Source organism: Rhizobium vallis (assembly GCF_003985155.1).
Taxonomy (GTDB): Bacteria; Pseudomonadota; Alphaproteobacteria; order Rhizobiales; family Rhizobiaceae; genus Rhizobium; species Rhizobium vallis.
This window is the reverse complement of sequence record NZ_ML133688.1, coordinates 1-55,083: the sequence shown is the minus strand read 5'-3', so window position 1 is coordinate 55,083 and position 55,083 is coordinate 1. Positions and strand designations below refer to the sequence as shown.

Here is a 55,083-nt window from a genome sequence, read left to right as displayed (position 1 = left end):
GCCGTCGAGGATGAGGATCAGTTCCATGCCTTTATGGGTGTGGGCCGGTAAGGCGCGACCCTGACGTATCCACATCAGGTTGACCTCGCAGCCATCCATATCGAGTGAATATTCCTTGAAACCCGGCAACCGCTTGCGCCAGGGCACGTCCTCGACCTCGAAGCCGACGAAATCTCGCAATGCCCGTGGAAACAGCGTGTGTTTCGGCCGCGCGACGGGCGGCAGGACGGAAGACGTGGAGGCAAAAATTGCCTGAAGCTGCCGCTCCCGGTCGGCAATCGCAACGCCGGCAGCATTTTCCAAGGCGTCTCCGGCCAGCAGTTCGAGGCCGTTCACAAAGCTGCGATTGTCCGGTTTCATTTCGAGATGGGACCGGACGAGAACGCGCGCCGGCTCGGGCAAGGAGCCGGCGACGTAATGCGCCATCAATGCATCGATCGTGTCGATATGCTCGTGAACCATCCGGCCTTCGGTCACGCCCTGTTATCGCGCTCCGTTTCGCTTTGTCGTCATCCGTACGGGGAAAGTCAATCTTCGGATCACCCAGGTGGGGAGCGACGGCGGACCATACGCCATTTCGACTGGGGAAAGCCAAATTTTATCGCGTCCGGCACGGGCATGGAATAGCATTTCTTGCCAACACAGCCTTGTGAAGAGAAAAGACCGTTCCTAAAGTAAGAGTTCGAAAGAGGCAGAATCCATGACCTTCCATCCCTCCGTCCTCGAAGCCATCGGCAACACGCCGCTGATCAAACTCAAGGGCGCCTCCGCGGCGACCGGCTGCACCATTCTCGGCAAGGCAGAGTTCCTGAACCCCGGCCAGTCGGTGAAGGATCGTGCCGCGCTCTACATCATCCGCGACGCCGAGCGGAAAGGCTTGCTTCGGCCCGGCGGCGTCATCGTCGAAGGCACGGCCGGCAATACCGGCATCGGACTGACGCTGGTCGCCAAAGCGCTCGGCTATCGCACCGTCATCGTCATCCCGGAAACGCAGAGCCAGGAAAAGAAGGACGCGCTGAAGCTGCTCGGCGCCGAACTCGTCGAAGTGCCCGCCGTTCCCTATAAGAACCCGAATAACTACGTGAAGGTATCCGGGCGGCTTGCCGAGCAGATGGCGAAGACCGAACCGAACGGGGCGATCTGGGCGAACCAGTTCGACAACGTCGCCAACCGTCAGGCGCATATCGAAACCACTGCGCCGGAAATCTGGAAAGACACCGACGGCAAGATCGACGGCTTCATCTGCTCCGTCGGTTCGGGCGGCACGCTGGCGGGTGTGGCTGCCGGCCTCAAGGCTTTCAACCCGGACGTCAAGATCGGCATCGCCGATCCCGACGGCGCCGCTCTCTATGAATTCTACCAGAACGGCACGCTGAAATCCGAAGGGTCCTCGATCACCGAGGGCATCGGCCAGGGCCGCATCACCGCCAATCTCGAAGGTTTCACGCCAGACTTTTCCTATCGCGTCTCCGATGCCGAAGCGCTTCCCTATCTCTTCGATCTCGTCGAGGACGAAGGGCTTTGCCTTGGCGGCTCGACGGCGATCAACATTGCCGGCGCCGTCAATCTCGCCCGGGATCTGGGCCCCGGTCACACGGTGGTGACGATCCTCTGCGACTACGGCAACCGCTATCAGTCGAAGCTCTTCAACCCGGATTTCCTGGTGTCGAAAGGGCTGCCCGTTCCCGGCTGGATGGCCAAATCGCCCGAGATAGACGTTCCCTACGAACCTGCGTGAGCCCCCATGCCCGTCAATGCCCTCTATCGTGACGACTTCTACCTCTCGACATGCGAGGCGGTCGTCACAGCCGTTCACGAGGACGGGGGCATCGAACTGGACCAGACCTGCTTCTACGCGACCTCGGGCGGACAGCCGGGCGATACCGGCGAGCTTGAACGCGCCGACGGCACCAAGATCGCGCTCGGCCAGACGAAGCACGGTGCGAGCAAGGATATCATCATCCATGTGCCGCTCAACGGCGCACCACGGCCGGAGGTCGGCGAGACGCTGGTGCTGCATGTCGATTGGCCCCGCCGCTACAGGCTGATGCGCATGCACACCGCCTGCCACCTGCTTTCCGTCGTCTGCTCCTATCCAATCACCGGGGCAGCCGTCGGCGAGGAGGAAAGCCGCGTCGACTTCGACATGAGCGAGACAATCGAAAAGGACGAGGTGACGGCCAAACTGATGGAACTGGTGGACCAAAATCATCGGGTCTATCTGCAATGGATCACTGACGAGGAGCTTGCTGCCAATCCTGATATCGTCAAATCGAAGAACGTGCGCCCGCCGATGGGGCTCGGGCGCGTCAGCCTCGTCTGCATCGGCGAGAACTCCTCGATTGACAGCCAGCCCTGCGGCGGCACACATGTCTCCGAGACACAGGAAGTCGGCCGAATCCACATCGCCAAGATCGAGAAGAAGGGCAAGGAGAACCGGCGCTTCCGCATCCGCTTCGGCATGCCCGGCGATGAAGCCTGACCATCAAGGGAGACCATAATGTGTGAGACCAAAAGCCGTTTCGTCGTCTCGGCCGATTGGCTGCAGGCCGAACTCGGCAAGCCGGATCTGCGGGTGCTGGACGCCTCCTTCTATCTGCCGGCGCAGAAACGCGATGCGGATGCCGAATATGCGGCCGGCCATATTCCCGGCGCCATCCGCTTCGACCAGGACAAGATCGCCGACCATTCGACATCGCTGCCGCACACGATCCCCTCGCCCGATTATTTCGCCACCGAAACCGGCAAGCTCGGCATCAGCGAGAATGATCGCATCGTCGTTTATGACGGCATCGGCCTGTTCGCCTCACCGCGCGTCTGGTGGCTGTTCCGGGTGATGGGTGCGAAGAACGTCTTCGTGCTCGACGGCGGTCTAGACGGCTGGAAGGCCGAGGGCCGTCCGCTCGAAACCGCAGCACCAAACTATGCGCCTGCGACCTTCACCCCGAATTTTGACGAAAGCCGGGTGGTGACGCTTCCTGCAATGCGCGACATCGTTTCGAGCGGCGCGATGCAGATCGCCGATGCCCGCAGCGCCGGCCGCTTCGCCGCCGCCGAGCCCGAACCGCGTCCCGGCATGCGCTCCGGCCATATGCCCGGCGCCCGCAATCTGCCCTCCGGCGTCTTTGCCAACCAGGGCCGGTTCAAGTCGCTGCCCGAACTCAAACAGACAATCGAGGATGCCGGCATCGATCTTTCGAAGCCTGTGGTGACATCCTGCGGATCAGGCATCACGGCCGCGATCATTACACTGGCGCTGGAATCGCTCGGCCATCATGACAACAAGCTTTACGACGGCTCGTGGAGCGAATGGGGCAGCCGCGAAGATACGCCTATCGTTACCGGCCCGCCGACGCCAGTCAAAGCCTGATCGCCATGGGGAAGACACCCGCTTCGCTCAAAGCCCATATTACCCGGCTCGAAATGACGGCGCCGCCGAAGACGAGCCTGCCGGTGCCCGTCAATATCCAGACTGCGATCATGCGCGCTCCCGGAATCCCACTGCCGTTCTATCGCTACCTCTACCGGCAGGTGGGCGCGCGCTGGCAATGGGTAGACCGGCTGCGCATGGGCGACGAGCAGCTCGCTGAAATGCTGAACGACAAGCGCAACAATATCAGCGTCCTCTACGTGAACGGCGCGCCGGCCGGCTTCTACGAATATTTCTGCGAGGACGAGGATACGATCGAGCTCAGCCATTTCGGCCTGATCGAACATGCGCTTGGCCTCGGCATCGGCAAATGGTTCATGCTGCAGGCGCTCTACGCCATCTGGTCGCTCAATCCGAAGCGCGTCACGACCACCACCAACAATCTCGACCACCCGCGCGCGCTGCAGCTCTACCAGATGTTCGGCTTCTCCCCGGTATCAACCGGCACCGGCATCGTCCGGCCGCTCAGCGACAAGGAGCTTCTGGAGATGGCGCGGAAAAGCTGACGGCTCTCTTTCCGGCGTGGGTGGAGGTAGCTAACGCCGCGTCAGGCCATTCGGGCGGCGCGGATCGTTACGGCGCTCGAAATCGAGCGTGCGGCCAGACTGCTCCTTCAGTTCGGCTACCTCCCGGCGTAGCGCCCTGATTTCTTCCAGTATTTCTGCGTTCTGTTGCGCCAGCAGCGCGAGACCGACGTCGGTCAAGGGCTTCTCCTTCTGCTTTAGAGCTTCGCAAGAAACGGGTGGCTTACACGATGATCCGGGTACATTTCATGGCAATCACAAAGGAGATTTGCCATGACCGCCTTACGTTTTGTCGCCATGCCGAGCGCCGATGCCGAACACTTGTGGAACGGTGGCCGCGACGCCTATGACCGACTGCCCGACACGATGGTGTCTGATGGCCCGGGTCATCCGTGCCGCCATTGCCTTGAAAATATCGATGAGGGCGAAGAACTGCTGGTCTTCGCCTACCGGCCCTTCCCGGAACTGCAGCCCTACGCCGAAACCGGACCGATCTTCCTGCATAAGCAGCCTTGCCGGCGCTATGCCGCCGAGGAGATTCTGCCGCCGGTGCTGACGACGAGCCCTGACTTCATCCCGCGGGGCTACAATCAGGACAATCGCATCGTCTATGGCACCGGCGCGGTAACTCTTATCGGCGAGATTGCGGCCTATGGCGAAAAACTGCTGGCGCGGTCCGACATCGCCTATGTGCACGTGCGCTCGGCGCGCAACAATTGCTTCCAGTGCCGGATCGACAAGGTAAAGGCGCCGGCCCTTGCGGAGACCGACGCCTAACCTAGAGTCAGGGAGGTTACGCTACGTTGAGCACGTTCTCCGGCGCGAATGCCTCGTAGCCTAGCGCCTCGGCGACAGGCTTATTGGTGATGCGGCCCTTGTGCACGTTCAGGCCATTCCGCAGATGCTTGTCTTCAGCGATGGCGCGCAGGCCGCGATCGGCAAGCGCCAGGCCATGGACCAGCGTGGCATTGTTCAGCGCGTGGGCCGAGGTGACGGGGACTGCGCCCGGCATGTTGGCAACGCAATAATGCACGACGCCGTCAACCTCATAGGTCGGATCGGAATGGGTCGTCGCGTGCGAGGTTTCGAAGCAGCCGCCCTGGTCGATGGCGACGTCGACGATGACGGCGCCTTTCTTCATGCCGGAAAGCATTTCGCGGGTCACGAGCTTCGGAGCGGCAGCGCCAGGGATCAGCACGGCGCCGATGACGAGATCGGCCGAGAAGACCTCCTCCTCCAGCGCCTGAATGCTGGAATAGCGGGTATGGACGCGGCCTGAGAAGATATCGTCGAGTTGGCGCAGGCGCGGCAGCGACTTGTCGAGGATGCTGACGTCGGCGCCGAGACCGGCGGCCATCCTGGCCGCATGCAGGCCGACGACGCCGCCGCCGATGACGGCGACCTTTGCCGGCAATACGCCCGGCACGCCGCCAAGCAAGACGCCGAGGCCGCCATTGGCCTTCTGCAGGGCGGTCGCGCCGGCCTGGATCGACAGGCGACCGGCGACTTCCGACATCGGCGCCAGCAGCGGCAGGCCGCCACGCTCGTCGGTCACCGTCTCATAGGCGATCGCGGTGACGCCTGAGGCAAGCAGGCCCTTGGTCTGTTCGGGGTCCGGCGCCAGGTGCAGATAGGTATAGAGAAGCTGACCGTCTCGAAGTTGCGCCCATTCGGAGGGCTGCGGCTCCTTCACCTTGACGATCATGTCGCACTTTTCGAAAATATCCTTGGCGGAGGCGGCGATCTTCGCGCCAGCAGCGGCATAGGCGGCATCATCGGCGCCGATGCCGACGCCCGCCTTGGTCTCCACCCAGACCTCGTGGCCGTGGGCGACGTATTCGCGCACCGATGCCGGCGTCAGGCCGACGCGGTATTCATGATTCTTGATTTCCTTCGGGCAACCGACACGCATTCGCGTTCCTCTCATTTTGTCTCCGCGGTCGCGGATCTCCTCAGACGATGAATCCAACCATCAAGGCCGCGAAATGTCCTTGCAAAGACGATTTGCCAGAGGGCGTCTTTTCGGAGATTATTGCGTCATCTGTTTTCTTTTTCGAAGGTTCTTCGAATGGCCGATCTCGACACCATCGATTTTGCGATTCTGAAGGTGCTGCAGGCCAATGCCCGCATCACCAACGCCGAACTCGCCGAAAAGATCGGATTGTCGCCCTCGGCCTGTTCGCGCCGGCTCGACATCCTGGAACGAAGCGGCGTCATCGGCGGTTACCACGCGCGGCTTTCGCACAAGGCGCTCGACTACAAGATGATCGCCATCGTGCACATTTCGCTTTCCGGCCAGTTTGCCAAGACGCTGTCGGAATTCGAGGCGGCGGTAAAACTCTGCCCGAACGTGCTCGTCTGTTACCTGATGTCGGGCGAATACGACTATATCCTGCGGGTGGCCGCCCGCGACCTCGAGGATTATGAGCGCATTCATCGCGACTGGCTGTCGGCGCTTCCCCACGTCGTCAAAATCAATTCGAGCTTCGCACTCAGAGAAATCATCGACAGGCCGAATGTCGGGCTTTGAGGCCTTGCATATTCGTTGAAAGCCTGCCCAGACTTGGCTGCGCGCGGGCATCTCCCGCTCAACGGCATGTCATGACATCGAAGACCCACGGCTATATTTTCGCTCTGCTGGCGATGACCATATTCTCTTTGCAGGACGCGATCTCGAAACATCTGGCATCGACCTATCCGCCGATCTTCGTAACGATGGTCCGCTACTGGGCTTTCGCACTTTTCACCATCATTCTCGCGTCGAAGATGCGCGGCGGCATCAAAGCGACGGCCCGCACCAAACGCCCGTTCCTGCAGGTGACGCGCGGCGTCTTGCTTGCGATCCAGGTGGTTCTGGCCATCACCTGCTTTGCGATAATCGGCCTTGCCCGTTCCCAGGCGATCTTTTCCGCGACGCCGATCCTGATCGCGCTGCTGGCGATGCCGATCCTCGGCGAGCGGGTCGGTTGGCGGCGGTGGGCAGCGATCGGCGCCGGACTTTTCGGGGTGCTGCTGATCCTGAAACCGGAAGGCGAGTTTTTCGACGTGAAGCTGCTCCTCGCCATCATTTCCTGCTTCAACTTCGCCTTCTACGTCATCGCCACACGTCTCGTCAGCCGCGACGATTCGTCGATGACCAGCTTCTTCTATACCGGCGTCGTCGGCGGCATCATGATGACCCTCGTCGGGCCGTTCTACTGGAGCTGGATGTCGCCAGGCGACTGGGGCTGGATGGCGCTCGTCTGCATGACCAGCATTTCCAGCCACTATTTCCTGATCCGCGCCTACGATATTCTCGATGCCGCCGCCGTCCAACCACTGACCTATCTCTCGCTTGTCTACGCCTCGATCATCGGCGTAACGATCTATGGTGAAACGCTCAGCTCCAACATGATCATCGGCTCGGCGATCGTGGTTGCTGCGGGCATCTTCACGGTCTGGCGCGAGCATGTGGTGGCGCGCAGAACCGCCCTCGCAAGCAACTGACGTTTCACTGCAATTTTAGCCAAGCTCCTAAAACCATTTCAATTTTCGGCTGCTATGTTTCTCTGGCGGTGTCCAAGGGAGACAGTATGACGCGCAACCTGAATATTACGGCCCGAAAGGCCGACCGGAAAAACTGCCGTGTCTTCGGCAACATGAAATATCTGAACAGCGAGGTGGATGTCCGTATTCTCAACCTGTCGGCGACAGGCGCCGCTTTGGAGACGAAGGGACCCGTCCATGCCGCCTCAGGCAGCAAGGTGCGGATCGAAGCCGAGAACCTCGGAATGATCGAAGGCATCATCCGCTGGAAGCATAACGGCCGCATTGGCGTCCAGTTCGACGTGAATTCGAATGCACGGGCGCAAGTCTCTTCCTATTTCCGCTTTTTCCATAAGGAAATACGGCCGGTACTGGCTGTGCGCCAATTAATGCGACCCGCGACCACCGGCGACCGGAAGCCTCACCTGGCGACGTCGACGCTGAAATCGTAAGGCTGCACCGCCTTTGCGCCGAAGGAGCGGCTGAGATCGTTCCAGTAGCTGCGGTTGACGTTGACATCGAGAGTGACCGGTCCTTGCGCCTGCGGCAGCTTGGCGCCCAGGCTCCTGACGTCGATGGCGGCGCTATTGGCGTTGGCGCCGGACAATACGATCGTCTCCGTACCCAAGGGAACGTTGACCGCGCCGGGCGCCGGGCTTGCCGAGAGCGGCTCGCTGGAGATGATCTGGCCGTCGCCGCTCAGGAATTTGATATCGCAGGTCTGGCATTCGCCCTGCGTCCAGCCCGGATTGACCTTCAGTTCGACTCGGGGTGGCAGCGAGCGGTCGCCATCCTGGGCGTAAGCGGAACCGACGACCGAAAACAGGCTTGCGGACGGCGTGATCTCGATCGGCTTCGGGTTGGTCGAACTGCCTTGCGCGGCAGCCATGATGAGGGCCGGAGCGCCAATGCCGAGAAGAAGCGCCTTCTGCAGCTGCTGCTCGCGGTAGATGAGCGCGATCGCGGCGCCGATGACGAAGAAGACCGAAATGGCGCCGACCGCGCAGGCGACCGAGATCCACGGATTTGCCGTCGTCGTCAGCCATTTTTCCACATCGCCGCTGTAAAGCGCCTGCGCCTTATCGACCAGACTGGGCGCGGTGCCCCCGAAACCTCCGACCGCAGCAATGACGACCTTGCTCATGATCCCGTCCCCCATGGATTTTCAGCAGAGACTGTACCATAAATTGCATTTCAAGACCATGTCGCCTCGCCGGGCGATTGTTTTGCGGTTCTGTCATTTTCGCAGTGTACTCCTCGCCAAATCGTCCTAATTCTGACGGGCCGGGCGATGCAGATCTTTGAAGGAGAGCTTTCCATGTCTTCCATTTTCGACGCTGGTGTCATGAGCCGCCGTTCGCTTCTTGGCGGCCTCGCCGCCACTTCCGCCCTGGTGCTGCTGCACCCTTTCAGCGCGCGCGCCAGCGCCAACCAGGCGCATCTCCGGCTGATGGAAACGACCGACATTCACGTCAACGTCTTTCCTTATGACTATTATGCCGACAAGCCGAACGACACGATGGGCCTTGCGCGCACCGGGACGATCATCGACAACATCCGCGCGGAAGCCGTCAACTCGCTGCTGATCGACAATGGCGACGTGCTGCAGGGCAATCCGATGGGCGACTACATGGCCTACCAGCACGGCATGAAGGACGGTGACGTCCATCCCGTGATCAAGGCAATGAACACGCTCGGCTACACTGTGGGAACGCTCGGCAATCACGAGTTCAACTACGGCCTCGACTTCATGTTCAAGGTGTTGTCGGGCGCGAACTTTCCCTTCGTCTGCGCCAACCTGACCAAGGGGCAGCTCGCCTCGGACCCGAAGCAGGACGACCTCTTCTTCAAGCCCTACGTCATTGTCGAAAAGCAGATCAAGGACGGCGCCGGCAAGGAGAGCCCGGTCAAGATCGGCTTCATCGGCTTCGTGCCGCCGCAGATCATGCTCTGGGACATCAAGAATCTCGAAGGCAAGGCGCAGACGCGCGATATCGTCGAGGCCGCCAAGGCCTGGGTTCCCGCCATGAAGGAAGCCGGCGCCGATATCGTCATCGCGCTCTCCCATTCCGGCATCGACGGCGGGGCACCCTCCGAAAAGATGGAAAACGCCTCGCTGCACCTTGCCGCCGTCGACGGGATCGATGCGATCTTCACCGGCCACCAGCATCTCGTCTTCCCCGGGCCGAAGAGCTGGGACGGCATTGCCAATGCCGATCCGGTCAAAGGCACGCTGCATGGCAAACCAGCGGTGATGGCCGGCTTCTGGGGCTCGCATCTCGGCCTTATCGACCTGCTCCTGGAAAAGGACGGCAACAGCTGGAAGATCGTCGACTTCACTTCTGAAGCGCGGCCGATCTATCACCGCGACGACAAGAAAAAAGTGGTTGCCGATTACGCCGACAAGAAGGAAGTGGTCGAGGCCGCCAAATCAGAGCACGAGGCCACACTCGCCTATGTCCGCACGCCCGTTGGCAAGACGTCCGCGCCGCTCTACTCCTACTTCGCCCTCGTCGCCGACGATCCTTCCGTGCAGATCGTCAGCCAAGCCCAGACCTGGTACATCAAGCAGATGCTTGCCGACACCAAATACAAGGATCTGCCGGTGCTTTCGGCCGCAGCGCCCTTCAAGGCCGGCGGGCGCGGTGGTGCGGACTACTATACCGATGTCCCGGCTGGCGACATCGCCATCAAGAACGTCGCCGATCTCTACCTCTATCCGAACACGGTGCAGGCCGTCGTCATCACCGGCGAGCAGGTAAAGAACTGGCTGGAAATGTCGGCCGGCATGTTCAATCAGGTCGAAGCCGGCGCCAAGGACGCAGCACTTATCAACAGTGATTTCCCGTCCTACAATTTCGACGTCATCGACGGTGTCACCTACCAGATCGACTTGTCCCAGCCGCGCAAATACGACAATGACGGCAAGCCGATCAATCCGACGTCGAACCGCATCCAGAATCTCTCCTTTGACGGCAAGCCGATCGATCCCGCGCAGAAGTTCGTCGTCGTCACCAACAATTACCGTGCCGGCGGCGGCGGCAGCTTCCCCGAGATTAAGGCTGACAAGGTGATCTTCCAGGCGCCGGACACCAACCGTGACGTCATCGTCCGCTATGTCCACGACCAGGGCACGATCAATCCGTCAGCTGACGCAAACTGGACCTTCAAGCCGCTGCCGGGAACGACGGCGACTTTCGAAAGCGGCCCGAAGGCAAAGCAGTTCCTGGCTGCGCTCAAGAGCGTCAAGATCGAGGAAGCGGGCGAAGGGGCCGACGGCTTCGCAAAATTCAGGTTGGTTCTCTAGACTTAGGAAAGTCGGGCGGGCGCGGTATCCGCGCCTGCCTCACTCGGCGGCAAGCGGCATGCCGGGTTCGAGCAGCTCCGCAATGTGGGCATGGAAATCGGCCTGGCTTGGACAGGCGGAAAGCCTGGTGCGGAACGCGTCGATCATCCAGGTGGCGGCAGGTCCGGGCGGATTGGCAAGCCGACGCATCGAATAGATGCCATACTCCCCTTGTTCGTATGCCTCCAGATCCAGATGGACGAGGGCGCCACTCACGAGATCGTCATGGATCAGGGAAGCGGGAAGGCCGCCCCAGCCAAGACCGGCCTTGATGAGCTGGTGCTTCGTCGCAATATCGCTGACGCGCCACGTCTTGTAGGACAGAACGTTGAAATCGCGCCCCTTCGTCAGGCCCGAAGCATCGGTCACGACGAGTTGCACTTCCTCGCGCACGTCACCGAGCATGAGCGGCCTGCCGAACTCGGCCAGCGGGTGGTTGCGCGCGGCAACGGGTAACATGAAGGAATGACCAATCCGCTCGGTGACGACCGAATCGTCTTGCCTCAAGACCGCGCCGCCGATCCCGATTGTCGCCTTGCCGCTCAGAACGAGATCCATGACCATTCCGAGCTCGCCGACGTTGAGGTTCAACGAAACGGACGGGAACATCTCGCGGAATTCTCGAAGAACGTCCACCACCGCCCGTGAGGGGACCATGACGCTGATGGCGACGGACACTTCCGCTTCGAGCCCTTCCTTCAGGCTCTTGACGCGTGCCCGCATGACCTGCAGGTCGCCCAGAATGCGGCGCGCATCCTCCAGCATCGCCCTGCCCGCTTCCGTCAGCTTCGGCTGGCGCGCGCCGGAGCGCTCGAAAAGCGGCACTTCGAGCTGGGCCTCCAGATTGGCGATCGTATAGCTGACAACCGATTGCGCGCGGTTGAGGGTCCGCGAGGCAGCCGAGAAGCTGCCGGTTTCGGCAACGGTCAGAAACACCTGCAATTGGTCCAGAGTCGGGTTCGGAAGCATCTTCCATCCATTCCATCGATAGTTTCGATCGACATTATCACCGTTTTTTCGATAACAGGCCAGACCTATTTTCCTGATCGAGACTGCGGCTCACCTCCCAACAACGGGCCGTCAAATTCAATTCGAAAGGAAATGCACCATGTCGTCCATCCTCCTCCTGACGTCCAGCCCGCGCGCCGACTCGCTCTCGACGCCGATCGCCGTCGATCTCGCCGAAAAGCTGAAGAACCAGAAGCCGGGCAGTGTCGTCGTCCGGCGCGACCTCGCCTCCAACCCGCTGCCGCACATCGATGACCTCTTCACCGGCGCAATCCGCAAGCCGGCCGAGGCCCGCACTGCCGAAGAAATCGCAGCCATCAAGACTTCCGACGAACTCGTCGCCGAACTGTTTGCTGCCGACACGATCGTCATCAGCACCGGCCTGATCAACTTCAACATCTACTCGTCGCTGAAGACCTGGATCGACAACGTCGCCCGCGCCGGCGTGACCTTCAAGTACACGGAAACCGGCCCGGTCGGCCTCGTAACCGGCAAGAAGGTTTACGTGGTGCTCACATCAGGCGGCGTCTACTCGCAGGGCCCGGCTGCCCCCTTGAACCATGCCGTTCCGTACCTGAAGTCGGTTCTCGGCTTCCTCGGCATCACCGATATCGAGACCATCTACGTCGAAGGCCTGGCTTTCGGCCCGGAAGCTGCTGAAAAGGCCATCGACGCCGCCAAGTCGCGCGTCGAGGAAATCGCACTGGCCGCCTAATCGGCTCTTGAATGCTCCATGGAACGGCCGGCTCTCGCCGGCCGTTTGTCATTTGTCGATACCGGCGACAAAATCCCTGACCGTCGCCAGGATTTCGGCCGATAGATCCTCATCCGAGGAAACCCTGGCAAGGCCGACGCCGCCTGCCATCATCGCAAAGGCCATGATCGCCTTGCGTCGTCTTTCCCCTTCACTCACCCCTGCGGCCTTGCCCGCCAAAGCCTCGAAATTGCGTTCAAGCCGCTCCGTAGCGATCGCCCTCGCCTTCTCACCGCTGCGTGATAGATCGGAAGTCAGGGCCGCAAAGGGGCAACCCTCACCGGGATTGTCGCGGTGATAGGCGCTGACATAGCGATCGGCGATATCTGCGGCCGTCATCTTCGCCGGGTCCACACCCTCGGCCTCGAGCCTACGCCCCCACGAATCGAAGGCGGATCGGATCGCCTCGGCGACGAGATCGTCACGGGAAGCGAAGTGCTTGTAGAACCCGCCGACAGTCAGTCCGGACTCCTTCATCAGGTCGGCAACGCCGATGCCCTCGAGCCCCTCTTCGCGCAGCCGTTTCGACGCGGTCTCGACAATCTTCTCATGCGTCTTCTGTTTTTCCAACTGCGAACGACCCATCGGAATTCTCCCGGCACCGCCTCTTGACTTATGTAGATTACAGTCATAATCCTTATGGATAACGATCATAATCCAGATCGTGGCCAATTCCAAGAGGAGCATGCATCATGCGTCTAAGAAACAAGGTCGCCCTGATCACCGGCGGAAACAGCGGTATCGGTCTTGCGACCGCCAAGGTCTTCATTGATGAGGGCGCCAAAGTCGTCATCACCGGCCGCAATCCGGAAACACTCGCCGCCGCAGAAAAGGCGCTTGGGGCCGGCGTGCTGGCGCTGAAGCTCGATGTCACCGATGCCGCCGCCACCGAAAAGGCCTTTGCGGAAGCCGCTGCAAAGGTCGGGAAGTTCGACATCGTCTTCGCCAATGCCGGCATCGGCGGCGCGACACCGCTCGGTGACACGTCGCCGGAGCAATTCAACCGGATCATCAGCACCAATCTGACGGCAGTTTTCTTCACCGTGCAATCGGCCCTGCCGCATCTCAATGACGGCGCTTCGGTAATCCTCAACGGTTCGGTGCATGCCGTGCTCGGCGCTCCCGGCTGGTCGGCCTATGCGGCAACCAAAGCCGCGGTCCGCGCGATGACGCGCAATATGGCGTCCGAGCTCGCACCGAGGGGCATCCGCGTCAACCAGGTGACCCCCGGCGGCACGAAGACGCCGATCTGGTCGCCAATGGCACAAACCGAAGACGCGATGTCGGCGCTCGAAGCCCGGCTCGGCGGCATGAGCCCGCTCGGCCGCATGAGCGAAGCCGACGAAATCGCCAAGGCGGCGCTCTATCTGGCCTCGGATGATTCGACCAATGTCACCGGCATCGAGATCACCGTCGACGGCGGTATGACGAGCGCCCCCTCCGGCGCCAAGATTTTCCGCGCCGCCTGAACAAGCCGGGCCGGGCAAGTCAAACCTGCCCGGCCCCACGGATGCTCTGCTTCAGTTCGCGCACATGGCGCGATAGGCAACACGAAACAGGACGATTGCCAGATTCACGACGGCAAGCAGCAGCACGACATACAACATGGTCTGCACGCCCGAGGAAACGATCAGATTACCGGCCAGCAACGGAAAGCCGAAGACGCCGATAATATAGGCCAGCGAGAACAACAGAAGCGATTGTGGCATAAGGCCGGCGGGAGCCTCATTGGCGGCCAGGCCGTTAATCACGGAATAGGTCAATCCATAGCCGAGCCCCAGCATCGCCGCACCTCCCAGATAGGCAAGCTGACTCGATGTCAGCGTCAGGAACAGCAGGATCGATGCCAGCGTCAGGCTTGTCAGGACCAAAAGCGAATAGAACGGGTCTTTCTTGACCACATATCCCGCCAGGAATAGCCGGCTTAGAATCGCGGCGGACATGAAGCCGATGAAGAAAAGGGAGTAGTCGAACCCATGCGCCTTGGCGTAGCTGGTCTGAAAACTGGACAATCCGCCGAACATCGCACCGCCGATGCCAACCATGACGATGGAGTACATTGCCCGCGAAGCAATCACCTGGCGCGCCATGCCGAACGAGATTTTGTTGACATGAGGCACAATCTTGCCGGCGTTGGTCAGCTTGATGTGAAGCAGGAAATAAAGTCCACCGCCGGCGAGGCTGGAAAGAAACGCAAACAGGAAAGCCGTCTCGATCGGCATGGACCAAGCGGCGGCAATACGGCCAATGATCGGCCCGGCGCCAATGCCTGACATCATCGATCCCGACAACAAGGCGAAAAACCTGATCCGGTGCTCGGGCTCGATGATCGCGGCGACCAAGAGGGGTCCGAGCGCATAGAACATACCCCAGCCTATGCCAAGAATGAAACCGACTGTCATCAGGCTCAACCCGGCGGACGGGACCGTCGCAAATCCCAAGCCCGATGCAGCAAGAAACAGCCCCGAAACCGCCACCGCCCGCGCAGAGCCGATGGCATCCGCGATGTGGCCGGACAGGATGACGAGAATGACCGTGCTGACAGTCGCCGCCGAGATGATCAGTCCGGCCAGCGCCTCGTCTCCACCACGCTGGCCCACCAGCACGGGGATCAGGAACGTAACGCCATAAGCGATCGAGAGAAGAAACCCTCCGATGCACAAAACGGCAAACTCACCGCCGTCGACCCTCTGCTCTGCAATTGCATCACTCATGTTTCCACGCTCCTGACAAGAACAGTTCATCGGAATATTGCTGCAATGGAGATCACGTTTGCATTTTCCGAACAAGACGTTTTCATAGTGTCGATAACCTATTGAAAAACATACATTCACGAGAAGCATATTTCTGTTTACTCAACATCATCAACACACATATGGCGAGGCACCGCATCTGATCGACGACCTGCAGAGCCGACTCGTTCGCAAGGGGCAGCGCGCCATATTTGAGGGAATAGCTGTCGGGGCGGGAGGAGTTGCCGCCAAATGAGAAGAGACGAGCGCGCCTGGGCTAGTCGGGGACCGCCTGGGCAAGACGAGCTCGCCTGGGCAAGACGAGCTTGCCTGGGCTAGCTGACTTTCACGACGCCGGAGCGACCGACGACGCAGTTGCGGCCGCTCTTTTTGGCTGCATAGAGCCTGCCGTCGGCCGCCGAGAGTACGGTGGTGAAGCTGGTGCCGTCCTCGTCGGCGGTCGCAACGCCGATGCTGACCGTCACCGGCTTGTCATCCGGTGTCTGAACGCTGGTCGCGATCGTCCAGCGCAGGCGCTCGGCAAGCAGCAGCCCTTCCTCATGATTTGTGCCGGGACAGACGGCGACGAACTCTTCGCCGCCAAAACGGAAGACGCGGTCGTTGGAACGCAGCGTCGTGCCGAGCCGGGCGGCGATCGCCTTCAGCACCTCGTCGCCCTGGAGATGGCCGTAGCCGTCATTGACGTCCTTGAAGTGATCGGCATCGATAATGAGGACCGTTGCGAACAGCCCCTGCCTCGATGCCTCGCGCAGCATCAGCGGCGCTTCCAGCTCCATTCGCGTGCGATCATAGACACCAGTGAGCATGTCGAGGCCGGTCCGCTCGAGAAGGTCGTTGTAGCGCTCACGGAATGTCAGGTCGCCGAACACGTCGCTGATGGAGCGCGCGGCGGCGGCAGAGCCGACGCGACGAATGCGATATTCGTAGACCGCAAACATTGCAGCGTAGAGGCAGACGGCGAGCATCTTCGCCTTCCAGCCGCCCCAGAATGCGGCGATCGGTACGTCCAGGAAGTAATGCAGCGCGGCGAAGAAGCCGATCTGATCGAAGGTCAGCAACACAAAGCCGGAGACCATGAAACGCAGGACGACGCGGCGGCGGAAGAAATCCCCGAGTTTTTCGTAAAGCAGGATGATGCCGAGCGAATCGACATAGAGCAGTGCCGTGCCCCAGACCATCAGCCAGCCCATCTCCTTGAGGAAATCAACGTCGGGCGCATGATCCGGCGATACCTGGAGCGGCTGGTGCAGCTGCAGCACCCCGGCGATCCCGACGGTCAGGAGGTTGCCAAGGAACAGGCCATAGATCGGCTGGCGCACAGTCGCGGCATCCTCCTGCAGGTAGAGCATCAGGATCATCATCAGCTTGCCGGAAAAGAAGACCGATGAGCCGGGCGATACGTCTCCGAATGGAAGCGAGACATAGAAGACCGCCGCCAGGTAGGTTTCCATGAAATGCATGACGCCGAGCGCCGTCAGAAAGACCCCGAGGCCGAGCCGATGGCGGAAATGCAGAAGCATTACCATCAACACGAAATAGGCGACGGCTTCGACGACGAACAGGGCGAGGTTAAGTGTCTCCACTACGACACCTCGGCTTCGGGCCGGCGCCCCCTGAGGCCCGCGGCTGCCGCGATCGCGACAGCGGATCCTTTGTTCGATCGTCCGAAAAAGTGAAACACGAGGGCAACCCTGCAAATCCTGCCGGCGATAGCTTTCACAGCAATCCTTTAAGATTAGGTGTGCAAGATCGCGCGCCGGATGAGCACGCAGGTTATACGATTGAAAAGCAGAGAATTTCCTGCCGGCATCCGATCCCGATCCGACTCGGGATCCCGATTTCAGACCTGACGAACCTTCTCGCCGTCACCAAAGAGCGACGGGCCGTGCTGATCGATGATCTGTTGCGCCTTGCGCACGGTGCATTCGATCGCGTCATCGGAGGACGAAAACAGATCGGCGCGAATGAAATTGCGCACCAGCACCTCGTCGCCGACCTTCTTTTCGATGCGGCCGACAAGGCGATACTGGCCGCCTTCCTTGCGCGGTTCGGCATAAATCGTGCAATCGCCGTAAAGCTGCGGCTCGCCGGAAGGGCCTGCCGCTTCTGCGGCGGGTTTGCCGCCGCCGGAGAACATCGAAAAAAGATTTGAAATGAACGAAGCCATGCTCAGGCTTTAGCACGCTGGTATCGCTGTCGCCAAGTCAAATGATCAGGTTGGCGAGGATCTCGTTTTCGGTGATATCTTCGTAACCCATGCCGGCAGCTTCGAAATTTCCGATCAGCCGGGCAAAATTCTCCGGCGCCTTGGTTTCGATGCCGATCAGGATGGAGCCGAAATTGCGCGCCGATTTCTTCAGATATTCGAAGCGGGCGATATCATCGTCGGGACCGAGCAGATTGAGGAAATCCCTGAGCGCGCCCGGGCGCTGAGCGAGCCGCAGGATGAAGTATTTCTTCAGCCCTGCGTAACGCATGGCTCTTTCCTTTACGTCAGGCAGGCGTTCGAAATCGAAATTGCCGCCCGAGACGACGGCGACGACGGTCTTGCCGCGGATCGTCTCGCGGTCCATCGCGGCGATCGCCGTCAACGACAGAGCTCCGGCCGGCTCCAGAACCACGCCTTCGACATTCAGCATCTCCTGAATGGTGACGCAGATGGCATTCTCCGGCATCAATTGAACCTGCTCGGCAGGAAAATTGCGAAGGGCGGCGAAGTTCAGGTCGCCGATACGCGCAACGGCGGCGCCGTCGACGAAATTGTCGACCTTAGCAAGCGTCGTCACCTCACCCGCCTCGATGCTGCGCCTAAGGCTTGGCGCGCCTGCAGGTTCTGCGAAGACGAAAGCCGATTTCGCCACCGTGCCGTCGAGATAGCCGGTGATGCCGGCAGCAAGTCCGCCGCCGCCGACCGGCAGGACGACCATGTCGGGCACCGTTCCTTCCGGCAGTTGCTGCATGATTTCGGCTGCGACCGTCGCCTGCCCTTCGATGATGTCGACATGGTCGAAGGGCGGCACCATGACGCCGCCTACCGCTTCCACATGCTCGCGGGCGGCCTGGTAGCACTGGTCGAAGAAATCGCCGAACAGCCGGATGGTGATGAATTCGGCGCCGAACATGCGGGTCTTGTCGATCTTCTGCTGCGGCGTCGTCACCGGCATGAAGACGACGCCCGGCACGCCGAAATGGCGGCAGACGTAAGCAAATCCCTGGGCATGATTGCCGGCCGAGGCGCAGACGAAGATCTTTTCGGAAGCACCCTGCCCGATCGCCTTGCGGAAGAAATTGAAGGCGCCGCGGATCTTGTAGGAGCGCACCGGCGACAGATCCTCGCGCTTCAGCCAGATATCGGCGCCATACCGGGCCGAGAGATGATCGTTGAGCTGCAGCGGCGTTGCCGGAAAGAGGCTGCGCATTGCCTCTTCGGCGTTTTCGACATCAAGTCTCGTCACGGGTGTCGTCCATTCTCACGATTAACCACCGCCGCTATGGCATAGGCGGGCCGGCAAAAGAAAGCCCGCTTCGGCCATTTCCGGTTCGCTGTCGGATCTGTTTGCTCCGCGAACCGGTTATGCTACGGGAAGTCTTTCGCAAGCCAACCGCGAAATTGGCGGCACATGAACTGATTTTAACTGTCAATGAAATGGCCGACCAGTATATGGAGCTATGATGATCTCCAAATTCGCAAGACCCCTCGCCTGGCTGCTGCTCGCCTTCATCATCTTCATCACCGTTTCGCCGATCGGGCTGCGGCCGGAAACGGTCACGACGGTCGATACCGACCGCGCCAGCGCCTACGTGATCCTTGGGCTCGCTTTTGCGCTCGCCTATCCGAAACAATGGAAAACGGTGGCGGCGCTGCTGGTCGTCGGTGCGGTCGCCATCGAATATCTGCAATACTTCGCGCCGACGCGCCATGCGCGCCTCCATGATGCCGGCATCAAGGCAATGGGCGCCGCCTTGGGGCTTCTGGCTGGCTGGGTGATCAACAGATGGCGCGATACGAAAGCATCGAACGCCCTTCCGCTCACAGAACGCTGATCGTTGCTAGCAAAAAACGACACGTCATCCCGAAAATCGAATTCGGGACAGGTGCAGATCCGAATGTGATAGAGTGTCCTGAGCGCGTCTTCCCGGAGGCGCTCAGGACACGCTAGAAATCACGCAAGTGCATCGCCCAGAAGAACAGTGGTATCGCGGCCATCGCAGTTCCGAGAACTAGTGCAATGCTGGCCTTGAAGATGCGGATGCGTCGAACCTTAGTCCCATTCCAATCGTAAACCATCGTCTTACTCCCACAAGACAACACTTACTCCAGCCGCCGCGGCGCAATCCTTGCACCAAAAATGTCCTTGTCAAGCGCCAACCGCTTTTATGCACAAAATACGAGCATATTTAAACAGTATTATGAAGGTGGTGCGGGCGACGGGGATCGAACCCGTACAGCCAAGGCCGAGGGATTTTAAGTCCCTTGCGTCTACCAGTTTCGCCACGCCCGCTTGCGGCGTTTTCAATAACTTGCGTCATTGACGATGGGAAGGGCCGCGAAGCGTAAAAATCGCGCCTCATTTGTCGGGGGCGCCGATCGGCGGTGGCCGGTCCGCCGCGGGACAAAGCAAAAGGCGCGGCGAGCTCTCGCCCGCCGCGCCTTTATCATTCCGGTCTCAAAGATCAGGCGAGCTTGGCGGCAAGCTTGGCGACATGAGCGCCCTGGTATTTCGCGCCTTCCAGCTCGATCTCGGAAGGCTGGCGCGAGCCGTCGCCGTTGGTGATGGTGGAGGCGCCGTAAGGCGAGCCGCCCTTGACTTCCTCTGTGCCCATCTGGCCCTGGAAAGCATAGGGAAGGCCGGCAACGACCATGCCCTGGTGTAGGAAGGTCGGGATGAAGCCGAGGATAGTGGATTCCTGGCCGCCATGCTGGGTTGCCGAGGAGGTGAAGACCGAGCCGATCTTGCCGACGAGCTTGCCGGCGAACCAGAGACCGCCCGTCTGATCCCAGAAATTGCGCATCTGCGAGGCGACCGTGCCGAAGCGGGTGCCGGCGCCGACGATGATCGCGTCATAATCCGCCAGTTCGTCGACGGTGGCGATCGGAGCGGCCTGGTCGACCTTGTAGTAGGACGCCTTGGCAACCTCTTCCGGAACCAGTTCCGGAACGCGTTTGACGGTGACGTCGGCACCGGCCGACTTCGCGCCTTCGGCAACGGCATAGGCCATGGTTTCGATATGACCATAAGCCGAGTAATAAAGGACGAGGACCTTCGCCATCTTCTATCTTCCTTGAAACATCGGGTTGAATTTCGTGACCGTAAGTTCCTATCAGCGGCCATGGTTGAACACAGCCCCGCCCTGAAGAACTCAGTGTTCAACACCCGTAGACGAAAATTCACTTGCCTTTTCATTTCAGCAAACGAACGCGCCGGCATCATGCTCGGCTGTTTGCAAAGCGGCCGAAGGGCGCTACCTATTCATCAGCTTCACACCACGGAACATCCCATGAGCCATGACATCGTCGTCACCGCCGCCATGCTCGCCATCGGCGACGAACTTCTTTCCGGCCGCACCAAGGATAAGAATATCGGCCACCTCGCCGATCTGCTGACGCTTTCCGGCATCGACCTCAAGGAGGTGCGGATCGTCGCCGATGACGAGGAGGCGATCGTCGAGGCGCTGAACGCGCTTCGCGGCAAATATGATTACGTCTTCACCTCGGGTGGCATCGGACCGACGCATGACGACATCACCGCCGATGCCATCTCCAAGGCTTTCGGCGTGCCCTGCGAATACGACGAAACGGCTATGGCGCTGCTTGCCGAAATGTATCGGCGCCGTGAGATGGAATTTACCGAAGCGCGCCAGCGCATGGCGCGCATGCCGCGGGGTGCCGCCCATATTGCCAATCCCGTTTCGACCGCACCGGGCTTCATCATCGGCAACGTCTACGTCATGGCCGGCGTGCCGCAGGTCTTCCAGGCGATGGTCGATAACGTGCTGCCGACGCTTAAGACCGGTACGCCGGTGCTGTCGCTCGCGATCGCCTGCCCTTATGGCGAAGGCGAGATCGGCACGCCGCTCACCGCGATCCAGAAAGCCCATCCGGAAACCAGCATCGGTTCCTATCCCAGATATATCGGCCAGAAGTTCTCGACCGAGATCGTCGTTCGCGGCCGCTCGCAGGCGGCGATCGACGCGGCCGGCGCCGAGGTGCATGCGATGATCGATGCCATCCGCCGGAGGAAAGACATCGCCGAAAACCATTCCGCCGAGGCTTGAGGGAAACGCCGGAACTGGGGGCCATCCTTGATCCCGGTCAAGGAACTTGAGAAGGGTCCGGTGCATTCCTTCCCTCGCGCAGACGATTTCAGCGCAAGGAGAATTGATATGTCTTACAAAACCATTCTCGCCATTCTCGATACGGCAGATAATAGTGCCGCCGTCGCCGATTTCGCCTTTGCCATCGCCGCCGAAAGCGGTGCTCATGTGATCGGCCTGCATGCCGAAACCATCTCCGCCGTGCCGCTGGTGGCGCCGATGGAAATTCCCGATCCCGTCGCCGTGCAGGCGTTGCAGGACATGGCGCACGGCGAAACAATCGCGGTGGAGCGCATCTTTCGGGGGAAAGCGGCTGCATCAGGCGCTTCCTCGGAGTGGCGCAGCTTTGCCACGGCAACCGGTTATGGCTCCGCACCGCTGATCGAAAGCGCGCGCAGTGCCGATCTGCTGATCGCTTCGCAGGCCGACCCGGCCAACCCTTCCGACAGCCATGTCGACGTCGACAGCTTTCTTTTCGAAACCGGCCGGCCGGTGCTGATGATCCCCTATATCATCCGTCAGCCGAAGCCGATCAAACGCGTGCTGATCGCCTGGAACGGCTCGAAGGAGGCGGCGCGCGCAACCTTCGACGCGCTGCCGATCCTGAAGGCGGCCAACGAGGTAGAGATATTTTCGGTCGATCCGGCCGATACGGCGCTGCACTCGCCGCTGACATCCGGCGCCGAGATCGCCGCCACGCTTGCCCGCCATGGCGTGAAGACGACACTTTCGACGGCGGAAAGCGTCGACAAAAACACATCGCATGTTATCGAGAACCGGCTTTCGGACAGCAGCATCGATCTTCTCGTCATGGGCGCCTATACGCATTCCTGGCTCTGGCAGACGATCTTCGGCGGCACGACGAAGACCTTGCTGCATTCGATGACGGCGCTGACCTTGCTATCGCGGTAATGGGTTGCTCTTGCGTTTTGCCGGCAAATCCCGCTAATTGCAGCGACCGATGACGGCTTCGAGCCTCGGCCACGTCTCGCGCAGCAGCAGCTCGCGATCTCGCGCAGTTATGACTGCGCGATTTCTCGTTTTGCCGATCGCCACGTCAAACCCGTCGGTCGCCTGAAAACGGCGTGTCGTCTCTATCATGCCGCGGAGCAGCCCGATGTCCCTTCCCGATAAAGCCTTTCCCGTTTCCTGGGATCAGTTCCACCGCGATGCGCGCGCGCTTGCCTGGCGGCTTGCCGGCCTCGGGCAGACCTTCAAGGCGATCGTCTGCATCACCCGCGGCGGCCTCGTTCCGGCGGCGATCATCTCGCGCGAATTGAACATCCGGCTGATCGAGACCGTTTGCGTCGCGTCCTATCATGACTATGTGAACCAGGGCGACATGGTGTTGCTCAAGGGAATAGCCCCCGAACTTCAGGAGAATGGTGGCGAAGGCGTGCTCGTCGTCGACGATCTGACGGATACCGGCAAGACCGCAGCACAGGTGCGCACCATGCTGCCGAAGGCGCATTTCGCCTGCGTCTACGCCAAGCCGAAAGGCGTGCCGACCGTCGATACCTTTGTCACCGAGGTCAGCCAGGATACCTGGATCTATTTCCCCTGGGACATGGGCTTCACGTACCAGGAGCCGATCGCCAAGGGTGCGGGCTGATTGCCGCAGGTACCGGCGCGCAATCCTCGCCTTTACCACCTGAAATTGTTCCAGATTTTGTCGGCGAGCTTGCCTGATTCCGCTATCGGGTCTTCCCCATTTATTTTATTTTCTTCTCATGGACTGGGCGGCGTGAGAATCGTGTCAGGTTGCGCTTAAAACGTGCAGCTGATGATGCGGTCTAGGGAAGCAAGATGGCGCGGTGGGGGTATAGGGGAGCCGGTGCGATCGTCGGGCTGGCGACATGTCTTTTTCCGTTGACGCGCGCCTGCGCCGAACCTGCCTATGTGCCCCTCGTGCGCGACTATGTCGAACAGCGGATCAGACAGATGGTCGAAACGCCGCTGGTGCTGAACGCCATTGCCGAGCAGAATGCGAAGTTCGGCGATGTCAGCGAAATGGACATGCGGGTTCTCGACGAGACTTACCGGTCGGAGGTCATTCAGGACCAGCTGCATATGGTCAAGCTGCTGCTCGACAAAACGGTGTCGCATTACCTGAAAGAAAAACAGGACGCCTCGCAGGGAGCGATCGTCGAATTCTTCGTCACCGACAGCCATGGGCTCAACGTCGGGCAGAGCACCGTCACCGCCGACTATTGGCAGGGCGACGAGGAGAAATATCTCAAAACCTTCGCCAACGGCTCCCGCGAGATCTTCATCGACCGGGCGGAACGCAACGAATCCACACAGATGCTCGAAACGCAGGCGAGCTTCGTCGTCATGGACGCGCAGGACAAGCCGATCGGCGTGGCAACCGTCACCATCGCCATCGATGCGCTCTGAAGAGCGCTCGCGTCCCGGCGAATCGGCATGCCCATTTGCACTGAAAATGCCATCATAAGATTTGCCGCAGGGCGCTTTTTTGCGGTTGCGCCATTTTCCTTAGCCGGCAACGCCTGCAAGCCATTGTATTTTCAGCACTCCCCGGCTTTCCCCAATCTTCACAGGCGCATCCACAAGATGTTGTGGTTAGCATTCAATTAAAAGCCAGCCCTTGACGGAATCAGCTGTTTCAAACTTTACTATTCCTGATGTTGCGGCGGCGACAGGACCGGAGGTAACGAGCCCGGTTCCCTTTTGAAAAACAGGACGCAGGACCAGGGCGTTGCACCGGAAACGGTTCAGACCCGGCAAGGTTTTTGCGCGGTTTTCAGCCTCCAAAAAAAGCGGCGTCGGGACTGGCGATAATAAGCTGTTAATACTATATTTAGCGTTTGCAGCCACCATCACCACAAGATACAGGAAGGACATCTCCGGATGACACCCCTGTCACAATACGGAAACGAGGCTGGCTGCACGACGACAAAGTGCCGCCGGATAGGAATTTTGCGCCCCGGTCGCGGGGACCGGGCGCCAACACGAGGTCAAGACCATGCGCATCGAACGTCGTTTCACGAAGGCCGGCCAAGGCGCCTATGCGGATATCGAATTCCGCAAGGCGACGAGCGAGATCAAGAACCCCGACGGTTCGATCGTGTTCCGCCTCGAGAACATCGACGTTCCCGCGCAGTTCTCCCAGGTCGCGACCGACGTTCTGGCCCAGAAGTATTTCCGCAAGGCCGGCGTTCCCACCCGGCTGAAGAAGGTCGAGGAAAACGACGTTCCTTCCTTCCTGTGGCGCTCCGTTCCCGACGATGCTGCGCTGAAGACCCTGTCCAAGGATGAGCAGACCGGCTCCGAAATCGATGCGCGCCAGGTCTTCGACCGTCTTGCCGGCACATGGACCTATTGGGGCTGGAAGGGCGGCTATTTCTCCTCCGAGGAAGATGCTGCAGCCTTCAAGGACGAGCTTGCCTATATGCTCGCCACCCAGCGCGTCGCCCCGAACTCGCCGCAGTGGTTCAACACCGGCCTGCACTGGGCCTACGGCATCGACGGCCCCGGCCAGGGCCATTTCTACGTCGATCCCTTTACCGGCAAGCTGACCAAGTCCAAGTCGGCCTACGAACACCCGCAGCCGCATGCCTGCTTCATCCAGTCGGTCGAGGACGATCTCGTCAACGAAGGCGGCATCATGGACCTCTGGGTGCGTGAAGCGCGCCTGTTCAAATACGGCTCCGGCACCGGCTCCAACTTCTCGATGCTGCGCGGCGAAGGCGAAAAGCTTTCCGGCGGCGGCCGCTCCTCCGGCCTGATGAGCTTCCTGAAGATCGGCGACCGCGCCGCCGGCGCCATCAAGTCGGGCGGCACGACGCGCCGCGCCGCCAAGATGGTCGTCGTCGATATCGACCATCCCGATATCGAGGAATACATCAACTGGAAGGTCAAGGAAGAGCAGAAGGTCGCGGCCCTGGTGACCGGCTCGAAGATCGTCGCCAAGCACTTGAAGGCGATCATGAAGGCCTGCTTCAATTGCGAAGGCGGCGATAATGGCGATTGTTTCGATCCGGCCAAGAACCCTGCCCTGAAGCGCGAAATCCGCGCTGCCAAGAAGGACCAGGTTCCGGAAAACTATGTCCAGCGCGTCATCCAGTTCGCCCGCCAGGGCTACAAGGATCTTGAATTCAAGACCTACGATACGGATTGGGATTCGGAAGCCTACCTCACGGTATCGGGTCAGAACTCCAACAACTCCGTCTCGATCAAGGACGACTTCCTGCGCGCCGTCGAGAATGACGGCGAATGGAAGCTGACCGCCCGCAAGGACGGCCGGGTGATGAAGACGCTGAAGGCGCGCGATCTCTGGGAAACGATTTCCTACGCTGCCTGGGCCTCGGCCGATCCGGGCATTCATTTCAACACGACGATGAACGACTGGCACACGTCACCGGCCGGCGGCCCGATCCGCGGCTCGAACCCGTGCTCGGAATACATGTTCCTCGACGACACGGCCTGCAACCTTGCTTCGCTGAACCTGCTGCAGTTCAAGGACAAGGCCACCAAGCGCATCAACATCCCCGACTACGAACACGCGGTTCGTCTGTGGACCGTCGTGCTCGAAGTCTCGGTGATGATGGCGCAGTTCCCGTCGAAGCGCATTGCCGAACTCTCCTACGAATACCGCACGCTCGGCCTCGGCTACGCCAATATCGGCGGCCTGCTGATGTCGTCGGGCATTCCCTACGACTCCACCGAGGCCCGCGCCATCGCCGGTTCGCTGACCGCGATCATGACCGGCATCTGCTATGCGACCTCGGCCGAAATGGCTGGCGAACTTGGTCCCTTCCCGAACTTCGCGCCGAACCGCGAGAGCATGCTGCGGGTCATCCGCAACCATCGCCGCGCCGCTTACGGCGAAACATCCGGCTATGAGGCGCTGTCGATCGACCCGGTCGCGCTGATCCATTCGGAAAACCCCGACCAGGATCTCGCCGCCCATGCCAAATCGGCCTGGGACAAGGCGCTCGAGCTTGGTGAAAAGCATGGCTACCGCAATGCCCAGGTCTCGGTCATCGCGCCCACGGGCACGATCGGTCTCGTCATGGATTGCGACACGACAGGCATCGAGCCCGACTTCGCGCTGGTCAAGTTCAAGAAGCTCGCCGGCGGCGGTTACTTCAAGATCATCAACCGCGCCGTTCCGGATGCGCTGCGCACGCTCGGCTATTCGGAAAGCCAGATCGCCGAGATCGAAGCCTATGCAGTCGGCCACGGCAACCTGAACCAGGCGCCGGCGATCAACCCGTCGACGCTGAAGACCAAGGGCCTCACCGACGAGAAGGTCGAGGCCGTCAACGCTGCGCTGAAGAGCGCCTTCGATATCAAGTTCGTCTTCAACCAGTGGACACTCGGCGCCGACTTCCTGAAGGACACGCTGAAGGTTTCCGACGAACAGCTCGCCGACATGAGCTTCAACCTGCTCGACCATATGGGCTTCTCGAAGAAGGACATCGAAGCGGCCAACATCCACGTCTGCGGCGCGATGACGCTGGAAGGCGCGCCTTTCCTCAAGAAGGAGCACCTGCCGGTCTTCGATTGCGCCAATCCTTGCGGCAAGATCGGCAAGCGCTACCTCTCTGTCGAAAGCCACATCCGCATGATGGCGGCTGCCCAGCCCTTCATCTCGGGCGCGATTTCCAAGACGATCAACATGCCGAACGAGGCGACCGTCGAGGACTGCAAGAACGCCTACCTGCTGTCGTGGAAGCTCGGTCTCAAGGCCAATGCGCTCTATCGCGACGGCTCGAAGCTGTCGCAGCCGCTCAACGCCTCGCTGATCGAAGATGAGGACGACGAGGATGCGCTGGAGGAACTGCTGCAGGCACCGATTGCTGCCCAGGCAGTTACCATCACTGAGAAGATCATCGAGCGGGTGATCGAACGCGTTTCGCGCGAACGCGAGAAGCTGCCGAACCGCCGCCAGGGCTATACCCAGAAGGCCGCCGTCGGCGGACACAAAGTGTATCTGCGCACCGGCGAATTCGGCGACGGCCGCCTCGGCGAGATCTTCATCGACATGCACAAGGAAGGTGCCGCCTTCCGCGCAATGATGAACAATTTCGCCATCGCCATCTCGCTCGGCCTGCAGTACGGCGTGCCGCTCGAAGAATATGTCGAGGCCTTCACCTTCACCAAGTTCGAGCCGGCCGGCATGGTCATCGGCAATGACGCGATCAAGAACGCCACCTCGATCCTCGACTACGTCTTCCGTGAGCTCGCCGTCTCCTATCTCGGCCGCCACGATCTCGCCCATGTCGATACGTCGGACTTCTCGAACACCGCACTCGGCAAGGGTATCCAGGAAGGCAAGACCAACCTGCTCTCCACCGGCTGGACCCGCGGCTACAAGCCGACGCTGGTCTCCGGCACCGGCGGCGAACGCCAGGCGGGCGAACCCAAAGGTGCGGCCACATCAGCCCCTGCCCGCGCCGCTGCGACCGGCACCGTGACTGCCTTTGCCGGCAGTGCCGCCCGCAAGCTGGAGCCGACCGTTGCCATCTCCACCTCCGAAATCGTCGCCTTCAAGCGCGATTACGAGGAACGCGCCAAGGAATTGGCGGAAGAGATTGCCGAAGAGGTGACTGAGGAAATCACCAGCGACGCAACCGCCCTCTTCTCCGACAAGGCTGCAGCGGATGCCGCAACGGCCAAGACGGAAGCCAAGAAGGTGGAAGCCGAACGCCGCCAGCGTTCGATCATGCAGGGCTACACCGGCAACATGTGCTCGGAGTGCCAGAACTTCACGATGGTGCGGAATGGCACTTGCGAGAAGTGCGACACGTGCGGTGCGACGAGCGGGTGCAGCTGAGGAAACTCGTGCCGGGTGTGTCTAGGCACTAGGCACGTGAACGCAGAACCCTCTGTTTGATCCGAACTAAAACCAGCTTGGGGCGATATCAGCATCGCCCCAAGCGCCGTTTGAAAGAACATTTAGGCCACCAAAAGCCAGGATCGGAACATCTGACCGACGAGGCGGATAATGACTTTTACTTATAACAATCACGCTCTCAACCTTAAGAACGATCCCGATTTCCTCTCGCTCCTCACCGGAAGCTACGCCCGCATCGTCGGCCGCCCTCTCGTCGGGGACGAACAAGGCTCTGACTGGCTTTACAACGACGCGCCTTTCATCGTCCTCGCCCACAATATCGAGCCCGATCCCCGCTTCATTTACGCAAACCGGACCGCGCAGAAATGCTTCGAATACAGCTGGGATGAATTCATCGCGCTGCCTTCGCGGCTTTCGGCCGAGCAGCCCGATCGTATCGAGCGGCAACGGTTGCTGGACAGCGTCACGCGCCATGGTTTCGTCGAGAATGGGCGCGGTGTCAGAATCGCGAAATCGGGGCGGCGGTTCTGGATCGAGGATGTGACCGTCTGGCAGCTTATTGATGAGGCCGGACAGCGGCTGGGGCAGGCTGCGAAAATCTCTTCGTGGCGGGACGCGTAGTTTCGTCGGCCAGCTCTGCCCTGACGAGTTTTATCGCAGTGAAGCTATGGTTTCACCCGGTCGGGATGGGCGGCCTGGAAGGCCGGCAGCCCGGCGCATTTGGCGTCGATCTCGACGATGCGTTTGAAATCGGTCATCTCAACGCCCCAGCGGCGAGCGTTGTAGACTTGCGGAATGAGGCAGAGGTCCGCCATCGTGGGCCGGTCGCCGAAGCTGAACTCTCCGGCGCATTCACCGATCATGGCCTCCACTTTCCCAAGGCCGGCGGCGATGAAGTGCCTCATCCACTCCTCGCGGGCGTCCGCTTTTTCAGTCACGGTCATGAGATGCGCCACGACATGCATGTTGCAGATCGGATGGATATCCATGGCGACCGCATAGGCAAGCGCGCGCACTCTCTGGCGGTTGGCAATATCAGCCGGCAGCAATCCGGATTCCGGCCGAAGTTCGGCCAGATACTCAATGATCGCCAAGGATTGCGTCAGTATTCTCCCATCGATCACCAATGTCGGCACGAGCCCCTGCGGGTTGAGCGCCAGATAATCCGGCGCCTTGTGTGCGCCGTCCAACAGGTTGACGGGAACCGTCTTATAGTCGACGCGCAAGAGATTGAGCGCGATGCGGACGCGATAGCTCGCCGATGATCGCCAGTAGTCGTAGAGAACGACCTCGTTCATTGCGGCCCGGCTCCCTGGTATTTTTCAACCGTCTGCTCGATCGCTCCGAAGATAGAATGGCCGGCGCGATCCTTCATCTCGATGCGAACCTGATCCCCGAACCGCATGAACGGCGTTTTCGGCGAACCGGTCTCGATGGCCTCGATCATTCGGAGTTCGGCAATGCAGGAATAGCCGTCTCCGCCCTCCTCCACTGGCTTGCCCGGGCCGCCGTCCAGCTTGTTGGAAACCGTTCCCGAGCCGATGATCGTTCCGGCCACGAGCTTGCGCGTTTTGGCGGCATGGGCGATCAACTGGCCGAAATCGAAGGTCATGTCGATGCCAGCATTCGCCTTGCCGAATGCCGTGCCGTTCAAGCTCACGAGCAGCGGTAGATGCAGCTTGCCGCCATCCCAGGTGTCCGCGAGCTCATCCGGCGTCACCGCGACGGGAGAAAATGCCGATGCCGGTTTCGACTGGAAGAAGCCAAATCCCTTGGCCAGTTCGTCAGGGATCAGACCGCGCAGCGACACGTCGTTGACGAGCATCACCAGGCGGATGGCGCCGCGGGCGGCCTCCGGACCGGAACCCATGGCGACGTCGCCGGTGATGACCGCGACCTCGCCTTCCATGTCGATCCCATAGGCCTCGTCGGCCGCCAGGATGGGGTCGCGCGGCGCGAGGAAACCGTCCGAACCGCCTTGATAGATCAGCGGATCGGTCCAGAAGCTTGCCGGCATCTCGGCACCGCGCGCCTTGCGCACCAGTTCGACATGGTTGACGTAGGCCGAGCCGTCGGCCCACTGGTAGGCCCGCGGCAGAGGCGATGCGGCGTCATGTTCGTGAAACCGGATCGTTGGCTGCGCCCCAGTCTCAATGCCTTCGGCAACCTGCTGAAGCCTCGGAGCCACATGCTCCCAGTCATCGAGCGCCGCCTGTAGGGTGCGGGCGATGTGCCCGACTTCCGAGCAGCGGGTAAGATCGCGGGAAACGACGACGAGCCGGCCGTCCCTGGTGGAGTCCTTCAATGTCGCGAGTTTCATGTCTCAATTCCAGTGCCGGAGGATGCCATCACTTGATGCCTGGGGTTCCGTCGAACTTGCGCTCCAGGCCGTCCCAGCACTCGAGGTAATCATCCTGCAGCGTTTCGAGCTCGGCGGCGTATTTTGTCAGTTGCTGCGGATATCGCGTCTCGAACATGAAGGCCATGGTGTCATCCAGCTTCACGGGCTTGAGTTCGGCATTGGATGCCTTTTCGAAGGCAAGCGCATCCGGCCCGTGGGCAAGCATCATGTTGTGCAGGCTCATGCCACCAGGCACAAAGCCTTCCTCCTTGGCATCATACTGACCATGGATCAGACCCATGAATTCGCTCATGATGTTGCGGTGATACCAGGGCGGACGGAAGGTGTGCTCGGCCACCAGCCAGCGTGGCGGAAAGATCACGAAGTCGACATTCGCCGTGCCGGCATCTTCGGTCGGGGCGGTCAATACCGAAAAGATCGACGGATCGGGATGGTCGAAGCTGATCGCGCCGACCGGGGAAAATGTCCTGAGGTCGTATTTGTAAGGCGCATAGTTGCCGTGCCAGGCCACGACATCGAGGGGTGAGTGGCCGATCTCCGTGACGTAGAACTTTCCGCACCATTTCACATGCACGCGGCAAGGCTGTTCCTTGTCCTCGAAAGCGGCGACTGGCGTCTTGAAGTCGCGCGGATTCGCCAGGCAGTTGGCGCCGATCGGTCCGCGGTCCGGCAAGGTGAATTTCGCCCCGTAGTTCTCGCAGATATAGCCGCGCCAGACCGTTTGCTCACCCTCACGCATGATCTTGAACATCATGCCGCGCGGGATGAGGCATATTTCCAGGGGCTCGACGTCCATGATGCCCATTTCGGTGAACACCCGGATGGCGCCGAGCTGCGGCACGATCAGCAGTTCGCCGTCGGCGTTAAAGAAGTAATCGTCGACCATGTCATCATTGAAAACGTAGGCATGGGCTGACATGCCCACCTGGGTCGTGGCATCGCCTGCCGTCGTCATTGTCCGCACACCCTGAAGAAAGGTCAGCTTCTCGGTCGGCGTGGGGACCGGATTCCAGCGAAGCTGACCCAAGGGAAGCGAATGCTCGTCCAGGCAGGGCGCGGTTTTCCAGAGCGGATAGGAGACGTTGGAAAAACGGCGTGTATGACGCACACTCGGGCGAATGCGATAAAGCCAGGACCTTTCGTTCGTGCCACGCGGCGCGGTGAACGGTGAGCCGGAAAGCTGCTCGGCATAGAGACCGTAGTTGCATTTCTGCGGGCTGTTCTGGCCCTGCGGCAAGGCGCCGGGAAGCGACTCCGTTTCAAAGTCATTGCCGAAGCCCGGCATATATTTCAGCTTGTTTGCCGTCGCGGCTTCACCGTCCGACGCCTGGATCGATGTCTGGTCCATGCTCAACTCCTCCCCTCGAAAACTCCGCAGCACCGCGCGTCGTTTCAGACGCGCGGTACGCGCTGTAGAGTTTACTCCGCTGCGGTCCCGATGACACCACGCTTGATCTGATCGGCCTCGATCGACTCGAAAAGAGCGCGGAAATTGCCTTCGCCGAAGCCCTCGTCGCCCTTGCGCTGGATGAATTCGAAGAAGATCGGGCCGATCACGGTCTTGGAGAAGATCTGGAGCAGGATTTTCGTCATGCCGCCGTTCACCACGCCTTCACCGTCGATGAGGATGCCGTGCTTCTTCATGCGCTCGACAGGTTCGCTATGGCCGTTCACGCGTTCATAGGACATGTCGTAATAGGTCTCCGGAGGACCCGGCATGAAGCGCAGGCCGTTATCGGCAAGCCGATCGGTCGCCGCATAGATATCCTCCGTGCCAACGGCGATGTGCTGAATGCCTTCGCCGTTATACTTCTTCAGATATTCCTCGATCTGGCTCGTATCGTCCTTCGATTCATTCAGCGGAATGCGAATCTTGCCGCAGGGCGAGGTGATGGCGCGGCTCACCAGACCGGTGATACGCCCATCGATATCGAAGAAGTGAATCTGCTTGAAATTGAACAGGTTGCGGTAAAAGTCCCACCACTTGTCCATGTTGCCGCGGAAGACGTTGTGCGTGAGGTGGTCGAGATAATAGAAACCAATCCCCTCAGGATGCGGATTGGGCTCGCCGAGCCAATCGAATTCGGCATCGTAGACCGATCCCTTTGCACCATAGGTCTCGACGAAATAGAGCAGCGAACCGCCGATCCCCACGATCGCCGGGACATCGAGCACCTTGTCATCCCCTTCATAGGGAACGGCGCCTTTCGACACCGCGTGATCGAAGGCATGTTTGGCGTCGACGACGCGCCATGCCATCGACGGGGCGCAGGGACCATGCTTGGCAACGAAGCGCGCGGCATGGCTGCCGGCTTCAGCGTTCAGGACATAGTTGATGTCACCCTGGCGCCAGACGGTGATGTCCTTCGTCTTGTGCCTGGCGACTGGGACGTAGCCCATGCGCGTGAAGAGCTCGCGCAGCTTTTCGGGCTCAGGATGAGCGAATTCAACGAATTCGAAACCGTCGGTGCCGGCCGGGTTATCGGCGGTGATTTCCGAGGGCGGCGCATCATGCGGAAATGGGCCCATTTTCTCCTCCTGGGGACTGGACTCTAGGTGTGCAAAGTGTGACCCAAAACGCGTGCAAAGTTCTTGCATTCTTCATGCGCCTAGAAGAAATTATGCACGGTCCGTGAGTATTTTGGAGATTTCATGCAATGGATGAGCCGCTCGACAAATTGGATTTACGCCTGCTCCAGGAACTTCAAAAAGACGGCAGGCTGACGAACAACGAGCTGGGGGAGCGGATCGCGCTTTCACCGTCGCAATGCTCGCGCCGGCGCACGCGGCTGGAGGCTGAGGGGTATATTCGCAGCTACCGCGCCTACCTCGATCGGGAGAAGCTGGGACTGGATATGCTGGTGGTCATTTCCGTGACGCTTGCGACCCACAACCGAGACAATGCCCGCCGATTTTCGCAATTGATCAACGGGTTGCCGGAGGTTCTTGAAGCCTATGCGCTGACCGGCGAAATGGATTACCACCTGACGGTCGCGACCCGCGGGCTCGCCGACCTCTCGAAATTCGTCAACGATGTCTTGTTGCCCCACGACTCAGTGCAGCACGTGAAGACGTCAATCGTGCTCGACACGCTGAAGACATTCGAAGGCTTTCCGATACATATGCCAGGCGGTTGGCATGGTGACAGCACGCGGTAGTCGGGGCTGTAAGTTTCAGTCAGAGCGGCAGTTCGGTCGAGAATTTCAGCTCGCGCAGCACGAAGCTCGAGACGACAGTGCGCACATGCGGGTTGCGCATGAGATAGCGGGTCATGAAGGCCTCGTAGCTTTCCACGTCGCTGGCCCGGATCTTCAGCATATAATCGAAGGCGCCTGACAGGGCGTAACACTCCATGATCTCCGGACGCTCCAGCACCACCGAAGCAAACGACGCGACCGCCTCTTCGTGATGATCCTCCAGCGTCACATGCGCGATCACGCAGAGCTTGAGATCGAGTTTTCCGGGATCGAGCAGCGTCACGCGCTTGCGAATAACGCCGTCAGCCTCCAGTTCCTGAATCTTCCGCCAAGCCGAGCTTTGCGACATGCCGGCCTTTTCCGCCAGATCTGCCAGCGAAAGGCTGCCATCGGCCTGGATGAGTTGCAGAAGCTTGCGGCGAAAATTCCCAGTTTCTTTCATTTTTCGGACCACACTTGAGAATATTTGCCATCATCATGGCAAAAGCCAGCACGAAAGAAAAGAAAATCCTCCAAACCCGGATCATAATGGCAGCAATATCGCCACGTCTGGAAGGATCGGATATGACCAAAGAAAGCAGCTATACCGCCAAACTGCCCGGCCCGGACGGTCTCTATGACTACACTCCCGATGAAGATGCGATTTGGGGCGAACTCTATCGACGTCAGATGAAGCTGCTCGCCGATACCGCCTGTCGCGAATACCTGGACGGCGTCAAAATGCTGGGGCTGACGCCGGATAAGGTGCCTCAGCTTCTCGATGTCAACAAACGCCTGAACGAGACCACCGGCTTCGGCGTCGAAGGCGTTCCGGCACTTATTCCGCCCTCACGGTTTTACGAACTCCTGTCGCAAGGCAAATTCCCGCTCGCAACCTTCCTGCGCCGTCGCGAGCATATCGACTATATCGAGGAGCCGGACCTGTTCCACGAGGTTTTCGGCCACTGCCCGCTGCTGACCAACCAAAGCTATGCGAATTTCGTCAGGCATTTCGGCGAAACCGCCGTCCGCCTCGGCAAAGGCTATTCGTGGCATCTGTTCCGGATCTTCTGGTTTACGGTCGAATTCGGGCTGATCAATACGCCGCAAGGCCGCCGCTGCTTCGGGGCCGGCATCGTCTCGTCACCGAGCGAAGCGAAGGCGGCAATGGAAGGCACGGCGTGCGAATTTCGGCCATTCGATCTGCTGAGCGTGCTGAGAACGCCCTACCGGATCGATATCCTCCAGCCGATCTACTATGTCATCGACAGCTTCGCCGACCTTGAAGCGATCGTGGAGCAGGATATCGAGGGCAAGATCCTCAAGGCAAAATCGCTCGGTGATTTCGCCCCGACTTTCGAGGCCAAGGCGTCGTGAATCGCTGATACAGCGCGGCTGCAGAAATTCGAGTTTTGTCGGTTTTCCAGGAAACTCTGGACGAGCTCTCAATGAATTGTCTTAGTTTGCGTGTGGGTGATGCCATTGAGCGTCGCCATGAGCTTCTCGAACTCGTTCAGGATGCGATTGAACTCGGCGTCCTGCATGTTGGCGATTTCCGATATGGTCGAGGAAACGGAGGCGATCAGCCTGTCGATCCAGACGCAGCGTTCGGCGGGCACGTTTCCGAGAACTTCCTGCCGATGTGTCTTCAACTCGTGGAGGATACGGATGATCAGGGCTCCCCGCTCTGCCCTGCTCAAGAGCCGAAGCCTTGTCTGTGCCTGCTGGATATCTGTGATCAGCGTCGCCATCCCTTATCTCCCAACCTTCTAATACAACCGGTATCACAACCGCAGCGTTTGCAATATGGACTTTGGTCTGACCCCATGAAGGGTGCGTTTTGGTACGCATGTTGTGATCGCCGCCGATGATCAGTTCCACGTCGCGACAAGGTCGTGTGTGGTGCCCGGAGCGTCGCAGGTGCGCCGCGGCCCTTCCCATGGTTGATAGGTATTGTCTTCAGACCGATACGACTTGTAGCGAGCGGCGCACGAGGCTGCTGCCTGCGCATTTGATGTCGTGTAGGTGTGCTCATCAGTCCCGGCGACCCTGCTCTGAAACGGCGAAGAGCATTCGCGTATCTCACCGCTATAGGACCGATAGCTGTTGGTTGCTGGATCGAAAGAGCGGTAGCGCTCCGCGCACCAGGCAAGATGCTCGGTTGAGAGTATCGGCTGCGATGTCTGAGGTTCTCTTGGCAGATGGATAGAATCCGGCTTTGCCTTTGATGTCGTGATGGCCGATGCTTCGGTGACATAGCTGGAATAGAGAGGCGGAATTCGTTCGTAATGTTGCTGCCGAGGGTCGATTTTCACCGGCTCCGTCGTCCACAGATCACGCGCGGAGAGATCCATGAAAGCATGAGGTTCGGAATCCGCCACGACGTGGGACGCCACGGATGCGGCGGCGATGCAGGCACCAACCGCGCTGGCGATGCCAAAGGCGACGGATGCGACGGCATTCATTTGACCAGTCCCTGATGTTGAGCCTGCGGAACCCAGACGCGGCCGGCAGCACTGTCATGTCGGCCGCCGGTGGCGACAAGCGCGGCGAGAATGCCGACGATTGCGAGCAGGATGGTAATCAGCGGCATCGCCAGACCACCGGATTTTTCTTCGGAATAGATCATTGTCCTTCTCCTTGGTCCCAGCGGCGAAGACGCCGCCGGGGAGCGCCGCGGCGCCTATGCCGAGATGATGTAGACGATCGTGAACGCGGAAGGATCGACGATGACGATCCTGCCATCCGCGAGGATGAAGAACCGGTAGGCCTTATACTGCGGCACGATTTTCACGATCTGCGGCGGCAGCGGCTCGAGCCTGATCTTCTTCGGGATGGCCGTACCGACCGAGACCGTGAAGTCCACCTCATCAACAGGTTCCACCCGAACGTCCTTCACGACCTTGCGGATTTCCGTCTGCTGTTCGACCGAGATGTTCACGTTGGTGGTGTTGGTCGCCTCGGTCTTCGTGTTGTTCTCGACATTCGTCTTGCTGTTCGACTGGGTCTCGGTCGAAGACTTTGAGGCCTCGCCGGACTTTTGAATCTCGCCGGAGCCGGCCGATGTGCCGGTGTCCTGGCTGCCGGCCGGCTTCTGGGCCTCCGTCGAAGACTGTCCCGGCTTGGAAGTCTTCGCGCTGTCCGTGCCTCCAGTGCCGGTCGGGCCTCCCGATTGCGTCTTGGCTTTCGGCTGGGTTTCGGTCTGACCGGAAGAGCCGTCCGTGGCGGAGCCGGAGGACGCGCCCGGCGAGCTTCCGTCGGAGCCGGAAGGCGATTGCGTTGCTTGGCCGCCCCCCGAGCCGGAAGACGCGCCGCCAGCATCCGGCTGCTGGGTCGCGCCACCGCCGGACTGGCCGCTTTGGGCCGCACCCTTCTTGGGAAGGATCGGCGCATCCTGCGCCGAGGCGGTCATAATACCGATCGGCGAGACGCCGAGCGAAAGTGCCACTGTCAGGACGGCGAGTGTCTTGGTCTTCATAATGATCTCTCTGTTTTTGGCCGCACGACGACATCCGTCGTGCGGCGGTTCTCAGGCTCTAAACGATGATTTCTGGAAGGGTGACGCGGCGGTGGCCGCGTAGAGGATCAGGTCACTTTATGACCTGGATCACCTTGCGTGACGACGGTTCGACGATGATACGTTGATCGTTGACAACCGCATAAGCGTAGGTCGGATCGTCGGGAATAGGCGTGACGACGACGGTTTCCGGCAGGGGCTGGCCGACGACGATCTTTTCCTTCACGACCACACGCGCCGACGGTGCCGGAGCCTCGCGGACATAGGTAACGACCTTTTGCGGCGGCGGATCGATTGCGGTGCCGACGACCGCACCGGCAACACCGCCGACAGCCGCACCAACCGGACCACCTACGATCGCTCCGGTAACCGCACCACCGGCCGCGCCATTGACGGTCGACGATTGGGCGAATGCGACGCCCGACATCAGGGTCGCGGCGGTTGCCGCACCTACGATAAGTTTGGAGAGCATTTTCTCCTCCTTTGGTTTGACGCGGCCTTCTTGACCGCTGCAAACCCAACGATCTGAATGCCGGGTCGTTCCCCAGCCCGGACCTCAGTCTGATGAGGTCCGGCCTTTGGTCCTAAATCCATTTCAATGTCGGTTGCCGGCGCTAATTGCAGATCGAGAAGCCCTCTCGTCGCGGGCAAGGCAGGAGACTGAAGGAGATGGTACGATCCAACCGCCGGGAGGCTGGACGCAGGCGCCTTGCAATGCGTCTGCCGCAGTTGCGGAAACTGATCATGGAATCCCGCGACCCGTCGCAGCTCGAGCTCTTCGAGGCCTACCAAATGGCGATCGAGGCCCGCCATCTCGTTCGAGGGCAACCATCCAGTTCGAAGCTCATACGAGAATATGACGAGACCTGTTTCGAGATCGAACGGCATGTCATCCGCGCGTTGGATCAATCTTCCTACGCGAAAGTTTCAAAGTGAACCGGCGTTCTTGGCGTGCGAACCCGGCGAGCCGTCATACCTCAGCGGCTAAAAGCTCTTCGACGCTCCATTTGGAAAGCATGCGAGCGGGATCATCCGGTCTGCCAAAGAGATAGCCCTGCCCCATCTCGCATCCGAGGCGATGCAGCGCTTCGGCTTCAGGCTCGTTTTCGATGCCTTCAGCGACCACCTGCAGGTGCAGGCCATGCGCCAGGGAAATGATTGCCCGCACGATCTCGAATGCGTTGGGATTGCCGTTCATCCGCCTCACGAAGGACTGGTCGATTTTGAGCTTGTCGAGAGGAAGGTCTGCGAGATAGCTCATCGACGAATAGCCGGTGCCGAAGTCGTCCAAGGCAATGACGACCCCTGTTTCGCGAAGCGCGCCTATCTTTGCGATCGACGGTCCGCCTTGATCGAGGAACGTGGATTCCGTCAGCTCAAGGCACAATCGTGAAGAAGGAAGCCCGCTTGAGAACAACGCCTCCCTGACGTCGGCCTCAATGTCGGACCGCTCGAACTGAAGTGCCGAGACGTTGACGGCGACGCTGAGCTCGGCAGGCCAGGCGGCCGCCTCGGTGCAAGCTTCAAACAGCGTCCAGCGGCCGATATCGCAGATCAGGCCGGAAGATTCGGCGATCGGGATGAACTCGGCCGGAGATATCAATCCGAATTCGGGATGGTTCCATCGGATCAAAGCCTCCGCGCCGACAAGCTGTCCATTCGCGAGTTCGATCTGCGGCTGGAACAGCAGGAAGAACTGCAGGTTCTGAAGAGCATCGTGCATATCCTGCTCCAGCCGGCGCGATCGGGCCTGGCGAACGGCAGTAGAAGGATCGAAAGAGGACCACCTCAGGCCCGGCGTGGCCCTCGCAGCATCGAGCGCCGATTCCGCGGCGTTCGGGAGAGCGCCGGGATCGGCTTCGCCGGAGCGGGCTATTCCGAGGCGGACCGAGATCGGCACAGCCGCGCCGCGAATCGGCACGGGCTCGTCGAACAGCGCAAGAAGACTATTTGCAAATCTCTCGATCGGGCGTTCATCGATCGCTGAGGTGGCGATGCCGAAATGGCCGCCATCCAGTCTCGCCACGAGATCGCCGGCGAATGCATAGCGCAACCTGGCCGCCACGGCTTTCAGAAGCTCGTCGCCCACGTCACGCCCCAGAGTGGCGCAAAGCGACGAGAAGCGCTCGATATCCAGCACGCAGACGAAGACTTTGCCGTGGAGGGCGGTCAGGCGAGAGGCAAACTCCCGACGGTTGAGCAATCCGGTGAGCTCGTCCAGCTCCGATAGTCTCTTCAACCGCTCCTCATATTCATGTCGTGCGGTGATGTCCCTTATGATCAGGCAGCCGGCAAACCGCGAGCGTGCCGCAGTCGCGTGCGCATTGGTCTGTTCGACTGGCGAAATCGTGACAGACGCCTCGTAATGTACTGCCCGCGAACCTCTGTTGTCAGAAAAATCGACGAGGCCCGTATGTATCTTGCTCGGTTGGGCATCGTATTCGGAAGCGAGCCTGCGAACGACATCGATGACAGCGGGATGGGCGCCACCGAGAAGGGACGCACCGACGTCGGCTCGCAATATGGTCCTAGCGGATTCGCTCGCCTCGACGATCTTCAGATCGCTGTCGAATGCGATGACGCCGTCCGAGCTGTCGGCAATAATCCGCCGCATGAGACGCCGGGTGTTCCGCACCTCCGTATTGGCTATGGCCACAAGCATCCGGCCGAGGTTGACGCGCTCGTTTAGGGCCAGCATCCAGGCGAGCATCAGCATCGCCCATGGTACGGCTGTGCCGATAAGCAGCCCGTACCGCCACTGCAGCAGAAATGCGCCGACCTCACCAACGATGATGATGGTTAGTCCGGTCGCCGCCACCGTGATCAGTCCGGCCGAACGGCCGCAGACCACTCCGATGATGAGCATCCCTGCAAACAAGAGTTCGAGCGGCGCCTGGTCGAGCGTTCTAAGGAAACGGTTCTGGAGCAGCGTCTCGGCAGCGAGGACGTGGATGAGCGGGCCGGCAATCGCTCCGTAGACAGGAACGGCAAAAATGTCCTTGAGTTCGGCCGCCGATGCTCCGACCACCACCGAGCGGTCTTTGATTGCGTCGGCCGGCACGGTCCCGTCAAGCACCTGGGATAGTGAGAATGTCGGCACGGTATCCGGCCTTATCGAGTAATCGACCAGCAGGGAACCGGCGCTACGGTCGACTCTGCCGAGGGCAGCGGCTGCGGACTGGGTGGGGTTTCCGTCAAACTGGCTTCCCAGATCGAGACGACGGACGATCCCGTCCGCATCCATCGCCACATTGGCGAATGCCGGCCAGGCATTCCGAAGGAACTGCGGGATCGGCCTTGTCACCGCCGTCTCAGCCGATGACGCCGTCTCCTGCTGCCGGAATACCGGTAGAAGAACGCCTCCCCCGAATCTTTCCAGCGCCGCCGCAAGACGGTCGTCCTCCTGCTTGCTGGAGAACGCGCTGAAATCGACGTCGAGGAAGATATCTTTGGCGCCCGACGCGGTCAGCTTGTCGATGAGGGTCGCATAAGTGCTCCGCGGCCAGGGCCATGTTCCGACGGAATCAAGGGAACGTTTGTCGATTGCAACGAAGACGATGTTGCCGGTGGCCTTGCGAGGCGCCCATTCGAACCGCTTGGCGAAAAGGCTGTTGTTCAGCCCCTGGATGAAGCCGGTGCCGGCCCCGGTCAGGGGCAGCGCCAGCATCGCGGCGATGAGCAAAATGCGAACCGCGATGGTGCTGATGCTACCGGAGAGATGGTCTCCGGCCGCCTTAGCCATGCCTTTCACTTGTCCTTGCCTTTGCCGTTTCCGCCGGAATTGCCGTTACCGTTTCCGCCGCTATGATTGTTGTCATTCCCGCCGTTGCCGCTGCCACCGGAGTTGCCGTTACCGTGGCCACCACCATTTCCGTTTCCGCCGCCGTTACCGTTGCCACCGGAATTTCCGTTGCCGTTTCCGCCGGAGTTGCCGTTGCTATTGCCATTGCCGCCGGAATTACCATTCCCGCCATTGTCGTTTCCGTCGGAATTGCCACTACCACTGCCGCCGCCATTGCCGTGCCCACCACTGCTGTCAGCGCTGTCATTGCTGCGGCTGCTGCTTTCGCTGCCCTTGCCCTTCCCGCTATTGTCGTCGTCATTCGTGCTGGAGCTGGTATCCTTGCTGGCAGCCGAAGACTTGTTCTTGGCCTCGGACGCTTCGACTGCGCCCGCGAGTATCGTAGCGCCAACGGCCGGAACCCTGGCGACCGACGGGGCAACCGAGGTGATCTCGGGCTTGGCTACCTCGCCCTTCACCGTCATGCCGACCTTGCTGTCGACGGTCGCGCTCTGGTGCGGTCCGACGTTCGACAGCTGGCCGCTTGCGAAAGAAGTAACCTGAACCAGACCGCGATCGACGGAAACCGATGCCTTTGCCTTGCCGACCGTCACGTGGAAGATCGTTCCTTTCACGACGGCCGCGAGATACGGCGTCTGCACGGTCGTATGAGGCTGGCTTCGCTTCTCGATTTCGAGGTCCAGCGAACCGACCTGCTCGACGATCTGCGTCTGGGGCGCAAGGAAGCCTCCGTAGGCGGTGATCGAGGCGAGCGTATTCGGCTGAAAGGTGATGTTCTCAACGCCTCTGGCAAGCTGAACTCGCCCACGCGGACCGGTCGAAACCCAGGCCCGGTTAGGGACCACGTCGCCGGCGCGCAGGTCCAGCCAGTTCGTTCTGTCGATGGTATATTTCGCTTCATCTGTTGCCTTGACGACCCGCCAGTCGTCGGCTGCCGCAAGCGTGGAGGCCGACAGCAAGATCAGTGCTGCGGTCAGAATGCGGTATGTTATCGACATGAATGCTGCCCTCGAACTTTCAGGCAAGTCAACCACGTTCGAATTAAGAATGATTATAAGAAGGGACGACGATTGTCGGAATCGTATGATTAATATGTGAGCGTGAGCCAACGGGCTTCATGAAACCCGGCCGACGACGACGAAGGCGCTCATGCTGCCGCACGGACGAACTCCATGGCGCGACTCCACATGCTCGGCCACTTCGTCGACTATTTCGCCGATGCGCCCCGGCGCCCGCATTTCGATCTCTTCCCGGAGCGGAGAGCCCTGGCAGAAGGCCGCGGAGACATCATGAGCGGCTGCGACCGAGGTCAGCTCGATCCGATCGCAGGAAATTGGGGCAAATCCCGCCGAAGACACATGCGCCTTTATCGAACTTGGATCGAAGTAGGAATATGGCAAGCGCCTCAGAAAGTCCGTCGGATCGGAGGGAAAGAGGCTTGCCAGGCTTTCGTCCACAGATCTTGCGAAGTCGTTGGCAGAGAGTGAATCCCACGTCGCGAACAGGAAATGTCCGCCGCTGCGCAGCACTCTTGCGGCCTCGCGATAGGCCTTCACCTTATCAGGAAAGAGCATCACACCGAATTGGCAGGCGACGAGATCGAACATCGAGGACGCGAATGGGAGATTTTGCGCATCCGCGTGCATCCAGTGCGTCCGCGACATCGTCAGCGACGGCGCCCCGACGTCGATCATCGCCTGACTGAGGTCGGTGGCCACAATCTCCGCGGCGGGATCGAGCGTCGCCCGCAAAGCCCGTGTCAAGGCGCCGGTTCCAGCGGCAATCTCGAGAACGCTGCCTGGTTTCAACCGTTCGGCAATGATCGCCATCTCCGCCGCATAGGGCGCAAAAAGGATTGGTACGAGAAGCGTCTCGTAAAAATCGGCAACGCTCTCCTCGAACGGCGTCGGAGAAACGTCCGATGCCGCGCCGACGCCACCTTCGATATCTGCAGAAATGGTCACTCGCACATCTCCAAGCCCTGGTCCGTTTGATCGTGACATATGACTGGATCGGCCGATGTCTACGGGGATCGGACCTTGGTCCCGGCGCATTCCGACCGAAGTCCCTGGGATGGAACGGGTAATCGATCGGCTCCGTTTCGAACGAGACCGAAGGAGATTTGAGCATGCCTCAGAGCAATAAATCCAAAGTCGATGACGCCTGGAACGCGTCCGTCATCGCCCTCGTTATCATTCTGGCCGGCCTTCTCTACATGTTCGGCGCAGCCATGTCCGGCGACAGGCTGCAGTTGACCGAGAGCATCAAAGGCGCCGAAATCTTCGATACCAGGGATGTGCGGTGACACCGTTTGGAAAAACTCTGAAGAAGCGATAGGTTAATCGGGAAATTTCTCGCCGGTATCAAAATGAATTGGCTTCGCCGCTGGAATGCCCGCTCGCTCGCCTCCCAGTTCTTCATCGCGGGTGGGCTCATATCAATTGCCACCATGTTCCTGGTGGGCCTTCTCGTAACCCACCTCATCGAGGACGCCGTTATCCACAATTCCGGCGCGGCGACGGCGCTATACGTGGATAGCGTGGTCGCACCGCTGCTTCCCGACATGCAAACGGAATCCCTGTTGGACGAAGGCAGCACGCAGGCTCTGGACGAGACCCTCAGCCAGGGCGCGCTCGGCCGGCGCCTTGTTTCTTTCAAGCTTTGGCGAAGCGACGGCACCATCCTCTATTCGAACGAGAAAGCGCTCGTCGGCAAGAAGTTTCCGGTAACCGACAAGCTGGAAAGGGCATTCGCAGGGTCTCTGGTCGCGCGCTACGAGATCGCCAGCGATCCCGAAAGCATCGAGGAGCACGCGCTCGGCAAGCCGCTTATGGAAATCTACAACCCCGTGCTCCAGCCATGGTCCGGGCAGGCGGTTGCCGTCCTCGAATTCTACGAATCAGCAGAAGGGCTTGGCGACAGCCTGGCGCATGCTCGGCTCCGGAGCTGGGGTGCTGTCGCCGCTCTCACGGCAGTCTTTTTCCTTGTTCTCTCCGCCCTGGTGTTCCGGGGCAGCCACACGATAGAGGCGCAGCGCAAGGATCTCAGAGAACGGGTCAATCAACTATCCACGCTGCTGGCCGAAAACCGCGGACTCCAGCGTCGGCTGCAACGCGCCTCCCAGCGGGCGGCAGCGCTGAACGAAACATATCTGCGCGGCATCGGCGCCGATCTGCATGACGGCCCGGCACAGCACATCGCATATGCATCGTTGCGACTTGACAGCGACCTGCTGATCAACGCGACCACACAGCCCGAAGCGCGCGAAAAGGAGCTTGCCTGGATACGCTCCAGCCTCGCCGAAGCCATGACGGAGATCCGCAACATCTGCAGCGGGCTGGTGCTGCCGCAGATCGAGAAGTCCTCGATCACCGAGATCGTGACGCGTGTCGTCGAAGCACATCAGCACAAGACCGAAACCCGTGTTGAAACAATTGTCGACGAGGATGGACCCGAGCTTGCTCCTGCCGTGAAGATCTGCATTTATCGCTTCGTTCAGGAGGCCTTGAATAACGCCCATCGCCACGGCGGCGGCATCCAGCAGACTGTCAAGGCCGTCTCGCACAACGGACATGTCCGCGTCGAGGTCAGCGACCGTGGCGACGGCTTCGATCCGAGTGAGGTGAGGCCGTCGAGCCTCGGTCTGGTCGGGCTTCGGGAACGCATCGATAGCCTCGGAGGATCCTTCGACATCAAGACAGGCGGAGGAGGAACGACGGTTGTTATGACCTTCGAGCCTATGGAAGTGGGAGATGAGAGATGACAGCAATCACCATCGGCGTCGTGGACGACCATCCGCTCTTTCGCGAGGGTGTAACCCGCAGCTTGTCGGAGATCAGCAATTTCGTCGTCGTCGGAGAAGGCGCCAGTAGCGATGACGCGGCCATGATCGCTTCCAACAACCGCCCCGACGTCATGCTCCTTGATGTCTCGATGCCCGGAGGCGGACTATCGGCAATCGGCGAGGTCCTGGCACTCAGCCCCTCGACAAAGATCCTCATGTTGACCGTATCGGAGGAAGTAGACACGTTGCTTGGAGCTCTGCAGCGGGGAGCGATGGGCTATGTTCTCAAAGGTGTGGGTTCGCGCGGCCTTGCCGAAGCGATCCGGACCATTCTTAGCGGATCGCGATATATCTCGCCGACGATGTCGGCAAAGGTCATGGAGAGTTCGTTACAGGGCGGAAGCTCCGAGAAAAACAGCCTGACGCCGCGGGAACGCGAAGTGATGGATCTTGTCGCCCAAGGCCTGTCGAACAAGCATATCGGCTTGCGTCTCGGCCTGCAGGAAAAGACCGTCAAGCACCATATGACACAGATTCTGAGCAAGCTCGGCGCCTCGAACAGAACCGAGGCGGCTTTACAATGGCGCGAACGGCGCTAGCATCGGACGCAACGCGCCGCGCATGTTGGAGTTGCCCTAACGAAAGAAGCGGCTCAGCCGGCGGGCATCGCTGGCGGTCCCTTGCCGACTTATAATCGTCCTGCCTTTCCCGTCCTTCATGATATAGCGGCCGCCTCGCAGGGTTTCAGTGATGCCATTCGCGTGACGGATGTCGATCGAGCCATCGGAGGCTTCGGTCGCTCTCGTTCCCGAGGCTTGCGACGAGCCTGTCGCCGAGGAAGAAGATCCCGAACCGTTGCTGGAACTCCCGCCGTTTCCGGAACTCCCGCCGCCGTTTCCGTTCCCTCCCCCATTGCCGCCGCCGTTACCATTTCCTCCCCCGTTACCGTTTCCTCCTCCGTTGCCGCTACCGCCGCCGTTACCATTCCCTCCGCCATTGCCGCTATTGCCGTTCCCGCCACCGCTATTGCCGTTACCGCCGCCGTTGCCGTTTCCATTGTTGCCGTCTTTTGCCTGGGCGAATTTCACCGCCAGAAGCGGAAGGGAGCCGCCGAGATTCAATGTCACTGGAGATGCGACAGCTATGAGGGCAACGGCTGCGCCGCCACCCAATCTTAGACAATCGCGTTTCGAGATACTCATTGCGGCCTCGTTCGTCCATTCCTCGACGCTCCCACACAATTGTAGGACGCATGAGATTTGTCGCTGTTCCGAAGATCGAATGCAACCGGACCTAGGTACCAAAATAGGCTGGACTTTGGTCCGATTCGTCTGATTTCCAGCCTAAGATCCGATAAAGGCCTGCCATATGCAACTTTAAACTGCGCACCGGGCCCTTCGCCTGCTCATCGACAAACGAGCCGCATAAGGCGGGAACGCATTCTTACGGAACTTCTTTGCCCGTCGTCGCTTTGATTGTCGAAGTGCAATGGAGGAAACCCCGATGGCAAATCCAAATGAATCCCCCGCAGTCCAGTCCATGCGGAAGGAGCAGGCAGAGCAGCGCAAGCAAGGCCGAAAAGGCAACCTCGACAAAGGTATTGAGGACACTTTCCCAGCGTCCGACCCGGTGTCGGCCACGCACACCTCGATTCCTGCCGGCCGCACCGACACCGAAGAGGCTGCACGCGTGAAAAGGGAGCCGGACCCCACCCGGCTTGACGACGAATATCCGCTCGTCGATCAAGCCCTGGGCTCGACCGGCGAAGCCTCCCACGAAGAAATGCGGGCGCTTCAGAAAGAAGCCGGTCGGATGGTCGAATCCGCATCAGAGCTGGATTCCGGAACAGCACGCCTGGCAAAGGCGGAAGCAAACAGCTTCGTCCGCGATCTCGAGGATCGAATACGCCGGCAGCCGCTGACAGCCGCAGCAATCGTCGCCGGCATCGCTTTCGTCTTCGGCGCAACGCGTTGAGGCGTGCGGCAATTCCGCAACGCTGCTCTATCTTCAATATGACGGCGACGAATTGATCCGAGTGACAGTCGGCTCGCTCGATCACCCCGAGAAGATTCGACCGAGGAAACCCGGGAGCGTTTCTAGAGCACAGCGGCACAGCCTCCGACTTCCGGGGTCTCATGAAAATCGCAACCTACAACGTCAATGGGATCAACGGACGGCTGGACGTCGTGTTGCGCTGGCTCAAGGAGGACGCGCCGGATGTGGTATGCCTCCAGGAACTGAAGACAGACGACGCCAGGTTTCCGCGAAAGGAGATCGAACGGGCCGGCTACGGCGCCGTCTGGCACGGACAGAAATCCTGGAACGGGGTTGCCATCCTTGCGAAGGGCAAGACGCCGATCCTGACGCGGCGCGGTCTTCCCAGCGATCCCGATGACAGCCACAGCCGGTATATCGAAGCCGTCGTCGACGGCATTCTGATCGGATGCCTCTATCTTCCAAACGGCAATCCGTTCCCGAGCGCCAAGTTCGAGTACAAGCTCCGCTGGTTTCGTCGCCTGCACGACTATGCCGGCGACCTCCTCGAGCTCGACGTACCTTCGATCCTGGCTGGCGATTTCAACGTCATGCCCACAGAGATCGATGTCTACAAGCCGGAGCGCTGGCTGGACGACGCGCTTTTCCGGCCGGAAGTTCGCAAGGCCTATGCCCGCCTGGTCGCCCAGGGCTGGACCGATGCCGTCAGACATCTGCATCCGGGAGAGCGCATCTACACCTTCTGGAAGTACTGGCGGAACAGCTTCGAACGTGACGCCGGGCTTCGCATCGACCACTTCCTGCTCAGTCCGGCCGTTGCACCGTGGCTTCGATCGGCCACCGTCCGGAGAAAACCGCGCAGCTGGGAGCATACGAGCGACCATGCGCCCGTGATGATCGAACTCGACGTGCCATCACCGGCCGCGCCTCATTCATCCGCCTCCAGATCGTAGATTCTGCCCGTCAACCAGGCGGGCCAGTCCCGTTCGAAGAAGGACTTGGCGCTCTCATCGAAGGCGCGATTCTGACGTGTTGAAAGCCTGATCTCATCCCCATCGAGCCGGACGACGATCTGCTCTTGCCGATGCGCCTGGCGTTCCTTCCGGAAGCGATATTCCTGCAATGGACCGGAGTGTGCCAACGGAAGGCATTCGCCTTCCACATCGCATATCGCTCGCGCGCCGCGGCTGCCGCCGCCATTGCGGATGAAGAAATCAAGCGCGCTGAGTACGGCTTCCGACGCGAGCGCCATGTGCCGCCATTGCACGCCGCGAACCGCCTCCGCGCCACGACCGTAGGCGACGCCTTTGCCGCGAATTTCGGCATTCAGCTTGCGCGCTTCGATCAAGGCGCCGCTGACACCCTCCTGATCGCAGATAATGCCAGCCTTCTCGCTCATTCGCGCCTGCACTTCCGAGCGGATTGACTTGACGGTGAACGGGCTCTCGGTGCTGAGGGCGCCGAGAAGATCGGTGATGCCTGCCTCGGCGGTCGCGGTTATATCCTTCGCAGCGGCCCCCTTCGCCCTGCCGCTCGCGTTGATATGTTCGGCCGCCCGGGTGCCGAAGACCTGCCCGGCGTTCAGCGCCGCCCCACCCGGCCTGGTTACGCCATGCGTGCCCGCTGCCTCACCGACCGCGTAACAGCCCCTAAGAGTGCTGCGGCCCCAGGTGTCGACCATGACGCCGCCGTTCATGTGCTGGTTGTTGACCGCAAACTCCAGCGGCTCCGCGGCAATGTCTATCTTGTAACGGCGATAGAGTTCGATCGCGAGCGGGTTCATATGTTTCAACCGATCGATCGGCATATCCTGGTCAGCGCCGGCCTTGCCGAGATAGAGGCGGACGTCATCGTCAAGTCTTTCCAGGCTGAACGGCAGGTCGCCGGAGACCGGCAGCGGATTGCGATTGAAGTCCATGAAGACACGCCGTCCCGCGGCAGTCTCGCGATAGATGGCGAGATCCACCAGGCTCGAGCCGAAGTCGAGCATGCGCGTCGCGTGAAACGGCCATTGATAACCCTTGCGGAAGACATTCGACGCCAATTCCCGGGTGCTGCGGTAGTACTCACCCAGAAAATCGTGTTCCGCGCCTTCGGAATCGACCGAATAGATATGCGGCATCGCCTGGACATAGGTGCCGGACAGATTCCACGGGAAGCCCTCCCGGCGCGTTCCGATACCGAACTGGCTTTCGGTCAGGTTGACGAGCTCGATGCCTGCCTCGAGAGCTAGTCCGAGGGAGCCGAAGCAGCCGTTTGGATAGACACTGTCGCGATAGAGTTCGCCCGGTCCACCGGCCGCAAGCACGATGACGTCGCTGGTGAATAGCGCAATGCCCAGCGGGTTCTTCTCGGTGCGATCTCCGGCGCGCATGACGAGCATTCCGACGACATGGCGGTTCGCTCCGTCGCCTTCGGTGAGAATCTTGACGGCGGTGGTCTGATTGTAGAACGGCACGCCGAGCCGGATCGCTTCCTCGGCCAACACCTTGACCATGAGGCGGGAGGTGCGCGGACCGCAGCTGGTGGCGCGGCCGACCTCGTCGTGGTCGGTCTGATATCTCAGCGTTCCACCGAGCGGATCCTGGGGCAGCGGCAGACCCAGGAACTGCAGCGATGCCATCATCCGCGACGAGCCCACAGCCTCGACATAGGCCGTATCCTCGTCCATGGCGCCGCCGCTACGGATGGCGCGCGCCATGGCCTTATAATTGTCGCCCTGGTCGGCGGTATTCGCGGTGTGAAGCGTCTGCTTGTCCGATCCCGAACAGGCCGATGTTCCGCCCCATGCGCTTTGACTGACGATGACCACGTCATCGCCGCGCCGCTTCATTTCCACCGCTGCACGCAGCCCCGCCGCGCCGGAACCGACGATGACGCAGCCGGCTCGATAGACCGGCACATCGACGTCGGCGAGCCGGACCGTTTCCGAAGGGGCGGCCTCGGGCGGAAGCCGCGGCATGTCGACATCGGTCAGGGCGTCAAGAATTTCCTGCGGAACGTCGATGGTCATTGGCGGTCAGCCAGCGGGATGTCGACCCAGCGCCTCTCGCGGGAAGATTCCATGCATGCGTCGACGATCTGGCAAATGTGGTGGCCGGTATCGAATGTCGGCCACATCGGTCTGTCGGCAACAATCGAGCGGATCACCTCGGCCACCTCGATGATCTTGCTTTCATTGTAGCCTAAGCCGAAATTCGGCAGAGGCAGGAAAGCCCGGAAGGTGGGGTTCTCGGGGCCAACGTCGATTTCCCGAAAGCCGCGCCGTCCCGTCCGGTCGTCGTTGGAGTAGAAACGCAGCCGGTTTATCTCGTCATAGCTATAGGCAATGCTGCCCTTCGTTCCATAGACCTCGTAGGTCTGCATGAACTTGCGGCCGGTCGCGACCCGGCTGAAATCGACGATCCCGCCGGCGCCGTTTTCGAACCGGCAGAGCAGGTTCGTTGCATCGGGGTTGGTGATGTCAGCCCAGGACTCATCGCCTGTCAGTTTCACCTGCTCGCCATAGGCAAGACCCTCAACGACGGGCCGGCGCGGCGTCACGATCAGATTGTCGGCGATCAGGGAACTGACGCGGCCGACCAGGAAATCCATGAAGCTGAAGATATGAGAACCGGTATCGCCGACGATCCCCGTTGGCGCAAGCTTTCCATCGGCGCGCCACATGAAGGGCGCTGTGGGATCGCCGTACATATCGACGTGCTGGCAGCCGCGGAACAGCTTGATCTCGCCGATTTCGCCGGATTGGATGATGTCCTTCGCCAGATCATGAACCGGATTTCTGGGAAAAGCGTGTCCGACGCGGGTAATGACGCCCTTCTCCCTGGCAATGTCGGCCAGTTCCCGCGCTTCGGCGGCGGTATTTGCCAATGGCTTCTCGCAATAGACATGTTTGCCCGCCAGCAAGGCGGCCTTGGCCACCTGGTAGTGAAGATGGTCGGGCAGGCAGATATCGATCAGGTCGACATTGGGATCAGCGACCGCCAGTTGCCAATCCTGAAGAATCCTTGCGCCCGGCGCCCTGTTGGCAAGATCCTCGGCGGCCTTCGGGTTACGGTCGACGAGCGCCACGATTCGTGCCGTCCCATCCGACACGCCGAAGAAATGGGGAAAGGTCTGGTAGGCCATGGTGTGGACCTTTCCCATCCAGCCCGAGGCGCCAAGCACCGCCACTCTCACTTCAGACATCGTCATTGCTCCTCTCGACAGGGCTTACCGAATTTCGGCGCGAGCCCGAGGCCTCATATCGTTGCGTTCATAGGCGAAGATGGTCGGGGCAAGTGCGGCTAGGCCCCGGATGAGATCCGATCCCTTTTCGCCGACCATGATGGTCGGAGCGTTGGTATTGCATGACGGCACGCGCGGCATGACCGAGGAATCGCAGACCCTGAGGCCCTCCAGGCCGTGGACCTTAAGATCGAGCCCGACAACTGCATCCGGCCCGGTTCCGATCTTGCAGGTGCCGACGGGATGATGGTCGGTCTTTGCGTTGGCGCAGCCGTAGTCGAAAAGCTCCTCGTCGGTCATGACCTTCGGTCCGGGAAGCCTTTCGGCCATGACATAAGGCTTCAGCGCCGCCTGCTGCATGATTTCGCGCGCGATCTTGAGCCCCTCCAGGGACATCTTCCTGTCGTGGGAATCGGACCAGTAATTGGGGTCAATCAGGGGAGCAGCGCTCGGATCGGACGACGATAGACGCACTGTTCCACGCGAGCGCGGATGCAGATAGGCGGAGTTGAGGGTCACACCGGCATTCTTGAGCCGCTCGACGCCCGCTTCGATGCCGGATCCCAGACCGAGGTGGAACTGGATATCAGGAGAACGTGCATCGGGATCGGCATACCAGAAACCGCCGGTCTCGAAGAGCGACGAGGCGACCGGTCCGCTCCGGAACAAGACATACTGGATGCCGGCCCAAAGCGTGCGGTGAAATTTTGCGACGCCATCATAGGTGTGATCGCCGGTGCATTCGGCGATGACGAAAAGATCCAGATGATCCTGGAGATTGCCGCCGACACCGGGCAGATCGTGGAGCACCTTGACGCCCACCGACTTGAGATGATCGGCCGGCCCTATGCCGGATTGCAAAAGGAGCTTCGGCGATCCGATCGCCCCGGAGGAAATCAGCACTTCGCGTTCGGCGCGCACGATCTCCAGGCCGCGCGACGTCGCAATCTCGACGCCGATCGCGCGCGCTCCTTCCAGGACGATGCGAGCGACGCGCGCGCCGGTGCGCACCGTCAAATTCTTCCGGTCCCTGATCGGCGAGAGGTAGGCGAGCGACGCCGACGACCGGCGGCGATTGCGCTGCGTGAGCTGATAAAAACCGACGCCCGCCTGCTGACGACCGTTGAAATCGTGATTGTAGGGAATGCCGAGTTCCTGCCCCGCACGGATGTAGGCGTCGCAGATCGGCAGCGCTGCCGCCGGCATCGAGACACCGAGCGGACCGCCATAGGAATGATAGTCGTCGGCGAAGCGTTGGTTGTCCTCCGCGCGTTTGAAATACGGCAGGATCGACCGGTAGTCCCAGCCCTCGCAACCGTCTTCACGCGCCCAGAGGTCATAATCCGCAGCGTTTCCGCGCGTGTAAAGCTGGGCGTTGATCGATGAGCCGCCACCGATGACTTTCGCCTGCGTATAGCGAAGCACCCTGCCCTTCATGTGTTTCTGGGGAACGGTCTGCCATCCCCAGCTGGCCACGCCTTTGGTCATCTTGGCAAAGCCGGCCGGCATGTGGAAAAGAGGATTCCAGTCGCCTCCGCCCGCTTCCAGGAGGAGCACTTTGACATCTGGATCTTCGCTCAGCCGGTTTGCAAGCACACATCCGGCAGGACCGGCGCCCGTGATGATGTAGTCGAATGCCATTTTTACTGTCCTGGTGCTGCGATCTGTCGACCGATGGCCGGCGGCGCGTTCAAAGTGTTGACCGGTTTTCGGCGTGTGTCAGGCGCTCTGAGCCCGGCACGCCTGTCTGCAAGTCCTTCGATGCAATGTGGCCTGCAACTCGGAGCGCCTGGCTGGCGATGGTGAGCGCAGGATTGACCGCAGCCGACGTGGGCAGGAAACCGGCGTCGACGACGAAGAGGTTTTCGTGATCGTAGGAACGGCAGTAGGTGTCCAGCGGGGCGGTGGCGGGGTCGTTGCCGATGCGGATCGTTCCACACTGATGGGACGGCGTGCGCTTGTCGAAGGGCCTCGAGAGCACGATCGGAAACCCAATCGATTTCAGAATCGTCTTCAGCTTGGCGACAAGGGCAAGATGCGCATCCCAGTTGGTTCGCTGCCATTGGAGAATGATCCGATCTCCATCCACCATGACTCGGCTTTCGGGATTGGGCACGTCCTCGCTCATCGCATAGAAGTCGATGGCATGGTTTGTGATGAAGCGCAGAAGCCATTCCGGCGCTTGCGGCAACGAACCCTTCAGAACCTTTTCGGAAATGCGGCCGAGGAGCTGCACGTTGCCAAGCGGTGGCCCTCCCTCCCCGTCCGACAGATAGAAATCGTTGAAGGCAAATGTCTTCTGATAGACGGCGGTGTTCCTGAACTTCGGCGAAACCCCGATGACGGCGGACGCATTGTGGTTCATGAAGTTGCGGCCTACCTGGTCGGAAGAGTTGGCGAGGCCCTTTGGGAAGCGGTCGTTTTTCGAGCGCAGCAAAAGCACGGAGGACTGGACTGCGCCGGCGGAGAGGATGACGATTTTCGGCGAAACGGTCACCGCCTGCCCGTTCTTGACGTAAATTACCCGGTCGATCCGGCTCCCGGCTCCCGTCTCGAGCTTGGTTACGCGCGCATTGGTTTCGAGCCGAACATTCTCGTGCTTCAACGCCAGAGCAAGGGCTGCGGTCTCGGCATCCATCTTCCCATCCCGCGCGTTCGGATGCGCATCCCATGGCGTGCGCGCCTTGGAGAGCCAGGCGTCGAGATCCAGGCCAAGCGGCAGGGAAAACGGATGCAGGCCTTTCTCCTTGAGCCGTGCCCTGACATCGGCGATCGGCGCCTCGTCAGGGACCGGCGGATAGTCGTAGGCAGCCGAGTGATATGGTTCGGTGGGATCCTCGCCCAGACTGCCGCGAACCTGGTACAGCTGTTCCGCCCTTGAGTACCAAGGTTCCAACTCCTCATAGGGAAATGGCCATGCCGGCGATACGCCTTCCCGATGTTCGATGACGTCGAAATCCTGCCTGCGATAGCGCGACAAGACAGCGCCGTAGAACTTCGAATTCCCGCCGACATTGTAGTAGTTGCCGGGATTGAACCCCTTGCCGTTCGCCTCGTACCACGTCTCTTTCGGCCGGAAGTGGCCGCGCTGGAAGATGGCGCGCTGGTCGCGATTGACCGGAAGATCGGGGATATGATCGCCGGCCTCGAGGATCAATATCTGTGCACCTGATACAGCGAGGCCGGCGGCAACCGTGGAGCCGCCGACGCCTGAACCGATGATGATAATATCTGGTGAACCGCTCATCTCAGCACCTGACCATCACGCGATCCTTGCCTGGCTTTCCGGATCGAAGAACACGGCCTTGTCGAGATTGAAGGCGAGGCGGGTGTTTTGTCCTGGAGCGATGCGGGTATCGGCGCGCAGGCGTGCGACGACGGATTTGCCGCCGAGCTTGGTGACGGCGAAGGTGTCGGAGCCGGCGGGTTCGACGACCTCGATCAGGCAGTCGCCCTCGGTCAGCGAGCGCGCCTTGCGGTCGGCGCCGTCGGGATCGGTCAGGGCTTCGGGGCGAATGCCGAAGATCACCGGTTTGCCGGCATAGGAAGACAGGCCGTGATTGCCTGACATCACCGGCAGCCTGAGCGGGGCGGCATTCGGGCGTTCCAGCGAGACCTCCAGCCCGCCCCCGCCGTTTTCGACGGTGGCGTTGAGCAGGTTCATCGCCGGCGATCCCATGAAGTCGGCAACGAAGATATTGGCGGGATTGTTGTAGATCTCGGCCGGCGTGCCGAACTGCTG

General features: G+C 60.5%; 57 protein-coding genes and 1 tRNA gene (1 of these 58 only partly in view). 26 read left to right on the top strand and 32 right to left on the bottom strand.

The genetic code is table 11. The features are described from left to right. On the bottom strand, positions 1–477 hold the 5' portion of the coding sequence (locus EFQ99_RS10135) for a ChrR family anti-sigma-E factor (protein ID WP_208722739.1). 177 nt of this gene lie to the left of the window's left edge; 477 of the gene's 654 nt are visible here — the first part of the coding sequence; its start codon is at positions 475–477; its stop codon lies off the left edge, out of view. A gap of 223 nt (positions 478–700) precedes the next feature. Between EFQ99_RS10135 and EFQ99_RS10130 the strand changes: the two genes are divergently transcribed. Genes EFQ99_RS10130 through EFQ99_RS10115 form a run of 4 tightly spaced genes read left to right on the top strand, consistent with a single transcriptional unit; the run spans position 701 to position 3,936 of the window. Further along, a complete protein-coding gene (locus EFQ99_RS10130; RefSeq protein ID WP_126920919.1) occupies positions 701–1,738 on the top strand; it encodes a cysteine synthase A in 1,038 nt (345 codons plus the stop codon). A gap of 6 nt (positions 1,739–1,744) precedes the next feature. Beyond that, positions 1,745–2,482 (top strand): alanyl-tRNA editing protein, encoded by a 738-nt coding sequence (locus EFQ99_RS10125; protein ID WP_126920918.1) that lies wholly within the window; start codon positions 1,745–1,747, stop codon positions 2,480–2,482. An 18-nt stretch (positions 2,483–2,500) separates the two neighbouring features. Further along, the gene (gene sseA, locus EFQ99_RS10120; RefSeq protein ID WP_126920917.1) at positions 2,501–3,370 is read left to right on the top strand and encodes a 3-mercaptopyruvate sulfurtransferase; all 870 of its coding nucleotides are present in this window, start codon (positions 2,501–2,503) and stop codon (positions 3,368–3,370) included. A 5-nt stretch (positions 3,371–3,375) separates the two neighbouring features. Next, positions 3,376–3,936, top strand: coding sequence for a GNAT family N-acetyltransferase (locus tag EFQ99_RS10115; RefSeq protein ID WP_126921460.1), 561 nt, complete (start codon positions 3,376–3,378; stop codon positions 3,934–3,936). A gap of 30 nt (positions 3,937–3,966) precedes the next feature. Here EFQ99_RS10115 and EFQ99_RS35000 read toward each other — a convergent pair whose 3' ends face one another. After that, positions 3,967–4,134, bottom strand: coding sequence for a hypothetical protein (locus EFQ99_RS35000; protein ID WP_164736366.1), 168 nt, complete (start codon positions 4,132–4,134; stop codon positions 3,967–3,969). A 93-nt stretch (positions 4,135–4,227) separates the two neighbouring features. On the opposite strand from EFQ99_RS35000, the gene EFQ99_RS10110 reads away from it, so the two are divergent. After that, entirely contained in the window at positions 4,228–4,731 is a 504-nt protein-coding gene (locus EFQ99_RS10110; RefSeq protein ID WP_126920916.1) for a DUF1203 domain-containing protein, read from the top strand. 16 nt (positions 4,732–4,747) lie between these two features. Here the strand turns inward: EFQ99_RS10110 and ald are convergent, their stop codons facing one another. Further along, positions 4,748–5,866, bottom strand: coding sequence for an alanine dehydrogenase (gene ald, locus EFQ99_RS10105; RefSeq protein ID WP_126921459.1), 1,119 nt, complete (start codon positions 5,864–5,866; stop codon positions 4,748–4,750). 156 nt (positions 5,867–6,022) lie between these two features. On the opposite strand from ald, the gene EFQ99_RS10100 reads away from it, so the two are divergent. The 3 genes from EFQ99_RS10100 (at position 6,023) to EFQ99_RS10090 (ending at position 7,931) form a co-directional block, all read left to right on the top strand. Then, positions 6,023–6,484: an Lrp/AsnC family transcriptional regulator gene (locus EFQ99_RS10100; protein ID WP_126920915.1), complete on the top strand. Its 462-nt coding sequence runs from the start codon at positions 6,023–6,025 to the stop codon at positions 6,482–6,484. A 71-nt stretch (positions 6,485–6,555) separates the two neighbouring features. Further along, positions 6,556–7,440, top strand: coding sequence for a DMT family transporter (locus tag EFQ99_RS10095; protein ID WP_126920914.1), 885 nt, complete (start codon positions 6,556–6,558; stop codon positions 7,438–7,440). Between the two features lie 86 nt (positions 7,441–7,526). After that, on the top strand, positions 7,527–7,931 hold the full coding sequence (locus tag EFQ99_RS10090; protein ID WP_126920913.1) for a PilZ domain-containing protein: 405 nt from the start codon (positions 7,527–7,529) through the stop codon (positions 7,929–7,931). On the opposite strand, the gene EFQ99_RS10085 is transcribed toward EFQ99_RS10090, so the two are convergent. Then, positions 7,901–8,623: a hypothetical protein gene (locus tag EFQ99_RS10085; protein ID WP_126920912.1), complete on the bottom strand. Its 723-nt coding sequence runs from the start codon at positions 8,621–8,623 to the stop codon at positions 7,901–7,903. The genes EFQ99_RS10090 and EFQ99_RS10085 overlap by 31 nt on opposite strands. Positions 8,624–8,797: 174 nt before the next feature. Here EFQ99_RS10085 and EFQ99_RS10080 point away from each other — a divergent pair, with 174 nt between their 5' ends. Next, a complete protein-coding gene (locus EFQ99_RS10080; protein WP_126920911.1) occupies positions 8,798–10,786 on the top strand; it encodes a bifunctional 2',3'-cyclic-nucleotide 2'-phosphodiesterase/3'-nucleotidase in 1,989 nt (662 codons plus the stop codon). A 39-nt stretch (positions 10,787–10,825) separates the two neighbouring features. Here the strand turns inward: EFQ99_RS10080 and EFQ99_RS10075 are convergent, their stop codons facing one another. Then, positions 10,826–11,794 (bottom strand): LysR family transcriptional regulator, encoded by a 969-nt coding sequence (locus EFQ99_RS10075; protein WP_126920910.1) that lies wholly within the window; start codon positions 11,792–11,794, stop codon positions 10,826–10,828. 139 nt (positions 11,795–11,933) lie between these two features. Here EFQ99_RS10075 and EFQ99_RS10070 point away from each other — a divergent pair, with 139 nt between their 5' ends. Further along, the gene (locus EFQ99_RS10070) at positions 11,934–12,548 is read left to right on the top strand and encodes an FMN-dependent NADH-azoreductase (protein ID WP_126920909.1); all 615 of its coding nucleotides are present in this window, start codon (positions 11,934–11,936) and stop codon (positions 12,546–12,548) included. A gap of 48 nt (positions 12,549–12,596) precedes the next feature. Here EFQ99_RS10070 and EFQ99_RS10065 read toward each other — a convergent pair whose 3' ends face one another. Then, the gene (locus EFQ99_RS10065) at positions 12,597–13,172 is read right to left on the bottom strand and encodes a TetR/AcrR family transcriptional regulator (RefSeq protein WP_126920908.1); all 576 of its coding nucleotides are present in this window, start codon (positions 13,170–13,172) and stop codon (positions 12,597–12,599) included. 107 nt (positions 13,173–13,279) lie between these two features. Between EFQ99_RS10065 and EFQ99_RS10060 the strand changes: the two genes are divergently transcribed. Next, positions 13,280–14,056 carry an SDR family oxidoreductase gene (locus tag EFQ99_RS10060; RefSeq protein ID WP_126920907.1) on the top strand — a complete coding sequence of 259 codons (777 nt, stop codon included), beginning with the start codon at positions 13,280–13,282 and terminating at the stop codon, positions 14,054–14,056. A 51-nt stretch (positions 14,057–14,107) separates the two neighbouring features. Here the strand turns inward: EFQ99_RS10060 and EFQ99_RS10055 are convergent, their stop codons facing one another. The 4 genes from EFQ99_RS10055 to ilvA all read right to left on the bottom strand — a co-directional run bounded on the left by EFQ99_RS10055 (position 14,108) and on the right by ilvA (position 18,795). Continuing rightward, a complete protein-coding gene (locus EFQ99_RS10055) occupies positions 14,108–15,301 on the bottom strand; it encodes an MFS transporter (protein ID WP_126921458.1) in 1,194 nt (397 codons plus the stop codon). A gap of 353 nt (positions 15,302–15,654) precedes the next feature. Beyond that, positions 15,655–16,866 carry a GGDEF domain-containing protein gene (locus EFQ99_RS10050; protein ID WP_126921457.1) on the bottom strand — a complete coding sequence of 404 codons (1,212 nt, stop codon included), beginning with the start codon at positions 16,864–16,866 and terminating at the stop codon, positions 15,655–15,657. Between the two features lie 314 nt (positions 16,867–17,180). Then, positions 17,181–17,507, bottom strand: a complete 327-nt coding sequence (locus EFQ99_RS10045; protein ID WP_126920906.1) for an HlyU family transcriptional regulator — start codon at positions 17,505–17,507, stop codon at positions 17,181–17,183. 37 nt (positions 17,508–17,544) lie between these two features. After that, entirely contained in the window at positions 17,545–18,795 is a 1,251-nt protein-coding gene (ilvA, locus tag EFQ99_RS10040; RefSeq protein WP_126920905.1) for a threonine ammonia-lyase, read from the bottom strand. A 214-nt stretch (positions 18,796–19,009) separates the two neighbouring features. Here ilvA and EFQ99_RS10035 point away from each other — a divergent pair, with 214 nt between their 5' ends. Beyond that, positions 19,010–19,384: a VanZ family protein gene (locus EFQ99_RS10035; RefSeq protein ID WP_126920904.1), complete on the top strand. Its 375-nt coding sequence runs from the start codon at positions 19,010–19,012 to the stop codon at positions 19,382–19,384. A gap of 373 nt (positions 19,385–19,757) precedes the next feature. Here EFQ99_RS10035 and EFQ99_RS10030 read toward each other — a convergent pair. Then, positions 19,758–19,842, bottom strand: a tRNA-Leu gene (locus EFQ99_RS10030). Between the two features lie 172 nt (positions 19,843–20,014). Continuing rightward, a complete protein-coding gene (gene wrbA / locus EFQ99_RS10025) occupies positions 20,015–20,611 on the bottom strand; it encodes an NAD(P)H:quinone oxidoreductase type IV (RefSeq protein WP_097631444.1) in 597 nt (198 codons plus the stop codon). A gap of 228 nt (positions 20,612–20,839) precedes the next feature. On the opposite strand from wrbA, the gene EFQ99_RS10020 reads away from it, so the two are divergent. The 4 genes from EFQ99_RS10020 (at position 20,840) to EFQ99_RS10005 (ending at position 24,052) form a co-directional block, all read left to right on the top strand. Continuing rightward, positions 20,840–21,616, top strand: a complete 777-nt coding sequence (locus tag EFQ99_RS10020; RefSeq protein ID WP_126920903.1) for a competence/damage-inducible protein A — start codon at positions 20,840–20,842, stop codon at positions 21,614–21,616. Between the two features lie 108 nt (positions 21,617–21,724). Then, positions 21,725–22,567 (top strand): universal stress protein, encoded by an 843-nt coding sequence (locus EFQ99_RS10015; RefSeq protein WP_126920902.1) that lies wholly within the window; start codon positions 21,725–21,727, stop codon positions 22,565–22,567. A gap of 205 nt (positions 22,568–22,772) precedes the next feature. Continuing rightward, positions 22,773–23,267, top strand: a complete 495-nt coding sequence (gene gpt / locus EFQ99_RS10010; RefSeq protein ID WP_126920901.1) for a xanthine phosphoribosyltransferase — start codon at positions 22,773–22,775, stop codon at positions 23,265–23,267. A gap of 194 nt (positions 23,268–23,461) precedes the next feature. Next, positions 23,462–24,052, top strand: a complete 591-nt coding sequence (locus EFQ99_RS10005) for a hypothetical protein (RefSeq protein WP_126920900.1) — start codon at positions 23,462–23,464, stop codon at positions 24,050–24,052. Between the two features lie 186 nt (positions 24,053–24,238). Here EFQ99_RS10005 and EFQ99_RS34995 read toward each other — a convergent pair whose 3' ends face one another. Then, positions 24,239–24,520, bottom strand: a complete 282-nt coding sequence (locus tag EFQ99_RS34995; RefSeq protein WP_164736365.1) for a hypothetical protein — start codon at positions 24,518–24,520, stop codon at positions 24,239–24,241. Positions 24,521–24,641: 121 nt separating this feature from the next. On the opposite strand from EFQ99_RS34995, the gene EFQ99_RS10000 reads away from it, so the two are divergent. Together EFQ99_RS10000 and EFQ99_RS09995 are read left to right on the top strand one after the other, a co-directional pair. Further along, positions 24,642–28,457: a vitamin B12-dependent ribonucleotide reductase gene (locus EFQ99_RS10000; RefSeq protein ID WP_126920899.1), complete on the top strand. Its 3,816-nt coding sequence runs from the start codon at positions 24,642–24,644 to the stop codon at positions 28,455–28,457. 171 nt (positions 28,458–28,628) lie between these two features. Further along, a complete protein-coding gene (locus EFQ99_RS09995) occupies positions 28,629–29,099 on the top strand; it encodes an MEKHLA domain-containing protein (protein ID WP_126920898.1) in 471 nt (156 codons plus the stop codon). Between the two features lie 44 nt (positions 29,100–29,143). Here EFQ99_RS09995 and maiA read toward each other — a convergent pair whose 3' ends face one another. The 4 genes from maiA to hppD all read right to left on the bottom strand — a co-directional run bounded on the left by maiA (position 29,144) and on the right by hppD (position 33,369). Then, positions 29,144–29,776 carry a maleylacetoacetate isomerase gene (gene maiA / locus EFQ99_RS09990; protein ID WP_126920897.1) on the bottom strand — a complete coding sequence of 211 codons (633 nt, stop codon included), beginning with the start codon at positions 29,774–29,776 and terminating at the stop codon, positions 29,144–29,146. Further along, positions 29,773–30,798, bottom strand: coding sequence for a fumarylacetoacetate hydrolase family protein (locus tag EFQ99_RS09985; RefSeq protein ID WP_126920896.1), 1,026 nt, complete (start codon positions 30,796–30,798; stop codon positions 29,773–29,775). The genes maiA and EFQ99_RS09985 overlap by 4 nt, the downstream gene beginning before the upstream one ends. Positions 30,799–30,826: 28 nt before the next feature. Continuing rightward, positions 30,827–32,188, bottom strand: coding sequence for a homogentisate 1,2-dioxygenase (gene hmgA / locus EFQ99_RS09980; protein WP_126920895.1), 1,362 nt, complete (start codon positions 32,186–32,188; stop codon positions 30,827–30,829). 71 nt (positions 32,189–32,259) lie between these two features. Beyond that, positions 32,260–33,369 carry a 4-hydroxyphenylpyruvate dioxygenase gene (hppD, locus tag EFQ99_RS09975; protein ID WP_126920894.1) on the bottom strand — a complete coding sequence of 370 codons (1,110 nt, stop codon included), beginning with the start codon at positions 33,367–33,369 and terminating at the stop codon, positions 32,260–32,262. A gap of 128 nt (positions 33,370–33,497) precedes the next feature. Here hppD and EFQ99_RS09970 point away from each other — a divergent pair, with 128 nt between their 5' ends. Further along, complete coding sequence (locus EFQ99_RS09970) at positions 33,498–33,998, top strand: Lrp/AsnC family transcriptional regulator (protein WP_126920893.1); 501 nt, start codon at positions 33,498–33,500, stop codon at positions 33,996–33,998. A 19-nt stretch (positions 33,999–34,017) separates the two neighbouring features. On the opposite strand, the gene EFQ99_RS09965 is transcribed toward EFQ99_RS09970, so the two are convergent. Further along, on the bottom strand, positions 34,018–34,479 hold the full coding sequence (locus EFQ99_RS09965; protein ID WP_126920892.1) for an Lrp/AsnC family transcriptional regulator: 462 nt from the start codon (positions 34,477–34,479) through the stop codon (positions 34,018–34,020). A 122-nt stretch (positions 34,480–34,601) separates the two neighbouring features. Here EFQ99_RS09965 and EFQ99_RS09960 point away from each other — a divergent pair, with 122 nt between their 5' ends. Further along, the gene (locus EFQ99_RS09960) at positions 34,602–35,393 is read left to right on the top strand and encodes a phenylalanine 4-monooxygenase (protein WP_126920891.1); all 792 of its coding nucleotides are present in this window, start codon (positions 34,602–34,604) and stop codon (positions 35,391–35,393) included. Between the two features lie 68 nt (positions 35,394–35,461). Here the strand turns inward: EFQ99_RS09960 and EFQ99_RS09955 are convergent, their stop codons facing one another. The 5 genes from EFQ99_RS09955 to EFQ99_RS09940 form a co-directional block, all read right to left on the bottom strand. Continuing rightward, positions 35,462–35,767: a hypothetical protein gene (locus EFQ99_RS09955; protein WP_126920890.1), complete on the bottom strand. Its 306-nt coding sequence runs from the start codon at positions 35,765–35,767 to the stop codon at positions 35,462–35,464. Positions 35,768–35,887: 120 nt separating this feature from the next. After that, a complete protein-coding gene (locus EFQ99_RS09950; RefSeq protein WP_126920889.1) occupies positions 35,888–36,481 on the bottom strand; it encodes a BA14K family protein in 594 nt (197 codons plus the stop codon). Continuing rightward, positions 36,478–36,645: a hypothetical protein gene (locus tag EFQ99_RS34990; protein ID WP_164736364.1), complete on the bottom strand. Its 168-nt coding sequence runs from the start codon at positions 36,643–36,645 to the stop codon at positions 36,478–36,480. The genes EFQ99_RS09950 and EFQ99_RS34990 overlap by 4 nt, the downstream gene beginning before the upstream one ends. A 54-nt stretch (positions 36,646–36,699) precedes the next feature. Then, complete coding sequence (locus EFQ99_RS09945) at positions 36,700–37,494, bottom strand: DUF1236 domain-containing protein (protein WP_126920888.1); 795 nt, start codon at positions 37,492–37,494, stop codon at positions 36,700–36,702. A 112-nt stretch (positions 37,495–37,606) separates the two neighbouring features. Further along, positions 37,607–38,005 carry a DUF1236 domain-containing protein gene (locus tag EFQ99_RS09940; RefSeq protein ID WP_126920887.1) on the bottom strand — a complete coding sequence of 133 codons (399 nt, stop codon included), beginning with the start codon at positions 38,003–38,005 and terminating at the stop codon, positions 37,607–37,609. A gap of 197 nt (positions 38,006–38,202) precedes the next feature. On the opposite strand from EFQ99_RS09940, the gene EFQ99_RS09935 reads away from it, so the two are divergent. Beyond that, entirely contained in the window at positions 38,203–38,469 is a 267-nt protein-coding gene (locus EFQ99_RS09935; protein WP_126920886.1) for a hypothetical protein, read from the top strand. 34 nt (positions 38,470–38,503) lie between these two features. On the opposite strand, the gene EFQ99_RS09930 is transcribed toward EFQ99_RS09935, so the two are convergent. From EFQ99_RS09930 to EFQ99_RS09920, 3 genes are all read right to left on the bottom strand, one after another. Beyond that, on the bottom strand, positions 38,504–41,275 hold the full coding sequence (locus EFQ99_RS09930; protein WP_245441473.1) for an EAL domain-containing protein: 2,772 nt from the start codon (positions 41,273–41,275) through the stop codon (positions 38,504–38,506). 5 nt (positions 41,276–41,280) lie between these two features. Next, complete coding sequence (locus EFQ99_RS09925) at positions 41,281–42,333, bottom strand: FecR family protein (RefSeq protein WP_126920884.1); 1,053 nt, start codon at positions 42,331–42,333, stop codon at positions 41,281–41,283. A gap of 117 nt (positions 42,334–42,450) precedes the next feature. Next, complete coding sequence (locus EFQ99_RS09920; protein ID WP_126920883.1) at positions 42,451–43,299, bottom strand: class I SAM-dependent methyltransferase; 849 nt, start codon at positions 43,297–43,299, stop codon at positions 42,451–42,453. 164 nt (positions 43,300–43,463) lie between these two features. On the opposite strand from EFQ99_RS09920, the gene EFQ99_RS34985 reads away from it, so the two are divergent. From EFQ99_RS34985 to EFQ99_RS09910, 3 genes are all read left to right on the top strand, one after another. Then, positions 43,464–43,640 (top strand): hypothetical protein, encoded by a 177-nt coding sequence (locus EFQ99_RS34985; RefSeq protein WP_164736363.1) that lies wholly within the window; start codon positions 43,464–43,466, stop codon positions 43,638–43,640. 63 nt (positions 43,641–43,703) lie between these two features. Continuing rightward, positions 43,704–45,098, top strand: a complete 1,395-nt coding sequence (locus EFQ99_RS09915) for a sensor histidine kinase (protein ID WP_126920882.1) — start codon at positions 43,704–43,706, stop codon at positions 45,096–45,098. Beyond that, on the top strand, positions 45,095–45,718 hold the full coding sequence (locus EFQ99_RS09910; protein WP_126920881.1) for a LuxR C-terminal-related transcriptional regulator: 624 nt from the start codon (positions 45,095–45,097) through the stop codon (positions 45,716–45,718). The genes EFQ99_RS09915 and EFQ99_RS09910 overlap by 4 nt, the downstream gene beginning before the upstream one ends. A gap of 36 nt (positions 45,719–45,754) precedes the next feature. On the opposite strand, the gene EFQ99_RS34980 is transcribed toward EFQ99_RS09910, so the two are convergent. After that, complete coding sequence (locus EFQ99_RS34980; RefSeq protein WP_164736362.1) at positions 45,755–46,321, bottom strand: hypothetical protein; 567 nt, start codon at positions 46,319–46,321, stop codon at positions 45,755–45,757. 301 nt (positions 46,322–46,622) lie between these two features. Here EFQ99_RS34980 and EFQ99_RS09900 point away from each other — a divergent pair, with 301 nt between their 5' ends. Then, positions 46,623–47,093, top strand: a complete 471-nt coding sequence (locus EFQ99_RS09900) for a hypothetical protein (RefSeq protein WP_126921456.1) — start codon at positions 46,623–46,625, stop codon at positions 47,091–47,093. A 161-nt stretch (positions 47,094–47,254) separates the two neighbouring features. Continuing rightward, positions 47,255–48,067, top strand: coding sequence for an exodeoxyribonuclease III (gene xth, locus EFQ99_RS09890; RefSeq protein ID WP_126920880.1), 813 nt, complete (start codon positions 47,255–47,257; stop codon positions 48,065–48,067). On the opposite strand, the gene EFQ99_RS09885 is transcribed toward xth, so the two are convergent. The 5 genes from EFQ99_RS09885 to EFQ99_RS09865 all read right to left on the bottom strand — a co-directional run. Further along, positions 48,043–50,127 (bottom strand): FAD-dependent oxidoreductase, encoded by a 2,085-nt coding sequence (locus EFQ99_RS09885; protein WP_126920879.1) that lies wholly within the window; start codon positions 50,125–50,127, stop codon positions 48,043–48,045. The two genes, xth and EFQ99_RS09885, sit on opposite strands and share 25 nt — an antisense overlap. Next, on the bottom strand, positions 50,124–51,302 hold the full coding sequence (locus tag EFQ99_RS09880) for a Gfo/Idh/MocA family protein (RefSeq protein WP_126920878.1): 1,179 nt from the start codon (positions 51,300–51,302) through the stop codon (positions 50,124–50,126). The genes EFQ99_RS09885 and EFQ99_RS09880 overlap by 4 nt, the downstream gene beginning before the upstream one ends. 24 nt (positions 51,303–51,326) lie before the next feature. Then, positions 51,327–52,982 carry a GMC family oxidoreductase gene (locus EFQ99_RS09875; protein WP_126920877.1) on the bottom strand — a complete coding sequence of 552 codons (1,656 nt, stop codon included), beginning with the start codon at positions 52,980–52,982 and terminating at the stop codon, positions 51,327–51,329. 49 nt (positions 52,983–53,031) lie between these two features. After that, a complete protein-coding gene (locus tag EFQ99_RS09870; RefSeq protein ID WP_126920876.1) occupies positions 53,032–54,588 on the bottom strand; it encodes a GMC oxidoreductase in 1,557 nt (518 codons plus the stop codon). A gap of 15 nt (positions 54,589–54,603) precedes the next feature. Further along, positions 54,604–55,083, bottom strand: a 480-nt coding sequence (locus EFQ99_RS09865; protein ID WP_126920875.1) for a TOBE domain-containing protein, incomplete at its 5' end; no start/stop codon positions are given.

What these genes read in the sequence shown, in the direction of transcription:
- EFQ99_RS10130 (WP_126920919.1), top strand. Translation starts at nt 701, where the DNA reads ATGACCTTCCATCCCTCCGTCCTCGAAGCCATCGGCAACACGCCGCTG.
- EFQ99_RS10125 (WP_126920918.1), top strand. Translation starts at nt 1,745, where the DNA reads ATGCCCGTCAATGCCCTCTATCGTGACGACTTCTACCTCTCGACATGC.
- sseA (WP_126920917.1), top strand. Translation starts at nt 2,501, where the DNA reads ATGTGTGAGACCAAAAGCCGTTTCGTCGTCTCGGCCGATTGGCTGCAG.
- EFQ99_RS10115 (WP_126921460.1), top strand. Translation starts at nt 3,376, where the DNA reads ATGGGGAAGACACCCGCTTCGCTCAAAGCCCATATTACCCGGCTCGAA.
- EFQ99_RS10110 (WP_126920916.1), top strand. Translation starts at nt 4,228, where the DNA reads ATGACCGCCTTACGTTTTGTCGCCATGCCGAGCGCCGATGCCGAACAC.
- ald (WP_126921459.1), bottom strand. Translation starts at nt 5,866, where the DNA reads ATGCGTGTCGGTTGCCCGAAGGAAATCAAGAATCATGAATACCGCGTC.
- EFQ99_RS10100 (WP_126920915.1), top strand. Translation starts at nt 6,023, where the DNA reads ATGGCCGATCTCGACACCATCGATTTTGCGATTCTGAAGGTGCTGCAG.
- EFQ99_RS10095 (WP_126920914.1), top strand. Translation starts at nt 6,556, where the DNA reads ATGACATCGAAGACCCACGGCTATATTTTCGCTCTGCTGGCGATGACC.
- EFQ99_RS10090 (WP_126920913.1), top strand. Translation starts at nt 7,527, where the DNA reads ATGACGCGCAACCTGAATATTACGGCCCGAAAGGCCGACCGGAAAAAC.
- EFQ99_RS10085 (WP_126920912.1), bottom strand. Translation starts at nt 8,623, where the DNA reads ATGAGCAAGGTCGTCATTGCTGCGGTCGGAGGTTTCGGGGGCACCGCG.
- EFQ99_RS10080 (WP_126920911.1), top strand. Translation starts at nt 8,798, where the DNA reads ATGTCTTCCATTTTCGACGCTGGTGTCATGAGCCGCCGTTCGCTTCTT.
- EFQ99_RS10075 (WP_126920910.1), bottom strand. Translation starts at nt 11,794, where the DNA reads ATGCTTCCGAACCCGACTCTGGACCAATTGCAGGTGTTTCTGACCGTT.
- EFQ99_RS10070 (WP_126920909.1), top strand. Translation starts at nt 11,934, where the DNA reads ATGTCGTCCATCCTCCTCCTGACGTCCAGCCCGCGCGCCGACTCGCTC.
- EFQ99_RS10065 (WP_126920908.1), bottom strand. Translation starts at nt 13,172, where the DNA reads ATGGGTCGTTCGCAGTTGGAAAAACAGAAGACGCATGAGAAGATTGTC.
- EFQ99_RS10060 (WP_126920907.1), top strand. Translation starts at nt 13,280, where the DNA reads ATGCGTCTAAGAAACAAGGTCGCCCTGATCACCGGCGGAAACAGCGGT.
- EFQ99_RS10055 (WP_126921458.1), bottom strand. Translation starts at nt 15,301, where the DNA reads ATGAGTGATGCAATTGCAGAGCAGAGGGTCGACGGCGGTGAGTTTGCC.
- EFQ99_RS10050 (WP_126921457.1), bottom strand. Translation starts at nt 16,866, where the DNA reads ATGGTAATGCTTCTGCATTTCCGCCATCGGCTCGGCCTCGGGGTCTTT.
- EFQ99_RS10045 (WP_126920906.1), bottom strand. Translation starts at nt 17,507, where the DNA reads ATGGCTTCGTTCATTTCAAATCTTTTTTCGATGTTCTCCGGCGGCGGC.
- EFQ99_RS10035 (WP_126920904.1), top strand. Translation starts at nt 19,010, where the DNA reads ATGATGATCTCCAAATTCGCAAGACCCCTCGCCTGGCTGCTGCTCGCC.
- wrbA (WP_097631444.1), bottom strand. Translation starts at nt 20,611, where the DNA reads ATGGCGAAGGTCCTCGTCCTTTATTACTCGGCTTATGGTCATATCGAA.
- EFQ99_RS10020 (WP_126920903.1), top strand. Translation starts at nt 20,840, where the DNA reads ATGAGCCATGACATCGTCGTCACCGCCGCCATGCTCGCCATCGGCGAC.
- EFQ99_RS10015 (WP_126920902.1), top strand. Translation starts at nt 21,725, where the DNA reads ATGTCTTACAAAACCATTCTCGCCATTCTCGATACGGCAGATAATAGT.
- gpt (WP_126920901.1), top strand. Translation starts at nt 22,773, where the DNA reads ATGTCCCTTCCCGATAAAGCCTTTCCCGTTTCCTGGGATCAGTTCCAC.
- EFQ99_RS10005 (WP_126920900.1), top strand. Translation starts at nt 23,462, where the DNA reads ATGGCGCGGTGGGGGTATAGGGGAGCCGGTGCGATCGTCGGGCTGGCG.
- EFQ99_RS34995 (WP_164736365.1), bottom strand. Translation starts at nt 24,520, where the DNA reads ATGTCCTTCCTGTATCTTGTGGTGATGGTGGCTGCAAACGCTAAATAT.
- EFQ99_RS10000 (WP_126920899.1), top strand. Translation starts at nt 24,642, where the DNA reads ATGCGCATCGAACGTCGTTTCACGAAGGCCGGCCAAGGCGCCTATGCG.
- EFQ99_RS09995 (WP_126920898.1), top strand. Translation starts at nt 28,629, where the DNA reads ATGACTTTTACTTATAACAATCACGCTCTCAACCTTAAGAACGATCCC.
- maiA (WP_126920897.1), bottom strand. Translation starts at nt 29,776, where the DNA reads ATGAACGAGGTCGTTCTCTACGACTACTGGCGATCATCGGCGAGCTAT.
- EFQ99_RS09985 (WP_126920896.1), bottom strand. Translation starts at nt 30,798, where the DNA reads ATGAAACTCGCGACATTGAAGGACTCCACCAGGGACGGCCGGCTCGTC.
- hmgA (WP_126920895.1), bottom strand. Translation starts at nt 32,188, where the DNA reads ATGGACCAGACATCGATCCAGGCGTCGGACGGTGAAGCCGCGACGGCA.
- hppD (WP_126920894.1), bottom strand. Translation starts at nt 33,369, where the DNA reads ATGGGCCCATTTCCGCATGATGCGCCGCCCTCGGAAATCACCGCCGAT.
- EFQ99_RS09970 (WP_126920893.1), top strand. Translation starts at nt 33,498, where the DNA reads ATGGATGAGCCGCTCGACAAATTGGATTTACGCCTGCTCCAGGAACTT.
- EFQ99_RS09965 (WP_126920892.1), bottom strand. Translation starts at nt 34,479, where the DNA reads ATGAAAGAAACTGGGAATTTTCGCCGCAAGCTTCTGCAACTCATCCAG.
- EFQ99_RS09960 (WP_126920891.1), top strand. Translation starts at nt 34,602, where the DNA reads ATGACCAAAGAAAGCAGCTATACCGCCAAACTGCCCGGCCCGGACGGT.
- EFQ99_RS09955 (WP_126920890.1), bottom strand. Translation starts at nt 35,767, where the DNA reads ATGGCGACGCTGATCACAGATATCCAGCAGGCACAGACAAGGCTTCGG.
- EFQ99_RS09950 (WP_126920889.1), bottom strand. Translation starts at nt 36,481, where the DNA reads ATGAATGCCGTCGCATCCGTCGCCTTTGGCATCGCCAGCGCGGTTGGT.
- EFQ99_RS34990 (WP_164736364.1), bottom strand. Translation starts at nt 36,645, where the DNA reads ATGATCTATTCCGAAGAAAAATCCGGTGGTCTGGCGATGCCGCTGATT.
- EFQ99_RS09945 (WP_126920888.1), bottom strand. Translation starts at nt 37,494, where the DNA reads ATGAAGACCAAGACACTCGCCGTCCTGACAGTGGCACTTTCGCTCGGC.
- EFQ99_RS09940 (WP_126920887.1), bottom strand. Translation starts at nt 38,005, where the DNA reads ATGCTCTCCAAACTTATCGTAGGTGCGGCAACCGCCGCGACCCTGATG.
- EFQ99_RS09935 (WP_126920886.1), top strand. Translation starts at nt 38,203, where the DNA reads ATGGTACGATCCAACCGCCGGGAGGCTGGACGCAGGCGCCTTGCAATG.
- EFQ99_RS09930 (WP_245441473.1), bottom strand. Translation starts at nt 41,275, where the DNA reads ATGGCTAAGGCGGCCGGAGACCATCTCTCCGGTAGCATCAGCACCATC.
- EFQ99_RS09925 (WP_126920884.1), bottom strand. Translation starts at nt 42,333, where the DNA reads ATGTCGATAACATACCGCATTCTGACCGCAGCACTGATCTTGCTGTCG.
- EFQ99_RS34985 (WP_164736363.1), top strand. Translation starts at nt 43,464, where the DNA reads ATGCCTCAGAGCAATAAATCCAAAGTCGATGACGCCTGGAACGCGTCC.
- EFQ99_RS09915 (WP_126920882.1), top strand. Translation starts at nt 43,704, where the DNA reads ATGAATTGGCTTCGCCGCTGGAATGCCCGCTCGCTCGCCTCCCAGTTC.
- EFQ99_RS09910 (WP_126920881.1), top strand. Translation starts at nt 45,095, where the DNA reads ATGACAGCAATCACCATCGGCGTCGTGGACGACCATCCGCTCTTTCGC.
- EFQ99_RS34980 (WP_164736362.1), bottom strand. Translation starts at nt 46,321, where the DNA reads ATGAGTATCTCGAAACGCGATTGTCTAAGATTGGGTGGCGGCGCAGCC.
- EFQ99_RS09900 (WP_126921456.1), top strand. Translation starts at nt 46,623, where the DNA reads ATGGCAAATCCAAATGAATCCCCCGCAGTCCAGTCCATGCGGAAGGAG.
- xth (WP_126920880.1), top strand. Translation starts at nt 47,255, where the DNA reads ATGAAAATCGCAACCTACAACGTCAATGGGATCAACGGACGGCTGGAC.
- EFQ99_RS09885 (WP_126920879.1), bottom strand. Translation starts at nt 50,127, where the DNA reads ATGACCATCGACGTTCCGCAGGAAATTCTTGACGCCCTGACCGATGTC.
- EFQ99_RS09880 (WP_126920878.1), bottom strand. Translation starts at nt 51,302, where the DNA reads ATGTCTGAAGTGAGAGTGGCGGTGCTTGGCGCCTCGGGCTGGATGGGA.
- EFQ99_RS09875 (WP_126920877.1), bottom strand. Translation starts at nt 52,982, where the DNA reads ATGGCATTCGACTACATCATCACGGGCGCCGGTCCTGCCGGATGTGTG.
- EFQ99_RS09870 (WP_126920876.1), bottom strand. Translation starts at nt 54,588, where the DNA reads ATGAGCGGTTCACCAGATATTATCATCATCGGTTCAGGCGTCGGCGGC.